Origin of the sequence: Chitinophaga sp. YIM B06452 (genome assembly GCF_039655965.1) — a bacterium.
Taxonomy (GTDB): domain Bacteria; phylum Bacteroidota; class Bacteroidia; order Chitinophagales; family Chitinophagaceae; genus Chitinophaga.
On sequence record NZ_JAWLKY010000001.1, the window covers coordinates 1,384,114 to 1,441,784 of the forward strand.

The 57,671-nt window shown below is 53.5% G+C and carries 48 protein-coding genes (2 of these 48 only partly in view); 13 read left to right on the forward strand and 35 right to left on the reverse strand.

Annotated elements, in window-relative coordinates:
• Together R3I13_RS05305 and hflX are read right to left on the reverse strand one after the other, a co-directional pair.
• Positions 1-296 carry the 5' portion of a Rieske 2Fe-2S domain-containing protein gene (locus R3I13_RS05305; protein WP_346316887.1) on the reverse strand. 49 nt of this gene lie to the left of the window's left edge, so only the first 296 of its 345 coding nucleotides appear in the window; its start codon is at positions 294-296; the stop codon falls past the left edge of the window.
• Positions 296-1,486 carry a GTPase HflX gene (gene hflX, locus R3I13_RS05310; RefSeq protein ID WP_346316888.1) on the reverse strand — a complete coding sequence of 397 codons (1,191 nt, stop codon included), beginning with the start codon at positions 1,484-1,486 and terminating at the stop codon, positions 296-298. The genes R3I13_RS05305 and hflX overlap by 1 nt, the downstream gene beginning before the upstream one ends.
• Before the next feature lie 101 nt (positions 1,487-1,587).
• Here hflX and R3I13_RS05315 point away from each other — a divergent pair, with 101 nt between their 5' ends.
• Both R3I13_RS05315 and R3I13_RS05320 read left to right on the forward strand, forming a co-directional pair.
• A complete protein-coding gene (locus R3I13_RS05315; protein WP_346316889.1) occupies positions 1,588-3,591 on the forward strand; it encodes a S9 family peptidase in 2,004 nt (667 codons plus the stop codon).
• Between the two features lie 51 nt (positions 3,592-3,642).
• A complete protein-coding gene (locus R3I13_RS05320) occupies positions 3,643-4,425 on the forward strand; it encodes an enoyl-CoA hydratase-related protein (RefSeq protein ID WP_346316890.1) in 783 nt (260 codons plus the stop codon).
• Positions 4,426-4,800: 375 nt separating this feature from the next.
• On the opposite strand, the gene R3I13_RS05325 is transcribed toward R3I13_RS05320, so the two are convergent.
• Entirely contained in the window at positions 4,801-5,508 is a 708-nt protein-coding gene (locus tag R3I13_RS05325) for an outer membrane beta-barrel protein (RefSeq protein ID WP_346316891.1), read from the reverse strand.
• Between the two features lie 212 nt (positions 5,509-5,720).
• Between R3I13_RS05325 and R3I13_RS05330 the strand changes: the two genes are divergently transcribed.
• Positions 5,721-8,684 (forward strand): PAS domain S-box protein, encoded by a 2,964-nt coding sequence (locus R3I13_RS05330; protein ID WP_346316892.1) that lies wholly within the window; start codon positions 5,721-5,723, stop codon positions 8,682-8,684.
• On the opposite strand, the gene R3I13_RS05335 is transcribed toward R3I13_RS05330, so the two are convergent.
• The 11 genes from R3I13_RS05335 to R3I13_RS05385 form a co-directional block, all read right to left on the reverse strand.
• Positions 8,685-10,388: an ATP-binding protein gene (locus R3I13_RS05335; RefSeq protein ID WP_346316893.1), complete on the reverse strand. Its 1,704-nt coding sequence runs from the start codon at positions 10,386-10,388 to the stop codon at positions 8,685-8,687.
• Positions 10,385-11,491, reverse strand: a complete 1,107-nt coding sequence (locus R3I13_RS05340; RefSeq protein WP_346316894.1) for a sensor protein KdpD — start codon at positions 11,489-11,491, stop codon at positions 10,385-10,387. Before R3I13_RS05340 ends, R3I13_RS05335 begins: the two co-directional genes overlap by 4 nt.
• 77 nt (positions 11,492-11,568) lie before the next feature.
• Entirely contained in the window at positions 11,569-12,645 is a 1,077-nt protein-coding gene (locus R3I13_RS05345; protein ID WP_346316895.1) for a porin, read from the reverse strand.
• Positions 12,646-12,771: 126 nt separating this feature from the next.
• Positions 12,772-13,335, reverse strand: a complete 564-nt coding sequence (locus R3I13_RS05350) for a K(+)-transporting ATPase subunit C (RefSeq protein ID WP_346316896.1) — start codon at positions 13,333-13,335, stop codon at positions 12,772-12,774.
• Positions 13,336-13,347: 12 nt separating this feature from the next.
• Positions 13,348-15,402, reverse strand: coding sequence for a potassium-transporting ATPase subunit KdpB (kdpB, locus tag R3I13_RS05355; protein ID WP_346316897.1), 2,055 nt, complete (start codon positions 15,400-15,402; stop codon positions 13,348-13,350).
• 13 nt (positions 15,403-15,415) lie between these two features.
• Positions 15,416-17,131, reverse strand: a complete 1,716-nt coding sequence (gene kdpA / locus R3I13_RS05360; protein WP_346316898.1) for a potassium-transporting ATPase subunit KdpA — start codon at positions 17,129-17,131, stop codon at positions 15,416-15,418.
• 191 nt (positions 17,132-17,322) lie between these two features.
• Complete coding sequence (locus R3I13_RS05365; RefSeq protein WP_346316899.1) at positions 17,323-17,655, reverse strand: hypothetical protein; 333 nt, start codon at positions 17,653-17,655, stop codon at positions 17,323-17,325.
• A gap of 152 nt (positions 17,656-17,807) precedes the next feature.
• Positions 17,808-19,142 (reverse strand): sigma-54 dependent transcriptional regulator, encoded by a 1,335-nt coding sequence (locus R3I13_RS05370; protein WP_346316900.1) that lies wholly within the window; start codon positions 19,140-19,142, stop codon positions 17,808-17,810.
• Between the two features lie 96 nt (positions 19,143-19,238).
• Positions 19,239-19,733, reverse strand: coding sequence for a DUF4199 domain-containing protein (locus R3I13_RS05375; RefSeq protein ID WP_346316901.1), 495 nt, complete (start codon positions 19,731-19,733; stop codon positions 19,239-19,241).
• A gap of 74 nt (positions 19,734-19,807) precedes the next feature.
• Positions 19,808-22,456: a DNA ligase D gene (ligD, locus tag R3I13_RS05380; RefSeq protein WP_346316902.1), complete on the reverse strand. Its 2,649-nt coding sequence runs from the start codon at positions 22,454-22,456 to the stop codon at positions 19,808-19,810.
• Complete coding sequence (locus R3I13_RS05385; protein ID WP_346316903.1) at positions 22,453-23,232, reverse strand: Ku protein; 780 nt, start codon at positions 23,230-23,232, stop codon at positions 22,453-22,455. Before R3I13_RS05385 ends, ligD begins: the two co-directional genes overlap by 4 nt.
• A 230-nt stretch (positions 23,233-23,462) precedes the next feature.
• Between R3I13_RS05385 and R3I13_RS05390 the strand changes: the two genes are divergently transcribed.
• On the forward strand, positions 23,463-23,831 hold the full coding sequence (locus R3I13_RS05390; protein ID WP_346316904.1) for a hypothetical protein: 369 nt from the start codon (positions 23,463-23,465) through the stop codon (positions 23,829-23,831).
• Positions 23,832-23,877: 46 nt separating this feature from the next.
• Here R3I13_RS05390 and R3I13_RS05395 read toward each other — a convergent pair whose 3' ends face one another.
• From R3I13_RS05395 to R3I13_RS05410, 4 genes are all read right to left on the reverse strand, one after another.
• Complete coding sequence (locus R3I13_RS05395; protein ID WP_346316905.1) at positions 23,878-24,906, reverse strand: DNA topoisomerase IB; 1,029 nt, start codon at positions 24,904-24,906, stop codon at positions 23,878-23,880.
• A complete protein-coding gene (locus R3I13_RS05400; RefSeq protein WP_346316906.1) occupies positions 24,881-25,750 on the reverse strand; it encodes a glucose 1-dehydrogenase in 870 nt (289 codons plus the stop codon). The genes R3I13_RS05395 and R3I13_RS05400 overlap by 26 nt, the downstream gene beginning before the upstream one ends.
• A gap of 69 nt (positions 25,751-25,819) precedes the next feature.
• A complete protein-coding gene (locus tag R3I13_RS05405) occupies positions 25,820-26,446 on the reverse strand; it encodes a ferritin-like domain-containing protein (RefSeq protein ID WP_346316907.1) in 627 nt (208 codons plus the stop codon).
• Positions 26,447-26,487: 41 nt separating this feature from the next.
• On the reverse strand, positions 26,488-26,940 hold the full coding sequence (locus R3I13_RS05410; RefSeq protein ID WP_346316908.1) for a hypothetical protein: 453 nt from the start codon (positions 26,938-26,940) through the stop codon (positions 26,488-26,490).
• 303 nt (positions 26,941-27,243) lie between these two features.
• Here R3I13_RS05410 and R3I13_RS05415 point away from each other — a divergent pair, with 303 nt between their 5' ends.
• Together R3I13_RS05415 and R3I13_RS05420 are read left to right on the forward strand one after the other, a co-directional pair.
• Positions 27,244-28,656 (forward strand): ATP-binding protein, encoded by a 1,413-nt coding sequence (locus tag R3I13_RS05415; RefSeq protein ID WP_346316909.1) that lies wholly within the window; start codon positions 27,244-27,246, stop codon positions 28,654-28,656.
• A 50-nt stretch (positions 28,657-28,706) separates the two neighbouring features.
• Positions 28,707-30,143 (forward strand): ATP-binding protein, encoded by a 1,437-nt coding sequence (locus R3I13_RS05420; protein ID WP_346316910.1) that lies wholly within the window; start codon positions 28,707-28,709, stop codon positions 30,141-30,143.
• Positions 30,144-30,232: 89 nt separating this feature from the next.
• On the opposite strand, the gene R3I13_RS05425 is transcribed toward R3I13_RS05420, so the two are convergent.
• Positions 30,233-30,385, reverse strand: coding sequence for a lmo0937 family membrane protein (locus R3I13_RS05425; RefSeq protein WP_120519031.1), 153 nt, complete (start codon positions 30,383-30,385; stop codon positions 30,233-30,235).
• A gap of 227 nt (positions 30,386-30,612) precedes the next feature.
• Here R3I13_RS05425 and R3I13_RS05430 point away from each other — a divergent pair, with 227 nt between their 5' ends.
• A complete protein-coding gene (locus R3I13_RS05430) occupies positions 30,613-31,071 on the forward strand; it encodes a PA2169 family four-helix-bundle protein (RefSeq protein WP_346316911.1) in 459 nt (152 codons plus the stop codon).
• A gap of 378 nt (positions 31,072-31,449) precedes the next feature.
• Here the strand turns inward: R3I13_RS05430 and R3I13_RS05435 are convergent, their stop codons facing one another.
• Entirely contained in the window at positions 31,450-31,635 is a 186-nt protein-coding gene (locus R3I13_RS05435) for a CsbD family protein (protein WP_209146004.1), read from the reverse strand.
• A 238-nt stretch (positions 31,636-31,873) separates the two neighbouring features.
• On the opposite strand from R3I13_RS05435, the gene R3I13_RS05440 reads away from it, so the two are divergent.
• Genes R3I13_RS05440 through R3I13_RS05450 form a run of 3 tightly spaced genes read left to right on the forward strand, consistent with a single transcriptional unit; the run spans position 31,874 to position 34,326 of the window.
• Positions 31,874-32,341 (forward strand): response regulator, encoded by a 468-nt coding sequence (locus R3I13_RS05440; RefSeq protein ID WP_346316912.1) that lies wholly within the window; start codon positions 31,874-31,876, stop codon positions 32,339-32,341.
• Positions 32,342-32,388: 47 nt separating this feature from the next.
• On the forward strand, positions 32,389-33,840 hold the full coding sequence (locus tag R3I13_RS05445; RefSeq protein WP_346316913.1) for a sigma-54 dependent transcriptional regulator: 1,452 nt from the start codon (positions 32,389-32,391) through the stop codon (positions 33,838-33,840).
• Between the two features lie 3 nt (positions 33,841-33,843).
• Positions 33,844-34,326, forward strand: a complete 483-nt coding sequence (locus R3I13_RS05450) for a low affinity iron permease family protein (protein ID WP_346316914.1) — start codon at positions 33,844-33,846, stop codon at positions 34,324-34,326.
• Here the strand turns inward: R3I13_RS05450 and R3I13_RS05455 are convergent, their stop codons facing one another.
• The 9 genes from R3I13_RS05455 to R3I13_RS05495 all read right to left on the reverse strand — a co-directional run bounded on the left by R3I13_RS05455 (position 34,327) and on the right by R3I13_RS05495 (position 46,538).
• Positions 34,327-34,815 (reverse strand): VOC family protein, encoded by a 489-nt coding sequence (locus R3I13_RS05455; protein ID WP_346316915.1) that lies wholly within the window; start codon positions 34,813-34,815, stop codon positions 34,327-34,329.
• Between the two features lie 230 nt (positions 34,816-35,045).
• The gene (locus R3I13_RS05460; RefSeq protein ID WP_346316916.1) at positions 35,046-36,386 is read right to left on the reverse strand and encodes an anaerobic C4-dicarboxylate transporter; all 1,341 of its coding nucleotides are present in this window, start codon (positions 36,384-36,386) and stop codon (positions 35,046-35,048) included.
• A 121-nt stretch (positions 36,387-36,507) separates the two neighbouring features.
• On the reverse strand, positions 36,508-37,914 hold the full coding sequence (gene aspA / locus R3I13_RS05465; RefSeq protein ID WP_346316917.1) for an aspartate ammonia-lyase: 1,407 nt from the start codon (positions 37,912-37,914) through the stop codon (positions 36,508-36,510).
• A gap of 89 nt (positions 37,915-38,003) precedes the next feature.
• Entirely contained in the window at positions 38,004-38,441 is a 438-nt protein-coding gene (locus R3I13_RS05470) for a hypothetical protein (RefSeq protein WP_346316918.1), read from the reverse strand.
• Positions 38,442-38,467: 26 nt separating this feature from the next.
• The gene (locus R3I13_RS05475; protein ID WP_346316919.1) at positions 38,468-38,968 is read right to left on the reverse strand and encodes a sigma-70 family RNA polymerase sigma factor; all 501 of its coding nucleotides are present in this window, start codon (positions 38,966-38,968) and stop codon (positions 38,468-38,470) included.
• 89 nt (positions 38,969-39,057) lie between these two features.
• Complete coding sequence (locus tag R3I13_RS05480) at positions 39,058-40,386, reverse strand: glycosyl hydrolase family 18 protein (protein WP_346316920.1); 1,329 nt, start codon at positions 40,384-40,386, stop codon at positions 39,058-39,060.
• 27 nt (positions 40,387-40,413) lie between these two features.
• Positions 40,414-42,009, reverse strand: a complete 1,596-nt coding sequence (locus tag R3I13_RS05485; protein WP_346316921.1) for a SusD/RagB family nutrient-binding outer membrane lipoprotein — start codon at positions 42,007-42,009, stop codon at positions 40,414-40,416.
• 35 nt (positions 42,010-42,044) lie between these two features.
• The gene (locus R3I13_RS05490) at positions 42,045-45,515 is read right to left on the reverse strand and encodes a SusC/RagA family TonB-linked outer membrane protein (RefSeq protein ID WP_346316922.1); all 3,471 of its coding nucleotides are present in this window, start codon (positions 45,513-45,515) and stop codon (positions 42,045-42,047) included.
• 39 nt (positions 45,516-45,554) lie between these two features.
• Entirely contained in the window at positions 45,555-46,538 is a 984-nt protein-coding gene (locus R3I13_RS05495) for a FecR domain-containing protein (RefSeq protein WP_346316923.1), read from the reverse strand.
• 114 nt (positions 46,539-46,652) lie between these two features.
• Between R3I13_RS05495 and R3I13_RS05500 the strand changes: the two genes are divergently transcribed.
• The 3 genes from R3I13_RS05500 to R3I13_RS05510 are packed head-to-tail and all read left to right on the forward strand — an operon-like array spanning position 46,653 to position 48,516.
• Complete coding sequence (locus R3I13_RS05500) at positions 46,653-47,201, forward strand: sigma-70 family RNA polymerase sigma factor (protein WP_346316924.1); 549 nt, start codon at positions 46,653-46,655, stop codon at positions 47,199-47,201.
• A gap of 21 nt (positions 47,202-47,222) precedes the next feature.
• A complete protein-coding gene (locus R3I13_RS05505) occupies positions 47,223-48,119 on the forward strand; it encodes an S-adenosyl-l-methionine hydroxide adenosyltransferase family protein (RefSeq protein ID WP_346316925.1) in 897 nt (298 codons plus the stop codon).
• A gap of 10 nt (positions 48,120-48,129) precedes the next feature.
• Positions 48,130-48,516, forward strand: a complete 387-nt coding sequence (locus tag R3I13_RS05510) for an acyl-CoA thioesterase (protein WP_346316926.1) — start codon at positions 48,130-48,132, stop codon at positions 48,514-48,516.
• Positions 48,517-48,529: 13 nt separating this feature from the next.
• Here the strand turns inward: R3I13_RS05510 and R3I13_RS05515 are convergent, their stop codons facing one another.
• The 6 genes from R3I13_RS05515 to R3I13_RS05540 form a co-directional block, all read right to left on the reverse strand.
• The gene (locus R3I13_RS05515) at positions 48,530-49,033 is read right to left on the reverse strand and encodes a histidine phosphatase family protein (RefSeq protein ID WP_346316927.1); all 504 of its coding nucleotides are present in this window, start codon (positions 49,031-49,033) and stop codon (positions 48,530-48,532) included.
• A gap of 108 nt (positions 49,034-49,141) precedes the next feature.
• The gene (locus R3I13_RS05520; protein WP_346316928.1) at positions 49,142-50,989 is read right to left on the reverse strand and encodes an amidophosphoribosyltransferase; all 1,848 of its coding nucleotides are present in this window, start codon (positions 50,987-50,989) and stop codon (positions 49,142-49,144) included.
• A 162-nt stretch (positions 50,990-51,151) separates the two neighbouring features.
• A complete protein-coding gene (locus tag R3I13_RS05525; protein WP_346316929.1) occupies positions 51,152-52,543 on the reverse strand; it encodes a peptidylprolyl isomerase in 1,392 nt (463 codons plus the stop codon).
• Between the two features lie 118 nt (positions 52,544-52,661).
• Positions 52,662-56,000 carry a translation initiation factor IF-2 gene (gene infB, locus R3I13_RS05530; protein WP_346316930.1) on the reverse strand — a complete coding sequence of 1,113 codons (3,339 nt, stop codon included), beginning with the start codon at positions 55,998-56,000 and terminating at the stop codon, positions 52,662-52,664.
• 126 nt (positions 56,001-56,126) lie between these two features.
• Entirely contained in the window at positions 56,127-57,374 is a 1,248-nt protein-coding gene (gene nusA / locus R3I13_RS05535) for a transcription termination factor NusA (protein ID WP_346316931.1), read from the reverse strand.
• Between the two features lie 15 nt (positions 57,375-57,389).
• On the reverse strand, positions 57,390-57,671 hold the 3' portion of the coding sequence (locus R3I13_RS05540; RefSeq protein ID WP_346316932.1) for a ribosome maturation factor. Its footprint extends 183 nt past the window's final position; the window shows 282 of its 465 coding nt (coding positions 184-465); its start codon lies beyond the right edge, outside the window; it ends in the stop codon at positions 57,390-57,392.

A 57,671-nucleotide genomic window follows, 5' to 3' on the forward strand; every position in this document is an offset into this window, starting at 1 on the left:
CGCTGCTCCAGCGGGTACGTTTTCAGGTAAAAGCCTTCGCCGCTGCTATTGTAGCCGTTGCGGATACTGAATTTATACCGGTGCAGCGGGCATACCACGTTGCCGCGGTCATCAATAAAACCATCCGACATAATGCCGCCGGCATGCGGGCACTTATGCGCAAAGGCGTACAACTCGCCCTGGAAGCGGGTGAAGCAGATCTTTTTGCCGTTCACTTCCTGCACGGTAATAACCGCTTCGCCCGTCACAGGATCGCCTGCATCAGCAAAGCGGTGCCAGTTGTATTGTTTGGCCATTAAAAGAAATATTCGGATTTGTAGGGATAACGCTCCCGGTACATCTGCATTACCTTGTCCAGTATGGTTTTCCGCAGCTCTTCGATGTTCATCCTTTCTGTAGCGGAAATGAACACGCAGTTGCCGTTGGTACGGTGCTGCCAGCTTTCTTTGAGCTGGTTGAGGATATCGGTCTTCACATCCTCGGTCAGCCATTCATCAAAGGTCTGCTTTTCGTACAGGTCCATTTTGTTGAAGATGAGGATGGTGGGCTTGTCGATCGCTTTCAGCTCAGTGAGCGTGCGGTTCACCACTTCGATCTGGTCTTCGTATTTGGGATGGCTGATGTCTACCACATGCATGAGGATGTCGCTCTCCCGCACCTCGTCCAGCGTGGATTTGAAGCTTTCCACCAGGTGGTGGGGCAGCTTGCGGATGAACCCTACCGTATCGCTCAGCAGGAACGGCGTTTGTTCGAACACGACCTTGCGGGTAGTGGTATCCAGCGTGGCGAAGAGCTTGTTCTCGGCGAACACCTCGCTTTTGCTCAGCAGGTTCATGATGGTGCTTTTGCCTACGTTCGTATAACCCACCAGGGCCACGCGGATGTACTCCCCGCGGTCTTTCCGCTGGGTGAGCGACTGTTTGTCTATCTCAGCCAGCCGCTTGCGCAGCAGGGATATCTTGTCTTTCACGATACGGCGGTCCGTTTCAATTTCCGTTTCACCGGGGCCCCTCATGCCGATACCGCCTTTCTGGCGTTCGAGGTGCGTCCACATACCGCGGAGGCGCGGCAGGATGTATTGGTACTGCGCCAGCTCCACCTGCACCTTGGCTTGTGCGGTGCGGGCGCGGCGCGCGAAGATATCGAGGATGAGGTCGCTGCGGTCGATGACCTTTATTTTGAGCTCTTTCTGGATGTTGGAGATCTGGGAGCCGGTCAGCTCGTCGTCGAAAATAACGAGGCTCACGTTTTTCCCCACGACATATTGCCTTACTTCCTCCAGCTTGCCCTTGCCGATGAACGTAGCCCTGTCCGGATGCGGCAGCCGCTGGGTGAAGCGCTTCACCGCCTGCGCGCCCGCTGTTTCCGCCAGAAAGGCCAGCTCATCCAGGTATTCGTTCACCTGGGCTTCTGTTTGTTCTTTATGTATCAGGCCTACCAGAACTGCGCGTTCGTCTTCGGCTACTACCTGGTTTTTTTCTATCAAAGTATATTCAGAATTTTTGCAAAGTTAATGAATTACTGCCGCGTGAGGCATGAGGCTAAATTTTCCTACATTTATGCCTCACCACAACAAAATCTACACCAATGCGTAAAACATTCCTGTTAGCAGGTATTTTATTCATTCAGCAAAGCATGGCACAACAAAAAATGACCCCTGAGCTGCTCTGGCAATTGGGCAGGGTAAGCGGGGAAACAGTGACAGACGACGGAACGGTCATATTCGGCGTTTCCCGCTACAACCTGCAGGAAAACAAAAGCGAGCGCAACCTCTGGGACATCCCGGCCGGCGGCGGCGCTGCAAAACAGCTCACCACCTCGCCCGGCGGGGAATCGGTGGTAAAGCTGCTGCCCAATGGCCGCATTGTTTACAGCTATAAAGGGCAACTGTGGGAAATGGACAAAGACGGTGCAAATGCCGTGCAGCGCACGGAAGTGGAAGGAGGTATGCAGAATGTGCGCATTTCACCGGATGGCGCGCATATCCTTTTCTCCAAAGAAGTGAAGCTCGAAAAGATAAGCGGGACGGACCTCTACCCCGATCTTCCGAAATCGAACGTGCAGGTATACACCAGCCTCAACTACCGCCACTGGGATACCTGGGAAGACGGCAGCTACAACCACGTGTTCTACGCCCCCTGGGACGCAGCCACCGGCAAGGTCGGCACACCGGTAGACATCATGAAAGATGAAAAGTTCGATTGCCCGCAAATGCCCTTCGGCGGCGGGGAAGACTTCATCTGGAGCCCTGACGGCAAGCAGATCATCTACGTCTGCAAAAAGAAACACGGCAGGGAATACGCCATCAGCACCAACACCGACATTTACCGTTACACGCTCGCCAGCGGCCAAATGGAGAATCTTTCCGAAGGCATGATGGGCTACGATGTGGCGCCCGCCTTTAGTGCGGACGGCAAGCGCATGCTCTGGCTCAGTATGGAGCGCGATGGTTTTGAGGCCGATAAGAACGACATCATTGAATACAACCTGGCTACCGGCAAACGCAGCAATCTCACCGCCAAATGGGACGGCACCGTGTCTGCCGCCGTGTTCAGCAAAAACAGCAGCAGCATCTTTTTCCTGGCTGTTACCAAAGGCACCGAGCAATTGTTTGAGGCAGCCGGCGGCAACATCCGCCAGCTTACCAAAGGCCGGCACGACCTGAACGGGTTCGTGGGCCAGCACGGCAACACGATGGTAGTGACCCGTACGGACATGAACCGCGCGGCGGAGCTGTATTCCGTGGACCTGAAAAGCGGCGCTGTGAAGCAGCTTTCAGACGTGAATAATGATATTTACAGCAACCTGCAAAAGAGCAAAGTAGAAGAGCGCTGGATCAAAACCACGGACGGGCAGCAGATGCTGGCCTGGGTGATCTATCCGCCGGACTTCGACGCTTCCAAAAAATATCCCACCCTGCTGTATTGCCAGGGCGGCCCACAATCCGCGCTCAGCCAGTTCTATTCCTACCGCTGGAACTTCCAGCTGATGGCGGCCCAGGGCTACATCGTTGTTGCGCCCAACCGCCGCGGCATGCCCGGCCACGGCGTGAAATGGAATGCGGATATCAGCAAGGACTGGGGCGGCCAGCCCATCCGGGATTACCTCTCCGCCATAGACGACATCAGCAAAGAGCCGTATGTGGACAAAGCCCGCCTCGCCGCTGTGGGCGCGAGCTACGGCGGTTATTCCGTGTTCATGCTGGCGGGCGTGCATGAAAAACGTTTCAAGACCTTCATCGCCCACGACGGCCTGTTTGACCTGCGCAGCTGGTACGGCACCACCGAAGAGCTGTGGTTCGCCAACTGGGACATTGGCGCCTATTTCAACAAGGCCGACGCAAAATCTTACGAACAGTACAATCCCAGCAACTTCGTCAATAACTGGAACGCGCCGATCATGATCGTGCAGGGCGGTATCGACTTCCGCGTGGGCATAGAACAGGGCCTGCAGGCTTACCAGGCCGCGCAGCTGAAAGGGCTGAAGAGCAAGCTGGTGTATTTCCCTGAAGAGAACCACTGGGTGTTGGGCGCGCAGAACGCCATCGCCTGGCAGCGCGAGTTCTTCGGCTGGCTGAAAGAAACTTTATAATCCTTACGGGATGCGGCTTCCCGGCCGCATCCCTTTTTTAAAAACCATACCATGTATTCCACGCTTAACCTCGACATTCAAAATAATATCGCCACCATCACCCTCAACAGGCCCGACGTTTACAATGCCTTCAACGATGCGCTCAGCTACGAACTGCAGGACGCGCTGAAACAAACCGAAAAAGATGCCGCCGTGCGCGCCATCGTGCTCACCGGGGCGGGCAAGGCTTTCAGCAGCGGGCAGGACTTGAAGGCTTCTCTGGAAAGCACCGGCAAAAGGAACCTTGGCGAATCGCTGCACAAAAGGTACAACCCCATCATCAGGGCCATCCGCAATATGCCCAAACCCGTGATCTGCAAACTGAACGGCGTGGCGGCGGGCGCAGGCTGCTCATTGGCCCTGGCCTGCGATGTGATCATCGCATCCGAACAGGCCAGCATGATCGAAATATTCATCAACATTGCGCTGGTGCTCGATTCCGGCTCATCCTACTTCCTGCCGCGCACCGTGGGCTACCACCGTGCCTTCGAGCTGGCCACCAAAGCCACCAAACTCACTGCCGCAGAAGCTTTGCAGATGGGCCTGGTGAATAAGGTGGTGAAACCGGAAGAACTGGATGCCGCCGTGCAGGCAGAAGCGGAATTCTACGCCAACGCCCCTACGAAAGCCATCGCCCTGATGAAAAAAATGCTCACCAAAGGCATGACAGAAGGGCTGGATGCTGTGCTGGATTACGAAGCCTATTGCCAGGAGATCGCTGGAAATACGGAAGATAATGAAGAAGGAGTGAAGGCCTTTTTGGAGAAAAGAAAGCCGGAGTTCAAGGGGAGATGATGCCGTGAAGCTCGCTATTGCGTAAAGAGGCCGTCATTGGGAGCATAAAGCCATGACCGCGATTAGAGGGAGATAAGACCGAAGCAATATGATAGGGTGATGCAATGGAAACTAATGGAATAATACCGGAAATGTGGACATGAGGTGGGGATGACGTGGACTTGATCCGGATAAGAAGTTAGGGATCAATCCGTTGGAAAATTGGCAAAATCAACATTGAAAACGTACATTGAACTGATTGTCAATTAATTGAATAAAATTTATGCGTTTTTTTTCCTGTTAATTTAATATGCGAAATGAAGCCGGCGTAAGTCTGAAATAAAAAAGCCGTCCCGGCTGAGCTGGGACGGCTTTTCCTGTTAAAAACTTCGTGTATTATAAACCGCTAAGGGCGATACCGATGGAATAAGGACGGACGTCCAGGTTCGTGTTGTCCTTGAACAGGGGGTTCAGGTTCACGGTGCCGAACAGGGCAAAGTTTCCGTACCCTACGCGCGCCGTACCGGCAAAACGCCAGGGGTTGAAGAAACGCCTGTTCTGTTCTTTGATGATATTCTTTTCACCACCCAGGGAATTCTTCCCTTTCGTATGTGCGTTTACGAGCATACCCACCTTGGCGCCGATAGAGGCTTTGAAGCCCTTGTTGGCGTTGTCTGAAACAGCACGGAAGCGCAGTTCCAGCGGGATCTCAAGGTAGTTGGTGGCTACTTTATACTTTTTATACTTGTCAGCGGAATTGATGAAACGCACCGCGTTAGACTGGCCGTTGGACATATCGATATACTGATCGTCCAGGAAAATGCTGCTGGAGCTGAAGCCAAGCCCGATGCCCACGCTGAGATGCTCTTTGGTTATGGGCAGGTCGTACATCAGCGCGATGCTGAACCCGCGGCTCAATCCTTTGGTCTTCACACTGTCCGGAGCAGATGCCCAGCCGTCGTAAGAAATGCCGATCACCAGGAAGTCCTTCGAAAAGGACACCTTTTCCCGGGCCTTACCCATGGCCGCGCCAGCCTCTTTATCCTGCGCAAAAACACCTGCGGAAACTGTGATTAATCCCAGTACAAAAAGTAATTTTTTCATAATATGTTTAAATGCTTGGCAAAAAGAATATCAGGCAAATTTAATGGAATGCAAATAAATCAAATGGTTAAAATATTGCAAAAATAATACATGGTAATCAGACTGCGCCCCGGTAAGCAGAATTTAAGTAAATTGTACGACCGAATACGTTCCCAGATTCCCTTAGTTCCGGAGAAAGCCACACGCAGAGATTGGATCCTAATAATTCTATGATGAAAAAGATCAGCAGCCCCGTTATCATTGTTTTTGTTGCTGCCATCGTGTCCGTTGCCTGGTTTGCCTGGAGTGCCTGGTTCTCAGATGCCGATGCCATTAAGAGGAACGAGCGCATTCACCTCACTAACGATAAAATCCGCCTCCTCGAAAAAGTTGCCTATACGGTCAAAAGTATGGAATCTTCCGTGAGAGCGTATGTGATCACGGGAGACAGCGGTTTCCTCACCCGTGAGGACTTCTCCGAGATCCAGCTGCGCACCCCTGTAGAGAACCTGCAATTCCTCGCCTCCGGCGCCCTGGAAAAGCGGCAGATGGATTCCCTGCGGGCAATGGTCTACCAGCGCATCGTCTATTTCAACTACCTCATTACCTCCGCAAAAGAATCGCCGGTGATCGCGGGCGCCATGATCCGCTCCGTACAAACGCCCGTACCGCCGGACCCGCTCACCGTGATGATAGAACGGCTGCTGGACAGTCAATACGATCGCATGGAAGCCCGCCTCAGCAGCGGTATTCCCAACCGCCTCCCGTTCCTGCTCACACTTGCCGCCAGCGCTGTGGCCCTGCTCGTAATATGCTGGGGATTGTACCGGCTGGTGAAAGACATGCGGAAGACACAGGCCCGTGAAACCGCCCTCCGCATCAGCGAAGCCAAATACCGGAGGCTGATAGAAGACGCCGGCGCCACCATGTTCACCACCAACCGCGGCGGCTTTTTCAAATATGTGAACAACAAAGCCCTGGACCTCACCGGCTATACGCCGCAGGAGCTGATAGACAAACAATACACCATGCTCATAGACCCGCCTGAGCAGAAAAGGATACGCGAACATTACGAAAGACAGGCCTTCGAAGGCACCAACGAATCCGCGCTCCGCTTCCCCATCCGCTGCAAGAACGGGGAAATGAAATGGGTGGAACAGCATGTGGTACTGCTGCGGCAGAACGGTATCTTCAGCGGCTACCAGTGCATCGTGAAAGATATTCACGCCAAAAAGATGGCGGATGAGGAGGTTGTGAAAACGAAGAACGAGATGAACACCCTGCACTCGCGGCTACAGTCCATCCTGCTCAACTCCCCGTCCATGATCTTTATCAAGGACCTGAACAGTAAATATGTGCTGATCAATAAACGGTTCGAAGAAGTGTTCGGCATCAACAGCGAGCACATCCTGGGCCGCACCGATAAAGAATTTCCCACCAAGCTCAAACCGGAAAAAAGCATCGAGTCCGACAGGGCGGTGCTGCTGCACGAACGGCCTGTGGAATCGGAAGACAGCATCGAGATCAACGGCAAAACGCATTATTTTTTCATCACCAAATTCCCGCTCCGCGATCATACGCACCGTGTGTACGGCCTTTGCGGCATCGCCACAGACATCACCGAGCGCATCCAGCACGAGCATGCGCTGATAGACGAAAGAAAAAAAGCGATAGACGCCCGCCGCGCGCAGGAATTTTTCATGGCCAATATGAGTCACGAGCTGCGTACGCCGCTGAACGGCATCCTCGGCTTTGCTTACCTGCTGGAGCAAACGCCCACCAACGCTGTGCAGGCCGAATACCTGCGCGAGATACTCGATTCCGCCAACAACCTGCTGCTGCTGGTAAACGACCTGCTGGACTTTTCGCGCATCAAAGCCGGGCGCATGGTGCTGGAACATGCCGCCTTCGATATGCGCAGCCTGCTGTTGCAAAAGATCGAAAAATACCGGCCCCGGGCGGAAGAAAAAGGCCTGCAGCTGCTGTGTACCATCCGGGAAAACATGGAAAGCCGCGTGCTGGGCGACCAGTTGCGGCTGAAACAGATATTGAACAACCTCATAGATAACGCCATTAAATTCACCGAAAGCGGCAGCGTTCATCTTTCCGTGGGCGTGGCGGAAGAAAATGAAAAGCAGGTGAAATATGCGTTTGAGGTGAAAGATACAGGGATCGGCATTCCCGCGCACCTGCATCATGAAATAGGCGAAACCTTTTCGCAGGTGCATGGCGGCAACGACAGGAAACACGGGGGAACCGGGCTGGGTCTTACATTGGTGCGGCAACTGGTAGGCCTTCACCAGGGCAGTATTCAGATCGGCGACAACCCGGAAGGCGGCACCGTTATCCGTTTCACGATACCGTACCTGCGCCAGGCCCAGGAACCTGCAAGCGTACCCGCATCCCGCCGTGAAAGCCTGCTGATACCGCCTTTGCAGGGAAAGAACATCCTGCTGGCGGAAGATAACCTCGTGAACCAGAAACTCGCCATCCGTACGCTGGCCAATGCGGGCGCGGCGGTAGAGCTGGCGGAGAACGGCGTGGAAGCCCTGGAGAAACTGCGCCAGCAGAAGTACGACTGCGTGCTGATGGACATTCAAATGCCGGAAATGGACGGGCTGGAAGCCACCCGCAAGATCAGGGACGGCGGCTCTTCCATTCCTATCATCGCCATGACGGCCTCCGCGCTGAAAGGCGACCGGGAACGCTGCCTGCTGGCCGGTATGAACGATTACATTTCCAAACCTTTCCTGCCCAACGATCTTTTCCAGAAAATACTGGAAGCCCTCGGCGAGCGCGATCCTGTGTTCGCCAAGTTCACCGGCCCCGATTATGAAGAGCAGAAAGTGCCTGCCTTCGTGGACCTGCACTACCTGCGCAGCGTGGTAGACGATAACCCCGAATATCTGTTGGACATCCTGCATACTTTCCTGGAAAGGACCGGCGGCACATTCACGCACCTGGCCAACAGCGCGCAGCTGGAAGAATGGGACGAAACCAGCCAGTACGCCAGCCTCATCCGCAGCAGCCTGATGGTGGTGAGGATCCACCCGCTGTCTGAGATCATACTTGAAATCGAGCAGCAGGCGCGGAACCGGGAGAACCTTCATACGATCGTTCCCAATATCCACCTGGCCATCAAGCTTTACCGCGATGCGCAGAGCGTGTTGCAAAGAGAAGTGGAAAAACTTTCCTGATCAGGCTTTATTCAACGGCAGCGCAAACCAGAAGCGGCTGCCTTTGCCAGGTTCGCTTTCCACGCCAATGGTACCGCCCTGCGCCTCGATGAATTCCTTGGCAATAGCGAGGCCCAGCCCGCTGCCCTTTGCATCGTCTGAGTCCGGCACCTGGAAGAATCTTTCGAATATCTTGTTCCTGAAAGCGGGGTCTATGCCTTTGCCGTGATCGCGCACGCTGAAGTGCAGCGCGCCCGTGCCGGTGGGCAGCACGTCCAGCTCTACGTCGGCCCCGGCGCTGGAGTAGCGGATGGCATTGGTAAGCAGGTTCACCAGCACCCAGGCGCTCTTTTCCGCGTCTGCATTGATCTGCACGGGTTCCGGCGGCAGCGTGGTGCGGATGTTCACCTTCCGGCTTTCGGCTTGTTTGCTCACGGTGTCCAGCGCGTATTGCACGATCTGCTGGGGTTCCACGGGCTGTATCTGCAATTGTATGTTGCCGCTTTCCACTTTAGAAAAATCCAGCAGCTCGCTCACCATGCGGATCATCCGCCGGTTGTCGCTGCGGATGCTGCTGAGCAGCTCTTTCTGTTCGGGGATCAGCGGGCCGGTGCGCTCATCGTCCAGCAGCTGGAGACTGAAGTCTGTAGCGGCCAGCGGGGTTTTCAGCTCGTGGGAGATAGTGGCGATGAAATGCGTTTTTGCAAGGTCCTGTTCTTTGAAGGCGGTGATGTTCTTCAATATGATCACATACCCGATCTTTTCTTTTTCGTGGAAGATGTCTACCGTTTCGCGCATGAAGAAACTTTCCCGGTTGTTCACCACGATCTTGACGGGGCCGCCCTGGCCTTTTTCCAGCAGGAAGCGGAGAAGGTCGTTGCGGCTGGCGGCTTCCGCGGCGGCTTTGCCTACCAGTTCTTTATCGGATACATTCAGGAGCTGCAGGGCCTCGTTGTTGGCAAAGAGAATGGTGTTCTGGTTGTCCAGCCCGATGGTGGCGTCTTTCAGGCTGCTGATCACCGCTTCCGCGCGTTGTTTTTCAAACATGATGCGGGCCAGGTTGCTGTGCTCGTATTCATCCAGCTTTTGCGCCATGGTGTTGAAGGCCGTGGCCAGTTCGCCAAACTCGTCTGCTGACGAAAAATGCAGCCGCTGCTCATATTTCTTCTCCGCAATACCCCTGATGCCTTCCGTAAGCTCACGGATGGGGTCGGCGATGTAACCGGGGAAATTATAGACGAAAGTGACGCCCAGCAAAAAACATACGCCGCTGATAACGGCGATGTACAGCAACGCTTTATCCGCCGTTTCCATGGCCGCTTCATTTTTGTTCACGATCGCCCGCATGTTTATGCCCATGATGGTGTAAAGCTCTGTTCTGATGGCCGCAATCCGGCTGCTGTCGCCCTTCTTCAGCAGTTCATAATATTCCCGGACGGATTGGGTGGGCTTGCCTTCGCCGGGCTCGGTGATGTTCTGTTCCTGTTTTTTGAGGTTGGCTTCAAATTCCTGCTGCGAAGTAAAGGGAGCAAGGCCCCAGGTATCCATCGCCCGCAGCATGTTCCGCGAGTATTCCACGGATTCGTAGTTGTCTTCCAGGATAGCGCGGGAGCCGCGGTTCACCCGGTCGATATAATAATAACCCAGGATGCTGACCAGCAGCAGCATGATGAAGAGGAACAGCACCCCTATCGTGATCTTCGACTTTAGCCTTAACCTTGTCATGATAATATTACGAGGTCGATTTCGTGAGAGGATAACGTTTTTAATAACTGGTTGAACACGTTCGTCCGCAGGATGATCCCGAAAAGGCTGATGTGCGGCTTGCCGATGCAGACGGTGGTGATCTCTTTCTGCCGCGCCGTATCGATGATGGCCTGCGCCACGTTGGCATGCTGCACTCTCAGCACTTCCGCGCCCAGCTCGGTGGCCAGCTTCAGGTTGTTGATCAGGTGCCGCTGGTCAGACAGTTTGATGCGTCCCACGCTTTCACGGGGCGTCTGCACGTACAGCATGTACCATTCGCCATGGTAGTAGGCGGCCAGCCGGGCGGTTTTCCGGATCACCTTCCTGGCGATCTCATCATTGCTGGAGATGCAGGCCAGGAAACGTTCGTGGCGCATCTGCTGGCTCCTCGGTATCTCTATCTCCACTTTGCGTTCCACTTGCGAAGCTACTTCTTTCAGGGCAAGCTCGCGCAGCTGGAGTATCTTATCCGACTGGAAAAAGTTGCGCAGGGCGTTCTCCACCTTGCTCTGGTCGTATATTTTGCCTTCTTTCAGGCGGGTGATCAGCTCGTCTGCCGTCAGGTCTATATTCACCACTTCGTCCGCTATCTGCAGCATGCTGTCTGGCACGCGCTCCTGCACTTCCACGCCGGTGATGGCTTTCACCTGGTGGTTGATGCTTTCCATGTGCTGGATATTAACGGCGGAAATGACGTTGATGCCGGCATTCAGCAGGTCCATCACGTCCTGCCAGCGTTTCTCGTTCTTCGACCCGGGGATGTTGGAATGGGCCAGCTCATCCACGATCACCCATTCCGGCGCCAGCAGCAGGATGGCGTTGAGGTCCATTTCGTCCAGCATTTTGCCTTTGTAGAACACCTGCCTGCGGGGGATCAGCGGAAGCCCTTCCAGCAAGGCTTCCGTTTCTTTCCGGCCATGCGTTTCGATATACCCGATCTGCACGTTCACGCCTTTGCGCAGCATGGCATGCGCTTCCTGGAGCATGCGGAAGCTCTTGCCCACGCCGGCGCTCATGCCGATGTAGATCTTGAATTGCCCGCGGCCGGCCTTATTGGCCAGGTGTAAAAAACGTTGCATCATCTGCAGATCTGTTAAACCACCTCAGCGGAGCGCTTGTAAACAAGGCTCCGCTGCTCAGATGGAATTTTGCTATGGATTTAAAATGAAACTGCCAGTGATGTGGTGACGGCCACATTCGTATTCTTCGGTTCTGCATATTTTGTAAAGATGTCGTCTTTACTGTTATACAATTTTCCTTCCACACGAAACAGCACATTACTTACGGGCGCGATATCCAGGTTCAGGGAATAGCCGCTGGTCTTGAAGCCATTAGGCGTTCCCGTGGCGATGATCACGCCATTTTCATCGTTGTAATACTCGTACCGCGCCGCCATGGCCACTTTCTCAGTGAATGCATAACGCGCAATGGCCATGGGGCTGTACCAGCTGTTCATATCGCTTTCGCCTTTCTGTTTTTGTTCCAGGCCATAGTCGCAACCGGCTATGAGACTGAATTTATCCGTGATATTAAAGATACCGTAAACATCGTTGAAGTAGCGCATCTGGCGCACGGAATCGGGTTTGTCGTTGCCGATGAAGGTGCTCCAGTTAAGCGTTACTTTGCTGCTGGGTTTAAAGGTCAGCTGTGTGCCGAAAGCGGGTGTCTGGTTGGCGTCCGGGCGTTTGATCCTTTGCCAGCCGTTCAGGTACATGGCGGCGATGGTCCATTTTTCATTGGGCGTCCAGGTTACTTTGGCGCCGGCTTCGTAGTATGGCGTGTTTTCCGCCATGATGCTGCGGGTGAGCGTGTAACAATCTTTGGAAATGGCGCTTTCGAACCCGATATGCGAAGGCATGATACCCGCGTCTATCCATACGTTCTTGCCTACACGCACGCCTGCGTTCGCTTCGTACACATATTTCAGCAGTTCCTGTTCCGCGGCCATATTGTACTGCCCGTAGGTGCCCGCCATCAGGGCTACGTTTGCCCTTACGCGGCCGCTGCTGTAATTCGCTTTCAGGAATGCCAGGTTTACGTTCAGCTCGTTGTGGCGGTTATGGTTGTAGAGGAAACCCGGTTTGGTGTGGTTTTCCGGCTCATTGAAATCGAAGGAATAATAAGCTTCCGCGTAACCGGAAAAGGTCAGCTTCGGTTCAGTTTTCTCAGGCTCGCTCTGTGCCATGGCATGCATGCAAAAAACGGAACCCGCTACGATCAAAAGTGTTTTCTTCATTTTTATTGATGGTGTTTATACGTCTTTTTTGTACTGCCCACGCTTCCCGGAGGTCGTGTTCCCCGGGCGAAGCGTGGTATGTACTTTTTCCGGGGCCTTTCATAGGCTCGGGAGAGGATATGTGAACTATTTCAAATTGTCCAGCGCAATATTCAATTGCAGCACATTTACCGTGGAAGGCCCGAACAGGCCCAGCAGCGGGCCTTTCGTGTGCTCTTCCACGAGGCTGATGAGCTTGTTTTCAGGAAGATTGCGGAGTTTGGCGATCCTGGGAACCTGCACCAGGGCGGCTGCCGGAGACAGGTGAGGATCCAGCCCGCTGCCTGATGCTGTTACAAGTTCTGCAGGAATGTTCTCTTTTTTCACCCCGGGATTATGCGCCAGGAAGGTGTCTATCCTTTCCTGCACTACTTTCAAATAATCCTCGTTAGACGGCCCTTTGTTGGAACCGCCGGAGCCGGCGGCGTTATACCCAACGGCGGAAGGACGGCCCTGGAAGTATTTATCGTCGGTAAAATTCTGCCCGATGTTGGCGTAGCCAACCACCCGGCCTTTGTTTTCCACTGTAACGCCGTTCCCTTTACCGGGAGCGAGTTTTGCCGCACCCGCGATCAGCAGGGGATAAATGCCTGCCGTGAGCAATACCAGTACCGCGGTCAGTTTTAATGCGGGAAGAAAATATCTTTTCATGATCAGTTCAGATTAAAAGAATAAAGCAACAACCAGGTCGATGAGTTTGATGCCGATGAAGGGCACGATCACGCCGCCGAGGCCGTAGATAAGCAGGTTGCGGCGCAGCAGCGCGCTGGCGCCTATCGGTTTATACGCAACGCCTCTCAGGGCCAGCGGTATCAGCAGCGGGATGATGATGGCGTTGAAGATCACCGCGCTGAGGATGGCCGTTTCCGGGCTGTGCAGCTTCATGATGTTGATGCCCTGCAACGCCGGGATAGACAGGATGAAGAGCGCCGGCACGATCGCGAAATACTTGGCCACGTCGTTCGCGATGGAAAAAGTGGTGAGCGTGCCGCGCGTCATCAGCAGCTGCTTGCCGATCTCCACGATCTCGATGAGCTTGGTGGGATCATTGTCCAGGTCCACCATGTTGCCGGCCTCTTTGGCGGCTTGTGTGCCGCTGTTCATAGCCACGCCAACGTCTGCCTGTGCAAGTGCGGGCGCGTCGTTGGTACCGTCGCCCATCATGGCTACGAGGCGGCCTTCCTGCTGCTCTTTTTTGATGTAGGTCATTTTATCTTCCGGTTTTGCTTCGGCGATAAAATCGTCCACACCGGCTTTTTCTGCGATGTATTTGGCGGTGAGCGGGTTGTCTCCCGTTACCATCACTGTTTTCACGCCCATTTTGCGGAGGCGTTCAAAACGTTCCTGGATGCCGGGTTTGATGATATCCTGCAGTTCTATCACGCCCATGATCTTGCTGTTCACAGCTACTACCAGCGGGGTGCCGCCGTTGCCGGAGATCTGTTTTACCGTCTGGTGGGTTTCAGCGGGGAAGGGCTGGCCTTCGCGCTGCGCCAGGTCGCGGATGGCGTCGTATGCCCCTTTGCGGATGCGGGTACCGTCTGCCAGGTTGACGCCGCTGCTGCGGGTTTCTGCTGTGAACTTCACCATGGTAGTGCCTTCCAGCGACAGGCGGCTTACTATGTCTTTACCCGCCAGCTCCACGATGGATTTGCCTTCGGGCGTATCATCCGCCAGGGAGCTGAGCGCGCTGAGGCGGATGAACTCTGCTTCGGAGAAACCATTGGCCGGGTAAAAGTGCGTGGCCTTGCGGTTGCCGATGGTGATGGTGCCGGTCTTATCCAGCAGCAGCACATCCAGGTCGCCGGCGGTTTCCACAGCTTTACCGGATTTGGTGATCACATTGGCGCGCAGCGCACGGTCCATGCCCGCGATGCCAATGGCGGACAATAAGCCGCCGATGGTGGTAGGAATAAGACATACGAACAATGAAATGAAAGCGGCGATCGTGATCGGCGTATTTGCATAATCCGCAAACGGTTTCAGCGTAACGCACACGATGATGAACACCAGTGTGAAACTGGCCAGCAGGATGGTGAGCGCTATTTCGTTGGGTGTTTTCTGGCGGGAGGCGCCTTCCACCAATGCGATCATTTTATCGAGGAACGATTCGCCGGCTTCGGTGGTCACTCTCACCACGATGCGGTCACTGAGCACTTTGGTGCCGCCTACCACGCTGCTCTTGTCCCCGCCCGCTTCGCGGATCACGGGGGCGCTTTCGCCGGTGATGGCAGATTCGTCTATGCTGGCAAGACCTTTCACGATCTCGCCGTCCGCCGCAATGATGTCTCCCGGTTCGCATACGAACAGGTCGCCTTTTTTAAGCTGGGAGGAGGATACCACTTTTATCTCGTCGGTGAAGATCTCGCCTACAGCCAGGATCTTTTTGGCAGGAGTTTCTTCTCTTGTTTTACGAAGGCTTTCCGCCTGGGCTTTACCGCGCGCTTCCGCAATGGCTTCGGCGAAGTTGCCGAACAGCACGGTGAGCAGCAGCACGATAAAGATCGTGAGGTTGTAGCCGAAGCTGCCCTGCGAAACGTCGCCGGTAAAGAAGGTGTAGAGTGTAACGATCAGCATCACGATGGTGCCGAGCTCTACGGTGAACATCACCGGGTTCTTGATCAGCAGCCGGGGGTTCAGTTTTATGAAGGATTGTTTCAGGCTTTCCTTTACCAGGTCTGCCGGGAACAGTGTATTATCTTTTGTTCTCATGATCATTCAGCATTTATCATTAATACAGGGAGAAATATTCCGCGATAGGACCGAGGGCCAGTGAGGGGAAGAATGCCAGCGCGGCAATGATCACGATCACGGCAAGGGTCATGATGCCGAAAGTGCCGGTGTCTGTTCTCAGCGTGCCGGCCGATTCGGGCACATATTTCTTCTGCGCCAGCAGGCCTGCAATAGCCACCGGCCCGATGATGGGAAGGTAACGGCTCAGGATCAGCACAAAGCCGGTGGTCACGTTCCAGAAAATGTTGTTGTCTCCCAGGCCTTCAAAGCCGGAGCCATTGTTGGCGGCGGCGGAAGTATACTCATACAGCATCTCCGAGAAGCCGTGATAGCCAGGGTTGTTGAGCCAGTTGCCCGGCTGCACCGCCCAGTTGGCGCCCCAGCCGTGCGCTATCGCAAAAGAGGAGAGCGCTGTACCCGCCAGGATCAGGAAGGGATGCAATAAAGCCACCAGTGCGGCGATCTTTACTTCTCTCGCCTCTACTTTATGGCCCATGAATTCAGGTGTGCGGCCTACCATCAAACCGGAAATGAATACAGCAATGATGATAAAGATGAAGTAGTTGAGAATGCCCACCCCGCAACCGCCGTAGAAGCAGTTGGTCATCATGGCCACCAGTTCCATCATGCCGGTGAGCGGCATGGTGCTGTCGTGGAACCCGTTTACCGAGCCCGTGGAAATAATGGTGGTGATGGTGCTCCAATAAGCGGTGGCCGTAGGCCCGAAGCGTACTTCCTTGCCTTCCATGGCGCCTGTGGCCTGTGTGATGCCCATCTTCTCAATAGCCGGGTTGCCGCCCGTTTCCTGGATGATGGAGGGGATCATCAGGCAAAGCATACCCAACGTCATCACACCGAATATGATGTTGGCGAATTTGCGGCGCCGGATGAATATGCCGAAAGCAAATATCATCGCGATGGGAATGATGACCTGTGAGATCGCTTCGGTCATATTCGTCAGGTAGTTCGGGTTCTCCAGCGGGTGGATGGAGTTGGCGCCGAACCAGCCGCCACCGTTGGTGCCAAGGTGTTTGATGGCGATCATGCCGGCGGCAGGACCGCGGGATACGCCTATGGTATCGCCCTGCATGGTTACCACGGTGTCTTTACCGGCGTAGCTGGCAGGGGTACCGTTGAACGCGAGTATCAGCGCGATCACGACGCATATCGGCAAAAGGATGCGGGTATTGGTCTTCACCAGGTAATCCCAGAAGTTGCCCAATTTGGTAGTGGTCTTATCCCTGAATGCCTTGAACACCACGATCAGTGCCGCAATACCGGTTGCCGCGCTTACGAATTGCAGGAAGGTGATCACGAACAGTTGCGTGAAATAAGTAAGGCCCGATTCGCCGGAGTAGTGCTGCAGGTTACAGTTCACCAGGAAGCTGATAGCTGTGTTAAAGGCCAGGTCCGGTGTTTGGCCTGCGTTGCCGTCCGGGTTGAGGGGAAGTTTATCCTGGAAGATCAGCAGGAAGAAGGCATATACAAACCATAGCATGTTGATGGTAAGCAGTGCCTTGAGGTGCTGTTTCCAATTCATTTCCTCTTTGGGATTGATGCCGCAAATCTTGTAGATCGCCCTTTCCAGCGGCGCGAGGAAGTCCATCCAGGTTTTTTCCCCGGCAAACGTTCTGGCGATGTAACGTCCGAGCGGGATGGCGATGAGCAATGTCAGCGCATAGGTAGCTATGACGCCTAAAAGTTCTGTATTCATTGTTTAAAAAGCAGTTAGGGATTCAGAATTTTTCCGGTTTCAGCAATACATAGATCATGTAGATAAAAACCAGTATCGATAACACGAATAATGCGTTCATCATAGAGGTCCGGTTTAAATGTTTTCGAAATAGTCCACAGATTTAAAGAACAGCCAGAAGAAAACGAGGCCCGCAAGGAGCAGTAGTGCGATTAACATAGTGCGTTATTTAAGATGATTTGATGACGGATCTGTTTCAATGAAACCGGCAGGTACGCTTTCAGCGGCGAGTCCATGAAGGGGGAGATGCTGTACAGGAACACGGATTCAATGGCGTTCTTAAGGCTGTTGCTGCCGTTTTTATATAATACGCCCGCCATGGATAAGCATTTCCTGACCTCCGGCGTATGGCCTTCCCGGATCACTTTGCGGGTATAGGCTGAAAAAACGCCGATGGATTTGGTAAGCACATTGGCCTGGAGGATACCTGCGAGGGCAGGTATCTGGTGAGCGATCAATAACGGTACTTTAGCGTCCGGTAACATGATGATTCAATTTGCACCGGTATTAGCCATTGAAATGCCAGAAGGAAAAAAGAAGGATTAACTTATTGAAAGGCAATATTTTATTTTAACATGCCGCAACATGCCAGTTGTCCGCAACCATGCAGAATCTGAAGGGTGTTTGCAGAAACGGGTTATTGGATATTGTACTCTTTGATTTTGTTGTAAAGGGTGGTAAGGCCGATCTGCATCACTTCCGCGGCTTTGGTCTTGTTGCCTTTTACAAGTTGAAGGATGCGGATGATGTGGCGGCGCTCTGCGTCGGCAAGGGTGAGGGCATCGTCTGTTGGGCCGTTCACGCGGAAGTCCAGCGGGAGGGCTGAAACGTCCAGCTCCGGTGTGTCCGAAAGGATTACGGCTCTTTCGATCACGTTGCGCAGCTCGCGGATATTGCCTTTCCAGCTGTGCTCGCGCAGGGCTTTGCTGAAGGCGGCCGTCATCCCGGAAATTTTGCGGCCGTTCTTCGGCGCCAGTTGTTGTATGAAATATTGGGCAAGAAGGGGAATATCTTTCCTGCGATCATTCAATGAAGGCAATTTTATCTGGAAAGCGGAGAGGCGGTAATACAGGTCGGCCCTGAAGTGCCCTTCCGCGATCTCTTTTTCCAGCTCGCGGTTGGTAGCGGCAATGATGCGGATGTTCACTTTGATGGGTTTGGAATCGCCCACTTTGTAGAACTCACGCGTCTCCAATACGCGCAGCAGCTTGGCTTGCAGCTCTATGGCCATTTCGCCGATCTCGTCCAGGAAGATGGTGCCGTTGTTGGCTTCTTCGAGGAAACCTTTTTTGTCTTTGACAGCGCTGGTGAAAGCGCCGGCTTTGTGGCCAAACAGTTCGCTTTCGAGTATTTCTTTGCCGAAGGCGCTGCAGTTCACGGCCACAAAGGGTTGTGAGCCGCGTTCGCTGGCGCGGTGGATGGCTTGTGCGAATACTTCCTTGCCGGAACCGGTTTCGCCGAGGAGCAGCACGGTCACGTCCGTACCGGCCACCTTCCGCGCAAGGGCAATGGCATCCTTTATTTCGACGGATTCACCGATGATGTTCTCAAAATCATGTTTGCCGCCGATCCTGTCTTCCAGCTCGCGCACGCGGGATTGCAGCCGCGCTTTGTCCATGGCTTTGCTCGCCAGCGGCAGGATGCGGTGATTGTCGTCGCCCTTGGTAATGTAATCAAAAGCGCCGTTCTTGATGGCCTGCACGCCGTCTTCGATGTTCCCGTAAGCGGTGAGCACGACGATCTCCACATCCGGGTATTTCTGTTTGAGGGATTGGGTCAGTTCCACGCCGTTGCCGTCGGGGAGCTTCACGTCGGAAAGGATCACCTGCACTTCTTCCCGCTCCAGCAGCCGCAGTGCGGCCTTTACGCTGCCTGCTTCCAGGATGGTGTATCCTTCCAGCGCCAGCAGCCTGCCGAGCAGTTTGCGGAGCTGTTCTTCATCGTCTATGATCAGTATCGTGCCTTTTGACATGGAAGCAAATGTAAAGCAGAATCCACATTAAACGAAAAAACCGGGGCAGCCATTCGGCTAAACCCCGGTCTGTTCTATGATTGATCCGTTTATCCTTTACCTCGCGTCAGGTGTTTTCTGGTTGCGTTTCACCGTTACCGCGCCGAGCAATGCGCCCAGCCCGCCCAGTACGGCGTTGGTCACGAATACGTTGGTGAGCGTAAATATCCAGTAACCCTGGCGTTTATAGTCGCTGTACTCGCTCATGCGGTTACCTTCGGATGGTATATCGCCCACATGTGAACCCGCGGGCTCGGTAGCCAGCTGGAATAAAATGTTGGCGGTAGACACCATTACGACGGCCACAAAAGCCGCCAGCAGGCCCGAAAGGAAAAGCCTGCCCAGTGAAACCTTGCCGCCGTAGGCTTTGTTGGCATGCATTACAGCCACCATCACCCCGATAAAGATCAGCGTATTCACAAAATATCCTGTCCACAAATCAGACATAAAGTCGGTAATGTAAAAGAACAGGGTGAATAAAATACCGATCAATCCTATCAACACGCCATATATCCACGGCAGTTTTCGCGGCGATTGCATTGCTTGTTGCATATTCTCTGGATTTAGTTAGTAACATTCATTCTTCACACCCTTGTCCAATGTTATAACCAAGCCAAGAAACGTGCCTATTGTTCTACTGTTTTAAGAATTGTCCGGAGGTCGTTCTTTTCCTTCTGGATGCTTTCCCACAGGTCACCGCGCTTTTCCAGGCGTTTGAGCGTGTTGCCGATATGATAGTCTTTTACATTGAGCTTTGCATTCACCTCCTTCCATTCCAGCGGCGTGGCTACGGGCGCCCCGGGCTGCGGCCGGCAGGAATAAGGCGATGCGATCGTTTGACCACGGCTGTTTTGCAGGAAATCGATATACACTTTGTTCTTCCTTTTTGCTTTCGCGCGGATGATGCTCGTGGTTTCCGGAAGCTCTGCGTGGGCTTCCTGCGCAATGTATTCGGCAAACAGGCGGCACGCGTCGTAAGGATATTTCGCGCCGGTGGGTATGTAAATATGCAGGCCTGTAGCACCGGAAGTTTTGCAATAGGAAGCAATGTCGTGCGCCTCCAGTATCTTCCTGATCGTTTGCGCTGTTTCCACCACATGTGTGAACGCGATGTCTTCAGGGTCCAGGTCCAGTATCACGTAATCAGGGTGCTCCGGCTTCCGGATGCGCGACAGCCATGGATTGATCTCGATGCAGCCCAGGTTTACCATGTACGCCAGCGTAGCTTCGTTGTTGCATACGAGGTAGTCGATCATTTTGTTGTTGGATTCGGAATGCACCTGCGTAGTCTGTATCCAGTCCGGCGCCTGCTCCAGGTCAAGGTCTTTCTGGTAGAAGCTTTGGCCGGTAATGCCGTTAGGGAAGCGGTGGAGCGACAGCGCGCGGTCTTTCAGGTGCGGCAATATATAATCCGCTACTGAAAGGTAATAATCGATCAGCTGGCCTTTGGTGATCTTTTCTTTAGGCCAGTAGAATTTCTGTTGATTGGTGAGCTGCACTTCGTGTTTGTTCAGCTTCAATACCCGGTCTTTTGCAACTTCACCGGGTTTCTGCATGTTCGAAACTGGTTTTTCCATGGCGGCTGTTTTAGCGGGAGCGGATTGTACGCCGGTCCCGGTGATATGTTTCGGCACTTCGCGTTTCACGGAAGTTGCCGGTTTGTCTTCTCTCAATGCAACAAAGATGGGCTGCCGCAATATCCCGCCCTGCGTCCATTCGGAGAACTTCACTTCGCATACGAGCACGGGGTCCATCCAGGTAACGGGCATATTTGTTTTTATCTTTTCTTCGAAAGGCGAGGTGTCGCGGCGGTATTCCTGGAATTTGCCGAACAGTTCTTTCAGGTTGGTGTCGTTGAAACCGCCACCGCAGAGGCCGATGTAACGGAGCTTCTTTCCTTCGTACACGCCCAGCAGCAGCGCCCCGATATTCTTGCGGCTGCCGCGGGGCGCAGTGTAGCCGCAGATCACGGCTTCCTGCCTGTTCAGCACTTTTATCTTAAGCCAGTTGAGCGAACGCTGGCCGGAGACGTAATTGCTTTCGCCGTTCTTGGCGATGATGCCTTCCCAGCCGGCCTTCGCCGCTTTTTCGAATAATTGCAACCCTTTCTTTTCCACATGACCTGAATACTGCACTCTTGGATCATCCAGTTGCTGCACGATCTGCTCTAACAGTATTTTCCGCTCCAATAGCGGCAGCTCTTCCAGCTCGTGGCCATCCAGGTGCAACAAATCAAACACCTGGTAAACGAGCTTCCCTTTGCCCGTAGAACGGTAGTTCTGTAAAGCCTGGAAATCCGATCTTTTATTGGTGCCCAGCACAATGATCTCGCCGTCCAGCACTACATTGTGAGGAATATTCTCTACAGCTTCAACAATAGGCGCGTATGATTCGTTGAAAGAGAGTTTGTTACGGGAATAGATCTCTGCCTTCCCGTTCTTCACCGCAGCAATAGCGCGGTAGCCATCCCATTTCGTTTCAAAGATCCAGCCTTCCCGGTCAAAAGGCGCATCCACCAGAGTGGTGAGCATGGGGCTGTAAAAGGCTTTGATGGCCGATTTACGCTCGGTCTCCTTTTTCGCCGGTTTTGTTTTGGCGGCTGAAGCGCTTTTCTTTGCGCGGGGAGCGGCTTTTTTTGCAGTTGTTTTCTTAGCGGCTGCAGCCTTTGCCGGTGGTTTCCTTCCTTTGGTTTCGGCGGCTTTGTTGTTGGAAGGGCCTTTCAGCTTCTCAATGACCCGCTTCGGCGTATGCTCTTCACTATCATAAGGCTCATTCACAGCATAACGGTCCCGGTGTTTGATCATCAGCCAGGCATTCTCTTCACGGCCTTTCATTTTCACCAATGCGAATTCGCCTTTCAGCTTTTTCCCTTTCAGCATCACCTTCAGGTTGCCGGATTTCCACTCTTTCAGCGCTTCCGCGTCAAACGACTTCCCGTTTTGCTCCAGTAATTCGTAAGTGCCTTTGTCCCATACATACACGTAACCCGCGCCGTAGTTCCCCGGCGGGATCTCGCCTTCAAAATCTTTGTAGTCGTACGGATGATCTTCCACTTCCATGGCCAGCCGCTTGTCTTCCGGGTTCAGGCTGGGGCCTTTCGGCACGGCCCAGCTTTTCAGCACGCCGTCCATTTCCAGCCGCACGTCGTAATGCAGGCGCGTGGCGTGATGCCGCTGCACCACGAAAATATGTTCCTTGCCTTTGGCGGCCTTTCCGGATTTCGGTTCCGACGTTTGCCGGAAGTCCCGCTTCTTGTTATATTTTTCGAGGCTCATGATACGCGTTTTTTACTGCCTGTGCCCAGGCTGGCTTTCAGCTGATCAAACAGGTCGGTACTGCGTGTGTGCACCACTTTCATCTTCTTCACCTTGGCACGTTTGCCGCTGGCTTTGGCTTTGATGATGCGCAGCAGTTCCTGGCGGTATTCGTCTTTGTATTGCGCTATGTCGAACGGTTCTGAATACTGCTGCACGAGTTTCACGGCCATATCCAGTTCCCTTTTGGGAATGGTTGTCTTATCGGGAAGGGAAAGATCGTCCGGTTCCCGTACTTCTTCCGCGAAGCGGAGGCGGTGCAGCATCAGGTAATTATCTTTGGCGCGTACAACGGCCAGGTGCTCCTGCGAGCGCAGCACGAAGAGCGCCACGCCTACCTTGCCGGTCTTTTCCAGCGTGGCCCGCAGCAGCTCATAAGCCTTGGCGCCGCTTTTATCGGGCGCAATGAAGTACGGCGATTCAAAATACACAGCATCAATTTCGTTGGTGGCGGTGAAGGTGGTGATCTCTATGACCTTGCTCTTCTTGGGGCTGGCGTCTTCGAAATCGGTATCGTCCAGCACTACGTATTCATCGTTGTAGTTGTAGGCCTTCACGATATTTTCCCAGGCCACTTCCTTGCCGGTCTTTTCATTGACCCGCTGGAAGCGGATGCGGGAATGGTCTTTTTTATCCAGCATATCCAGGTCGAGGCGGCTTTCCTGGACGGCGCTGTACAGCTTCACCGGGATGTTCACCAACCCGAAACCTATGCTGCCTGTCCATATTGATCTCATGGGAGACGGTTTTCCCTTTCTACAACAATGATTATACCACCGGGGGCAAAAGAATAGGCCGCCCCGGGAACGGAACGGCCGTGTTTTCTTTAATATGCATAACTATTGGGGGGAATACATTATTTGAATAAATACGGTGTTAATAATTTCTGAAAATATCCAGCCAACAATCAGGCCAGATTCTGTGGCATAGCTTTTGGCATTTCAACTGTATATCAAACCCGAGAGTTATGGAAACACCCACACCAAACAAACCCGGCGAAATGACGACCCTTTCCCAGATCATGGCAAAGCTCCATTCAAAGGGTTTCGACAACGAATTCAAAGTAAGCGACCACGGCAGAATGCAATCTCCTGACGGAGATCAGATCTATAATCCTGAAGATCTCAAGATCATCAAAACCTACCGTTTCGAAGGAGAATCAGACCCATCGGACAACTCCGTATTGTACCTCCTGGAAGACCAGGAAGGCCATAAAGGCTATGTACTGGATGCTTATGGCATGTATTCCTCGCACGATGAGGCCGGTTTTGATGAATTCCTCAAGAAGATACCTGTTGAAGACAGGGAAGAACAGGTCATCTTCGGGGGACTGTGATGAATGAGGGTATAAAAAGAATAGAGACGCACTTTTCCGGTCGTCTCTATTTTTTTTGCGCATTGTCCTTCAGTATCCGCAACAGTAGCTTTTCGTCCACATCTTTTTGCAGGTATTTCCCCAATTTCTCTTCTTCATAAAGCGTGAGCAGGCAGGGATGAACGTAGTATTTTTTACACACTGCGCGGGTATTCCCCAGTTTTGCCGCCACATGGTCTATCACTTCCACGATCTGCCGCCGGCATGCCGCCTGCGATTCGAAGGGCCCGTAGGCCGCCAGCAGGTGAAGCGCTTCGAGGGTACCGGCCCAGGTGCGCAGGTCTTTACAGGTGAACTCCTCGTTCGTGATATTTTTCAGGTACTCGTTCAGCTCGCCTGAATCGAGGCTTTTCACTTCATCGTTTTCGTAATACTGGAAAAGTTCCTGGCCGGGGATGTCGCGCACTTTTTTGAGCAGCCGCGCCAGGGAAGCATGCCGCAGGGAGATCTTCTGCTCTACGCCTTTTTTGCCTTTGAAGCGGAAGAACGCTTCGTTGCCGTTTATTTTCACATGATGATTGTGCAGGGTGGTAAGGCCGTAGGAGTGATATTTCTTTTCGTACTCGGCGTTGCCTACGCGCATGAGCGTTTCTTCCATGATGCGCAGGGCGATGGCGCACACGCGTTGTTTGTCCAGCTGCTTCCTGCGCAGGTCTTTTTTGATCTGCGCCCGGATGCGCGGCAGCATTTTGCCGAACTGGAGCAGGCGGTTGTATTTAGTCTGGTTGCGCATGGCCGCCCAGCGGTTGTGGTAGCGGTATTGCCGGCGGCCCAGGGCGTCGGTGCCGGTGGCCTGCAGGTGGCCGTTGGCGTAGGGGCATATCCATACGTCTTCCCAGGCGGGCGGCAGCACCAGTTTTTTGATGCGGTCCAGTGTTTCTTCGTCTGTGATCTTTTTGCCGGAAGCGTCCAGGTAATAAAAACTGTCGCCGCCGCGCACGCGGGTATAACCGCGGCTTCCCGGCGAAACGTAGCGCAGGTGGGCGGCCTGGGCCATGGCAGCCGGTTCGTTAGCCGTTAACAATTTCTCCTCCATTGGGATGCAGTATTTGGCCGGTGATGTACGCCGCATCGTCTGACGCCAGGAAAACATAGCTGGTAGCCACTTCCACGGGCTGGCCGGCTCTTTTCAACGGCACGTCGCTGCCAAATTCGGCCACATGCGAAGCGGGAAACGTAGCGGGAATAAGCGGCGTCCAGATGGGGCCGGGCGCAACACCGTTCACCCTGATGCCTTTATCGGCGAGCATGGAGGAAAGGGAACGGGTGAAGGATACGATGGCGCCTTTGGTGGCGGAATAATCCACCAGGTGGCCGCTGCCGCGGTAGGCGGTCACAGAAGTGGTGTTGATGATGCAGCTGCCTTTCCGCATGTGCGGCAGGGCAAAACGGACCATGTAGAAATGCGCGAAGATGTTCACGGAAAATGTGCGGAGCAATTGCTCAGCGGTGATGTCTGTAAACTTTTTCTGCGGGAACTGAACGGCGGCATTGTTCACCAGCACGTCTACCCTGCCGAAGCGGTCCACTGTTTTCCTGATGATCTTTTCGCAGTGTTTCTCCCTGCTCACATCTCCCGCTACCAGCAAGGCTTCCCGCCCCAGGGCGTTCACCCGGGCGGCGGTTTCTTCCGCGTCCTGATCTTCATCGTAATACGCGATCACGACGTGCGCGCCTTCGGCGGCGAAGGCCAGGGCTACGGCGCGGCCAATGCCGCTGTCGCCACCGGTGATCACCGCGATCTTATCCTGTAATTTCCCGCCGGCGGGCCTGGTATCTTTTTCCGCTACCGGCAGCGGCTGCATTTTCGCTTCTATGCCGGGCTGGCGGTTCTGGTGCTGCGGCGGGCGTATGTCTTTTTTCTTGTTCGATTTCTGCATAGTTCCTTTATTGAAATGAAAAGAGGCTGGAACGTGTTACCGTTGTCAGCCTCTTTCCTGCAAGGGCGGCTATTCCGCCATTGCTTCTTCGTTCACGGAAGATTCTGCGATCTGCGTGAGCAAAGCGTCCGTTTCCTTTTCCTCTCCCAGTGTTTGTTCGAGGATGCCGGCGGCCTCGGTATGCCCCATCCTGTTGGCCAGGGTGCGGAGGCTGCCGTATGCGGCTATTTCGTAATGTTCCACTTTTTGCGCGGCAATGATGAGGCCCGCGTCGAGCACGGCTGATTCTTCTTCTTCGCTGATCAGTTCCTGTGCTTCGGCTACGAGGCCTTCCATGGCGTCGCATTTTTTGGCTACGGGCCGCATGCCCATCATTTCAAATATTTCTTCTACCCTGGACACATGTTCTTTCGTTGCGGCCAGGTGATCGGCGAACGCATCCACCAGTTCCATGCTGGTAGCTGCTTTCTGCATTTTAGGCAATGCCTTTACCAGGTGTTTTTCCGCCCAGTAAATGTCTTTCAGCTCGTCCATAAAAAGCTGGTGGAATTTGGAATTGGGCATATCCCCGTTCTTTCCGTTGCTTTTCGTGCTGCTTTTTTGTGTGCTGCCTGTGCTTTTACGGGCGGGGGCTGTGCTGCGCGTTGTTGCGCTTTTCTTTGTTCCGGTGCGGGAACCTGTGGATTTAGTTGCCATAACATTGAGAAGATTATCTGGTGAACAATTGCATGTATTGACTATTTGTTGGGAAAAGGAAAACGGTCGCGGGAATCTACCAGGCTGCTTTCCTCTTTTTTCGCATTCCCTTTCTCGTCTGTCTCTCTCTCTTCGCCTACAATGTCTGGCGACTTCTCTTCCACATCCGTATTTTCTTCGTTTTCGGGAATTTCCTGTTTCGGGCTTTTGTCAGGGCCCTTGTCCGGCATTTCGGGTTTGGGCGCTGTGTCGGGCTCAGACTGCGGGTCGCTGGGCTTGCGTTCTATCTCGCGTTTGGGCACTTCCTGGGGAATATCAGGCTGTTGCTGGTTTTCCCCTTTATCGAGACCCGGCTTAGGCTGTCCGCCTCCCTGGCCATGGCTTCCCTGGTCACGTTCCCGTTCCTGATTCCCTTCCTTACCCGGTGGCTGCTGGCTGTTTTGCCCCACCTGTCCGGGTTTGGCCTGGGTGTCCTGATTGGCTTGGCTCTTCATAACTCACGGTTTTAAGGTGTAAAAAAATCGTTGATTGCAACACAGTGAAAGTCCTCTGTCGTTCTCATTCATATCATCCAAACAGCATTCCAACACCGGGGCATATGTTTTGCGGGTAAAAGGCAACAACTGTATAACCAGCTACCCGGAAACGTTCCACCTGCTGTTATTTCCGCCGTTTGCGCGGCTTTTCGTAAATTCACTGCATTTAATTTCCACGGGGGGAAATTGTTTGTAGAATTAGGTTTTCATTCTGTAGAAAATCGTTCACAGGAATTGAGGGGCTATAAAACATTCGAATCCATGCACATCAGCGTACACAAGAAGATCAGGATCGGTTTTTTTATCGCGTTTACCATCATCGTGATCGCTTCGGTGATCTCCTACCTGATCGCGCGCAACCTGATGCATAATGCGGACCGGCTGAGCCACGCGGTGGAAGTATCCAAGCGCCTGGACGCCATTACCGGGCAGCTGAAAGACGCGGAAGCCGCCATCCGCGGCTACAACCTCACCCGGGAGCCCGCTTTCCTGAACCCCAGCATGGAAGAGCGCAGCGTGAAGATAGAATCTGAATACCGCAAGCTGCGCCGCATTACAGACGACACGCTGCAGCAACGCAACCTCGATACGCTCAAACGTCTGCTGGACGTGAAATACCTCCAGCTTACCGCCGGCCAGCAGAAAAGCGCCAGCAGGACCACCATACAGGAAGCGGAAGTATCCATGGACCTCATCGATAACAAAGTGGAAGAGATGACGCGGATAGAACAGGCGCAGCTGAATGAAAAAACGCGCATGTTCCATTTTTTCTCCGGCCTTTCCATTCCTTTCATATTCATCATTTCCATTATCGCCATTCTCATCGGCGTTTACTCCTACATCATACTCACCCGCGAATTCCGGCTGCAGCTGCACATCGAGCGGCGCATGAAGAACTACCAGCGGGAATTGCAGGAAAATATCACGCTGCTCAATAAAAGCAATAAAGAACTGGAACAGTTTGCCTACGTGGCCTCGCACGACTTGCAGGAGCCGTTGCGCAAGATCTCCACGTTCTCGGACCGGCTGATCATGAAACACCGCGGCGAACTGACGGATGAGGCCGCCCAGCTGATAGACCGGATGGTGGCGGCCGTGGGCCGCATGCGGGTGCTCATCAACGACCTGCTTATCTTTTCCCGCGCCGGCCGCATTACGCCGGAAAGCCAGGTGCCGGTAGACCTCAACGCCATTTTGCAGGACGTAGTGGGCGACCTGGAACCGGCCCTCCAGGAAAAGAACGGCACCGTCCTCTTCGACCAGCTGCCCGTGATAGAAGGCAGCGACACCGGTTTCCACCAGCTGTTCCAGAACCTGCTCTCCAACTCCATCAAGTTCGCCCATCCTGAAAGGGCCCTGGAGATCCGCATCCGGCGGGAACTGCTCACCGGCAAAGAAGCCGGTGTGGCCAGCGAACAGAAATGGGACGACACCTACTGCCGCATATCCATCGAAGACAATGGCATCGGCTTCGACCAGGTGTATGCAGAGCGGATATTCCTCATCTTCCAGCGCCTGCACGGCGTCAGCGAATATAAAGGCACCGGCATCGGGCTGGCCATCTGTAAAAAGATCGTGGATTCCCATAACGGCACTATTACCGCCTTCGGCTCCGCCGGCCAGGGCTCCACCTTCGTGATCGTGCTGCCCGTGAAACAAAGCCGCGAAGAATGAAACACTTTTGCATGTTTATTGTAAGAAAAATCTAACTATTGGGGCAAACCATGAAAGATTCCAGGATACGCATACTGATGATCGACGATGACGAGGATGACTTTTTCCTTGTAAATACCCTGTTGCAAGATGTGAATGGCAACGGATACATCATAGACTGGGCGCCTACCTACGACAGGGCCATCGAGGCCATCGGGCAAAAGGAACATGAGCTTTACCTCGTGGATTACCGCCTGGGGCGCTACACCGGGCTGGACATCCTCCGGCATTTCCAGCAGATAGGCTACGAGGCCCCCGTGATCATGCTCACCGGCAAAGGCGACTATGCCATCGACAATGAAGCGATGATGGCGGGCGCCTCCGACTACCTCGTGAAAGGAGAGATCACTGGTCCGGAATTGGAAAGAGCCATCCGATACGGCATCATGGAGTTCAGGCACCTGCGCACCATCGCGGAAAATGAGCGGAAATATTTCGGCATCTTCGAAAAAAGCCATGACCTGATCGTTCTGGCCGATTGCAATATGAACATCATCGAGGTGAACCCCATTGCCGTCCGGAAAATGAAATACAGCCGCGATGAATTCCTGCAAATGAACCTGAAAGACCTGTTCGTACAGGAAGCGGAAGCCATCCAGTTCGTACAGGACATCTGCGGGGACGATGCAATCGTTCAGAAAGAATTTTCCTTTAAGAATAAAGACGGGCAGAAGCTGGAAGTGCTCGTCAACGCCAATAAACTGGACGAGCAGCTGGGTACCTTCCTTTGCGTGGCGGAAGACATTACCGAGAAAAAAAGGGAGGAACTGGACAAACGGCAGCAGGAAAAATTCGTGATCTCCGGCCGCATCGCCCGCGTGATAGCCCATGAAGTGCGCAACCCGCTCACCAATATCCTGCTGGCGGTGGGGCAGTTCAAGCAGGAAGACGCGGCCGGCAACGACGACCGGCAGCTTTACCTGGACATCATCGAGCGCAACTGTACCCGCATCAACCAGCTGGTGACCGAGCTGCTGCAATCTACCCGCATGATGGAGCTGCACCTCCAGGAATACCATGTGAATACCCTCGTAAAGAATGCGCTGGCGCTGGCGGAAGACCGCATCAGGCTGAACGATATCCGGCTGCATGAATTTTATACCGAAGAAAACACAACAGTGCAGGCCGATGATGAAAAAATGAATATCGCGCTGCTGAATATCCTGATCAACGCCGTAGAAGCCATGAAACCGGGCGAAGGCATGCTTACCGTGACCACCTCCGCCGAAAATGACAAGGCCTGCATCCGCATCCGCGACAATGGCACCGGCATACCTGAGGAAAACAAATCCCGCCTTTTTGACCCTTTCTTTACCTCCAAAACCAAGGGAACCGGCCTTGGGCTTACTTCCACACAGAACATCATTATCAATCACAAAGGCACCATCAACGTAGAAAGCGCTCCCGGTGAAGGAACGCTTTTCACGATCACATTGCCCAGGGCTTAACTGACGACCTACAAACAAAACGGGAAAAAGGATTCCTTGCCGGTTTCCCTTCTCCCGTTCCTATGGATCGAATTTTTACCCTTGGTTAATTATACGGCCCGGCCACGTATGATATTGATCAGCACGGCGATGATCGCCAGTACGAGTAATGCGTGAATGAGCCCGCCTGCGGAGTAAACGAAGAATCCGAGTAACCATCCTATAATGAGGATCACCGCGATCAGATAAAGTAAATTACTCATGGCATATGATGTTTAGTTCATAACAACCAGTAGAAATATTATGCCAATCCCAAAAACCCTGCTTTTAAATGCTGTAGCGGATTTCAGCGGCCCGATCTGTGGAAGCGCTTCCACCATCAGTGGCGTTAATTGGTCATCGGAACCCTCCCAAACCGCCGTATCCGCATGGCTTCTTTTTTGGAGCAGATAGGTATCTACTATTTAGAACACTTAAAAAATTAACCATCATGGAAAATCATCAGAAAATCGCCGCTGTGGTGGAAGACCTGGTTAAGATCAACAATGACCGTATCGAAGGTTACCAGAAAGCTGCGAAACAAACGGACGAAACAGACCTGAAAGAACTTTTTGACACCATGATCGCGGATAGCAAACATTTTACGGCAGAACTGAACAGGTACCTGCGTAATATGGGCGAAGACAGGGAAAGGGATACCACCCTCGCCGGGAAGATCTACCGCACCTGGATGGACGTAAAGGTTTCCTTCGGGGGCGCCGACCGCCACGCCATCCTGGCCTCCTGCGAATACGGGGAAGACGCCGCCCAGAAGTCATACCGCCAGGCCATGGAGCAGAGTTACCTCCCGGAAGACCTGCGGGCCATCATACGCCAGCAGCAAAACAAACTGAAAGCCTCGCACGACAACATCCGCCATATGCGCGATGTGGAAGCAGTGAACAGGTAGAAGCAGTGACGAGGTAAATAAAAAGAGTCCCGGTAAGTTGCCGGGACTCTTTTTTTGAGCAAAAAATCGTTGTTGTTTTCGGGGGGACTCACTTTGCAGTGGTTAAAAAATGGAGGATCAATCTATGACAAGAAGGTTGGGGCTAAATGAACCATGGAGCGTGCCGGTCAACAAAGAAGGGATGTATCTAAAAACTGTCCCGGCCTATGCCGGGACAGTCTGGCAAGCTTTCCGGTTGTAAATATGTTTTTGCTTTTGCATTGAACAGTAGTTATCCTGGTTTTGGATACCTGTTGTAATGCTGCTTAACATTTTATAACCAAATAAAGCAGCCAATAACTAAAACAACAGCTATGATAAAAGTATAACCGAAAACGGTTATAGCTCGTTGATTAGCTTTTCAACTTCTTCTTTGGACTTACCCAGTTTCGTCTGGAGCTTACCATAGAGTTCATCTTCTTTCCCCTCGGTGTAGGTGAGATCATCGTCCGTCAGGTCTGCATACTTCTGTTTCAGCTTCCCTTTGATCTCGTTCCAGGCTCCTTTTAATTGCAGCGAATTCATACGATAGCATTTGCTTTTTAAAGTGCAATTTGCATACCACCGTGCCAGGCGCGCAGTTAACGTGGATTTTGTTTGTATTTTATCGCAAAATGGGGAAACAGCAGGAAGGGGAATTGTGGAAATTCTTCCCCAAAAACTGCTGTTTAAACAGCTAAACCGGCCCGGCAAAATGTTTGCAAGAGTATTTATAACCAAAGTAGTTTCAACAGATTATTTCAAAAAACCGGACAATTGAGTGATGGATCCAGGAAAGAAAATATTTGGTGCCTCCGGCCTAAATTCCCGTGATGTCAGCAACCCCGGAAACCAGCTAAAACCCAACGCCATGGGAAATTTGATATTGATAATCGACGACGAGCCGGACATTTGCCAACTTTTGCAGTTAAGCCTTAGTAAACACGGCTATAAGGTAAAATATGTACACGGCCTGAAGGAAGGCATGCAGTTCCTGTCCAGGCAGCAGCCCGATGTGCTTTTCCTGGACATTCATCTTCCGGATGGGTCTGGCCTGGAAGCTTTGCCCGGCATCAAAACCCAATATCCTAATCTCCCGGTGATCACGATCAGCGCCTATGACAACGGGATGGAGAAGCAGAGGGCCCTAACAGCAGGAGCGGCCCGCTTTTTGCCGAAACCATTTAATGTAGGGGAATTGCAGGAGATACTGCATGAAGTGAAGACAGAGCATCATTACCCAAGTGCATAATTATTAGTAAATTTAGTGTCCGTTAGTATCCGTCCAATATTGATCTTATGAAGAGTATCCTCATTATTGATGATGAAATAAATATTTGTACCCTGCTCAGCAAGTTCCTGAGCAAGCATGGCTTTAAGACAGACAGCACGATGACCGGCGCGCAGGCGCTTAAAATGATCAAAGAGGAAGCGTATGACCTGGTGCTTTGTGATTACCGCCTGAAAGACACCGACGGTTCGCAGCTGCTGAACGATATCAGGGCGCTCCGCCCCCAGACCGTCGTGATCATCATCACCGGTTATTCAGACGTGAGAATAGCGGTGGAAATGGTGAAGAACGGCGCATACGATTATATATCCAAACCTTTATACCCGGACGAAATACTCAGCCTTGTCAATAAAGCGCTTTCCCAGCCTGCGCCTTCCGTGCAGGGAACGCCCGTAGCGGCGCGCGCCTATGAAGAGAGCGCACAGCAGACCACCGAGCCCGGCAAGAACGGCGCCGGCGGAAAGTATGTGTATGGCGAAAGCGAACCTTCCAAAGTACTTTTCCGTGAACTGACGCTGGTAGCGCCTACCGACTACAGCGTGATCCTTTTCGGGGAAACCGGTACCGGTAAAGAATCTGTGGCCCATCTTATCCACGACCACAGCAGCCGCAGCAATCAGCCTTTCATTGCCATAGACTGCGGCAGCCTTTCGAAAGAGCTGGCGGCCAGCGAATTGTTCGGCCACGAAAAAGGCGCTTTCACCGGCGCCATCGGTACCAAAATAGGCGCTTTCGAACAGGCGCATGGCGGCACCATCTTCCTCGACGAAATTGCCAACCTCTCCTACGATATCCAGGTGGCACTGCTGCGCGTGATCCAGGAAAAACAGATCCGCCGCGTGGGCAGCATGAAAGAGATCGCTGTAGACGTCCGCCTGATCGTGGCTTCCAACGAAAACCTGTTTGAAGCCGTGCAGAAAGGCAAGTTCCGCGAAGACCTCTTCCACCGTTTCAATGAATTTACCATTCACATCCCGCCGCTGAGGGTGCGCAACGAAGACCTGCCGCTGTTCGTGGATTCTTTCCTGGGCCAGGTAAGCAAGGAGCTGAATAAACCGGAGCCGGTGATGACGGAGGAAGTGTGGGAATGTTTCCGCCAGTACGACTGGCCGGGCAATATCCGCGAGCTGAAGAACGTGATCCGCCGCGCAAGCCTGCTCACGCCTGCGGGAAAAGAGATCACCATGGCCGCGCTGCCCCTGGAAATGAAAGCCGGCGGTTATTCCCGCCTGGGCGCCGCCGCTCCTGCCGCGGGCGCCGTGGAAGATGCCGAAGCTATGCCCGACCTGCCTATGCTGGATGAGAACGATCTCAAATCCGTTGCGCTCAAAGCGGAATATAATAAGATCATCAACGTGTTGAAAGCGGTAAAATATAATAAGACCAAGGCCGCGCAGCTGCTGAACATAGACAGGAAGACCCTCTATAATAAGTTACGCCTTCTGAACATCAACTACTGATACATGGAAAATCATCCCCCGGTGCCGGCGAATAACAATCATAACAGTAAGCCGCCGGGTTTCGAGCGGTTCTCCATCAAAGTGGTGAACGCTACCGGCAGCCCCTGGGCGTTTATCATCGCCCTGGCAGTGATCGTGGTATGGGCCATCACCGGCCCGCTGTTCGGGTTTTCGGATACCTGGCAACTGGTGATCAATACCGGTACCACCATCGTCACTTTCCTCATGGTGTTCATCATTCAGAAATCGCAGAACAAGGATTCCAAATCCATCCAGCTGAAACTGAACGAGCTGATCGCGGCCACCAAAACCGCCAGCAACCGGTTGATTGATGTGGAATCTTTATCGGAAGAAGAGTTGAACACCCTCCACCAGTTCTATACCAAGCTGGCTTCTGAAATGCAGAAGAACCTGGACCTGAAACGCTCCCATTCCATCGAGGAAGCCATGGAAAATACCGAAGGAAAACTCAGGAGCCGGAAATGATCATTTGCTTAGCTCCTGCAAAAGCCCGGAAAGGTTCAGCCGTTCCGTATACATCGTTAGGTTCCCGTCTTCATCCAGGGGCCATTGCTCTTTTGGCCTGTCCCAGTACAATTCCAGCCCGTTCCCGTCCGGATCGTTGAGGTATAATGCCTCAGACACGCCGTGGTCCGCAAAGCCGGTAAACTGCACGCCGGCTTCCGTCAGCCTCTTGTAAATGGCCGCCAGGTCTTTCCGTTCCGGGTACAATATGGCCACATGGTACAACCCTGCCGCATTCACGGGCGCAGGCGGCATGCCTTTGCTGTGCCAGGTGTTCAGGCCGATGTGATGGTGGTAGCCGCCGGCTGAAATAAAAGCAGCCTGGTCGCCATACTTCGCCATCAATTCAAATCCCAATAGATCACAATAAAAATCCAGCGAGCGCCGGAGGTCGGAAACTTTGAGGTGCACATGCCCGATGCGGGTTTGTGCGGGAACGGTATAGCTCATGAATACAGCTGATTTTTGAGCAAAGATAGGCGGTTCCCTCCTTCAACCGGTAATATGTATTGTCCGCTGAATCCGGCTGCGCTTGAGAACCGCCTTCGTATCAGGGTACCAGCAGGAGACTGGTGATACCAACGGAAATGCGGTAATTTCTTCTTCAGGTGTGACCTGATATATCAACAAAAAAGAAGTTCACTTTGTTGCCGGGAACGATCTGTGTTTTTAACTTATTGCTACCAGAATAAATTGGCAAACAGGAACCCCGCCGCTACAGAAACGCCAACGCCCACAAGCCCGGGTATCATAAAACTGTGGTTCACAAGATATTTCCCAATGTGGGTGCTGCCGGTACGGTCGAAGTTGATGGCGGCCAGCAGGGTGGGATAACCGGGCAGCACAAAATCGCCGTTGGTAGCGGGAAACATGGCTACCAGGTTGTGCGGAGCAATGCCCAGCAACACGCCCAGCGGCATCAGCGCTTTGGTGGTGGCCGCCTGGCTGAACAGCAGCATGCTGAGCACGAACAGCGCGATCGAGAAGGTCCAGGGGGCGGCGGTGACCATATTTCCCAGCGCATGCTCGATGGTGGTTTCATGCGCGGCCATAAAAGTGGCGCTCATCCATACCACGCCGAAAATGGATACCACGGCCTGTGCGCCGGCGGTGAACAGGCTTGCTTTCGCCACTTCAGCGGTGGGCGTCCTGGTGAACAGCAGCATGAGCGCAGCGGCCGCCAGCATGACCAGTTCTATCACCGCGGCCATTTTGATCGTGCCGTTCGCGTTTACGGAAAGATTGGCCACGCCGGGTTCAAACGTAGGCAGCATGCCTTTGAAAGCGCCCGCCAGCACGATCACCAGCACTGCGATGGCAAAAATGATCACGGATGTTTTGGCGCCGGGTTTCAGGGGCTTATCGTTCGTTTTGCGCTCCGCGTCCAGCTCGGCGGCAAACTCGGGGTCTTTCATTTTTTCCAGGAACACGGGATCTTTTTCCAGCTCCTTCCCTTTTTTCCACACCACCGCCACGCCGGCCAGGATGCCTACCAGGCAGGCCGGTATACATACTTTGAGGATATCCATCGGCACCAGCCCGCCGGGCAATATGGTGATCATGGCGGCGGTAGCGGCTGATATCGGGCTGGCAGTGATGCCCAGGTGCGAAGCGATCACGGAAATGCTCAGCGGCCTTTCCGGCCTGATGCGCTTCTTGGTGGCTACTTCGGCAATAACGGGCAGCAGGGAATAAGTGACGTGCGACGTGCCGGCAAATACGGTAAAACAAAAAGTGACCAGCGGGCCCATGAGGGTAACCATGGAGGGTTTGCTGCGGAGAATCTTCTCAGCCATCCGCACCAGGTAGTCCATGCCGCCGGCAGCCTGCATGGTGGCAGCGGTAGATACCACGGCGAGGATGATCAGCATCACGTCTATCGGCGGCTCGGCAGGCCGCATCCGGAACAGGAAAACGTACAGGGCAAGCGCCACCATACCCATTACGCCCAGGCCGATGCCTTTCATACGGGCGCCTATGAGAATGGCTGCTAAAAGAATTGCAAATTGAAGCCAGATCATGTTTCGGTTTATGTTTGATGTGGAATTATACGTCTGCCGGCACCGGTTCATTCATAACCGTACAAGATATCTACTTTTGGCAAAGTATTCACCTGGCTGATATCAAATTCTGTTTCAAATGTTACCTGTTGATGAAGGTGGGCCGGATCATGTTCTCGAACGTGAAGATCTCGTCCCATTTCTCCTGCGTCACCAGCTTTTTTTCTTTCACGGCTATATCATGAACGGATTTGCCCGTCTCCAGGGCCTCCCGCGCGATGGCGGCGGATTTTTCATAACCGATGATCGGGTTCAGCTGGGTGACGATGCCGATGCTCTGCATCACCATCTGCTGCGTATGGTCTGCGTTGGCGGTAATGCCGTCCACACATTTTTCGCGGAGCGCATTGCAGGCATTGGTCATGTAAGTAATGGAAGTGAACAGGGAAAACGAGATCACGGGCTCCATCACGTTCAGCTGCAACTGGCCCGCCTCGGCTGCCATGGTAAGGGTAAGGTCGGCGCCGATAACGTAGAACGCTGTCTGGTTCACTACTTCAGGGATCACAGGGTTCACCTTGCCGGGCATGATGGAAGAGCCGGGTTGCATGGGCGGCAGATTGATTTCGTTTAGCCCGCACCGTGGGCCGGAAGATAACAGGCGGAGGTCGTTGCATATCTTGGAGACCTTTACGGCAGTACGTTTCAGCACGCCGGAGAGCTGCACGTAAGCGCCTGTATCATAGGTGGCTTCAATGAGGTCGGTTGCCAGGCTGAGGTCCAGGCCGGTTACTTCACGGAGGTGTCTGGTCACCAGCTCGGGGTATTCCTTTGGCGCATTCACACCGGTGCCGATAGCGGTAGCGCCCATATTGATCTCGGAGATCAGGCGTTTGCTGTCTTCTATCCGCGACAGCTCTTCGCGCAGGTTGGTGGCGAATGCCCTGAATTCGTCGCCCATGCTCATGGGCACTGCGTCCTGCAATTGGGTACGGCCCATTTTGAGCACCTGTTTGAATTCTTCGCCTTTCTTTTCGAAAGATTCAGCCAGCCTGGTAAGGCTGGTCTTATAATCGTTCAGCTTATTGATCAGCGCAATGCGGAAAGCGGTGGGGTAGGCATCGTTGGTGGACTGCGAGCAGTTCACATGATTGTTCGGGTGGCAGAATTCATAATCGCCTTTTTCTTTTCCCATCATTTCCAACGCCACATTGGCGATCACTTCATTGGCGTTCATATTCACGGAAGTGCCTGCGCCACCCTGTATGAGGTCTGTAATGAACTGGTCGTTGAATTCCCCGCCGATCACGCGGTCGCTGGCTTTTACAATGTACTGCGCGATATCCTTGTCAAACACGCCCAACTCGGAATTAGCCAGGGCAGCGGCTTTCTTTACATACCCCAGCGCCTGCACGAACAATGGCTCTACTTTCAGCGGGATGCCGGTGATATGAAAATTCTCGATTGCGCGGAGCGTTTGAATACCATAATAAACATCTTTCGGGATCTCACGTTCCCCCAGGAAGTCGTGTTCGCGACGTTGTGCCATTAAACTGAATTTTGAAATGGTTTATGGATACATTCAATACAACAGGAAAAAACGGGTATTTGTTTTGGGGGCGGGGCGCGGGCAAAAATTTACCGCGGAACCTGCTGTTGCAGCTCCTGCCGGTACTTTTCGCGTTCGATCCGGCGGTCTTCCACCTGGCGGTATTTGAAGTAGAAGTAAATAGCAAGGAAGAGGCAGAACTTAAACAGGAGGAACGCCGCGAAGAATATCCACTTCCAGACCTTATGCACGGTAATAAAGTCCGACTGGTTGGGCGCTATGTTGATGAAGGTATAGTTCGGTTTCTTTTCTTCCCGGCCGGCGCTGGTATCGGCCCAATCGTAGGGCTGAAGGGTGCGCTGGCGCAGTTCCATGGGCGGGGGATAGGCGTCTTCGAGCCAGAGCTTGTGAAAGGTACTTTCCACGATCCGCAATTCGGTCTGCAGTTCGGGATATTGCGGCAACAGGCGTTCCAACTCCTCCTTTTCTTCAGGAGTAGAGAGGCCGAGCACGTAGCTTTCGACCATTCCACTTTCTATGTATTCCTCAACGTTCAAATGTTCCTGGAAAACTTTCTGAGTTCAATTAATGCTTCTTTCAGGCAGCTAAGTACCTGTTCTTCCTTCATGTCTAATTTCTTCGCCGCTTCGCTTCGGGAGAGACCTTTGCAATAACATAAAACAAACACCCTTCTGCATTGTTCGCTGAGGGCATCCGTAAATTGCAGCATTCCACTTATGCTGTGAGTAAAATCATTACCAGTTAATCTTTCTTCCGGGAGCAACCTGATTGCTGTTTCCCGTGACATTTTTATTAACCACGAAAATAAGGATAATCCCTGGCTTTGGTCATATCTATGAATATTTTTAAAAATTTGTTTGAAGGATGCCACAAGTAATTCATCCGCAACGGATCTTCCGGGCGCCAGTTCCCGCAGGAGGCCGTATAACGGGGCCGCGTAGCGGTCGTACAGCCATTGCCTGGCCATCGGGTTGCCGGCGCGCAGCTGCGCCAGCAGTATTTCTTCGGTAGGGAAAACCGGCTCTGGTTGCAATGGCGATTGCTTTGGTGTATTTAAAGTTAATCAAAAAAACAAAAGGCCAGCCTCGCAGCCGACCCCTTGCTCAATTAACCAAAAATGTACTATTTCAATGCGTTATGCAATTCTTTCAGCAATGCGTTATCGTCTCCGCTGTCGTAATCCGCTGCCCAGAGGTAAGCGCCTTTGTATGCGGATGTCTTAATGAAACCGCCTTTCTGTTTCACGAGCGGTTTACCGTTGTAATACACGCCAAACGCATGGTTCACCTGTTCTTTGGTAGCCGCCTGCGGGTCGTAACCTAAAATGGTCTTGTAGGCAACGTAATCGTATGAGCCCCAGTCGAGGTTATTCCCGCTGCCGTCTATCGCGTTGTAACGCAGGCCGAATGCGGGAACGCCGATCACGAGCTTGTCCGCGGGCAGATGAAAGTCAGCCCAGATCTTGGCCGCAGCCAGCATGTAATCGTAAGAGGACGCCTGGCCGCGGGGAGCGCCGGGACCCACGTGCAGCCCGTCTTCAAACGCGCGTACATTCACCCAGGTGGCCGCTGCCAGGCTGGGATAATCCCAGTGCTGCCATCCCGCGCCTACCGTTACGGTGATGATGGAACCCGCCGGGAGCGCGGCTTTCAGTTCGGCAATAAACGGCGCAATGGCCGCCACGTTCTGCGCGTAGGCGCCGGAGTTGATGTCGCTCATCATCACATCCACGCCATCCAGCTTACGGGCGGTTACGTAACTGGCCACGGTTGCCACCAGTGCTGCGCGCGATGCCGGCGTGCGGATCGCTTCCCCGAAATCGTTCGCTTCATACAACGCCCATCCATCTACGGGCGAAAGTCGGCCCGCCAGGCCCAGCAGCACGGCCCTCCCGGCAATGTGGCCGCGGGCTACCAGCTCGTCCATGCGTTGATTGGTTTCACCGGCGGAAAGATCCACCGTTCCGTCAGATGCTACCCTGCCTGCAAGGAAGGTCACATGCGTGGCCTGCTCCCAGTTCACGTTCAGCGCAGTGCCCGCCGCTGTGAGGTATGCCATGATCACTTTGGTATAGGGCTTCGGGGTGTAGGTGGCCGGTTTTACCAACACTTTGGAGGAACGCTGGCTTTTCAGGCCGTTCAGCTCTACTTCCAGCGAGATAGTGTACTCACCGCCGGCGGGAGGGGTAAAGGAAAAAACGGTGTCTTTGGATTTTTCTTCCCCGTTCACCTTCCAGGAAATATTCACTTTGCCGCCGGGGGAATATACCAGCCCTTTGTAATCCGCCGTCTGCCCCTGTTCCAGGATGCGCACCGGCGACATGAATGCATTTTGTATGTCGAAGATGCGCGGGTAATCGCCGGGACCGAACTCCGGGTCCTTGATGCGGTCTTTCCCGCAGGCCGCCAGTGCGAAAATGCTAACCAGGAGTATATATAGTTTCTTGTGCATGATCATGTTTGTTAATGAGAAAAATGCTTATTCCTTATCCCACCATACGCGGCCGGTCCAGTCATCTTTTTTCGCATCCATGTTCTGCACGGCCTTGTTATAGTTTTCTGCATTCTGTTCTTTTTCTGAAAGCGGGTATTCGAACCTGCGGGGGATCGTGTTCACGCTGGAATAACCGGGCTTATAACCGGGCGTGAGCTGCGGGTAGTCGCTGCGGCGCCAGTTGGCATACGCTTCGGGCCCGTTCATGAACAGTGCCACCCACAGCTGGTGGTTGATCATTTCCAGCTCTTTGCCGGGCGCCACCACGTTGTCCGTTTTATATTTCGTGATGGCCGCATCGGGTATCTGCGGGCCGCCGGGGTAAAGGCTCAGCTGCTTCATGGCGGCTTCTATGCCGCGGTTGTAATGTGCCATGTAATCGCCGTTGAGGTTCAGGCCCCAGCGGAAACACGCTTCCGCCAGCAGCAATTCGGTTTCGGCATAGGTAAGGTGAAGGAAGGGCGCGTTGTTGGCAACGAGGAAATTGGCCAGCTGCATCTTCTGCGTGTTGTTGCCCACGTCATAAGCACCGATGCCCGGCACCTGGATGGTGAAAGTATTCTTCCAGTCGTCCCACACAAAATCGCCGTTCTTGCAGCCGGTAATACCCACTACGGCTTTCACCTGCGGCGTAATGTCCGTCCGCTCCATGAAGGCATACGGTTTATCGATGTAATATTTGCCGATATGATCCAGCCGCGGATCGTTGGTGTTGCGCAGCGCGTCCAGGAACACCTGGTTGAAGCGGTAAGGCACCAGCTCGCCTTGTGTGATGGAAGCGGAAAGGCCGTTGCCGCGTATGTCCTGGTAGTTGTTGAGAATGTCCGCATGGGTCATTTTGCAGATGTCTTCGTTGCTTTGGAACACACCGCGGTTGAAGGCTTTTTCTGCTTCGGCGCGCGCCAGCGCGGGGTCTCTTTTCACGAGGCGCATGGCCAGGCGGAGATGCAGGCTGTTGGCGAATTTTTTCCATTTGGCCACTTCGCCTTTGTAGAACTGGTCATTGCTAACATTGTCGCGAGAAGCGTCCAGCGCGGTAGAGGCTTCGGTCAGTTCTTTGAAGAAGTCTTTGTAAATATCGGCCTGCCTGTCGTATTTCGGGCGTACAATTTTTTGAGTATACCCTGAAGACGCCTCGCTGTAGGGAATATCGCCGTACAGGTCGGTGAGGCGCGCGAAGAGGTACACCTTCATAATCCGGAGGATGTTGTAAAGGTTAGGGCGCTTGGCATCGTCCTTTGCGCGGTTCACTGCATCCACGAGGTTCAGGATGTCGTTGGTGTAGTTCAGCTCCCAGAGGATGCTCATGTATTGCTGCTGCTTCACGTAAAAGCCGCCGTACTGGCAGGCCCAGGCGCCGCCCAGCTGCTGCACCATGGGCATGCACAAAAAGGTGCTCACCCTTTCATTGGATTCGAGGTCGCCGGAGAAGCGCGCCTGCACCTGCACCAGTTGCAGGGCAGGGTCCATCGTGGTGCTTTGCGTGGGATTGGTATTCATGTCCCCGAAATCATCGCAGCCCGTGAACCCCGCCACCATCAGCAGGCATAGGCATACCAGGGAATTATAATAACGTTTCATGCGGATTCTTTTTTGGTTGTTCATTCGGCATCATTTTAAAGGCGCACGTTAAGGTTCAGGCCCCAGCTCCTGCGTGAAGGCAGGGAGCCGTATTCCAGGCCCTGACCATTGCCGTTGTTGTAATTGGAATCGGGGTCCACGTTCGGTACTTTCTTATGCAGGATGAAAGGGTTGCGGCTCACGACAGACACGGTTACTGCGCCGATCCCCGCTTTCCTGAGCATGGCCTGCGGCAGGCTGTACGTCAGCGAAAGCTCCCGCAGTTTGATGTACGACGCATCATACAGGAACGGCGTGGTGATGCCCTTGGCGTCCGCGTAAAACAGCGACCAGTATTGCCCCGGATCCATCGCCTGCGTGTTCCTCACATACACGGGTTTGCCGGTATTGTCCACCCCGTTGCGCACAACGCCCTGCGGCACATAGCCTCTCACATTGCCGGATTCTTTCCACTCAACGGGTGTTTTGTTGGCGGCCATTCTTTCTTCTTCGGAACGGATCCATTCCTGGCGGCCTTCGAGCGTAATTTCATGGCTGCCCCTCAGCACGGCGAAAAGGTTCGTCATGGAAAAAAGATCGGCACCCTGTTTCATGTCCAGGATGGCGTTGAACGTGAAGTTTTTGTAAGACAATGTGGTGGTTAAACCGCCCGTCCAGTCCCAGGTTCCTTTGCCCATCACCTTGCGTTCGTCTGTGGGCATAGGCGTGAGCGTGATGGAATCGAGGATGATGTTGCCGGCCGGGTCTTTCTGGTAGTCGTAACCGAGGATGGCGCCGTATGGCGCGTTCGGCTGCGCGACTACTGAAACACCCAGCCAGCGTGCATCTGATAGGGTCAGGAAAGGAATGCCTTCAGCGAGACTCTTCACGGTGTTCTTATTGCGGGCGGCGTTCACGCTGATGTCCCACCGGAAATTTTCGGTGCGCACGGGCGTGGCGGAGAGTGCGATCTCAATGCCTTTATTTTGGATCACACCCGCATTCACCAGCCGCGTGCGAAAGCCCGAGGAAGTTGGAATGGGAACGTAATTGATCTGGTCGCGGGAATCCTGCGTGTAGGCCGTTACGTCCAGCCCGATGTTGTTGTTTAGGAACTTCAGTTCGGTACCCACTTCGTAAGACCTTGTACGCGTGGGCTTCAGCGAATCAGGCGGCAGCACCAGTGTGCTGATGCCTCCCGCGGCCTCTCCGTTCACTTTCTGCTGCAGCAGCGCGTAATTCAGGTTCAGCATATGCGGGTCGGTATCGCTGCCTACTTCTGCAATGGAAGCCCGCAGCTTACCATAGCTCAGCACTTTGTTCTTTATCTTGAACGCATCGGTGAAAATGAAGCTGCCGGAAAAGGAAGAATATAAATAGGTATTGTTCGTTGTAGGCAGGGTCGAAGAGGCGTCCCTTCGCAAGGTCACATCCAGGTAAGCCCAGTTTTTATACGCGCCGCTGAAAAGGCCGTAGAAAGAATTGATCCTTTTGCGGGATTCGATTTCCGTTGCCACGCGGTCGTTGAAACTGTTGATGGAAATTTCCTCCAGCTCCATATCAGTGCCCGTCAGGTTGGTGCCCGGGCGGGAATATTGTGAAAGGCTGCTGCCGAGGCGTGCCGCGCCGTACCAGTTGGGGGTGAATTGTTTCTGCAAGGTGACCAGCACATCCGCCTCGGTGGTATGGAACTTCTGGTCTATGCCTTCATAACGGCCGGTGATGGAGCCGGGGGTGCTGGGCGGACTGTATTTCCGGTATTTGAAATAAGTGATGTCTGTTGAAAAACGGCCCTGCAGGCCGATCCAGTCGGCGAATTGATAGTTGGCCACAATGTTGCCCATGATCCTGTCCTTCTTCGTCTTATTGCTCATTTCGTTGATCACCCAGTACGGGTTCAGGCGGTATTCGCCGCCGCCCCAGTCTACATAATCGCCGTTGTCGTTCTTATAACCGGTGGAAAAAACATTCTGGTCAACATTATTCGCCAGCCCTACGAACGCATTGCCGATATTGCCGGCATCGTCTGCCAGCGCGGGGCGGTTGTTCACCTCTTCGCGCATGTACATCACTTTCGCGTCAAGGCTCAGGCGTTTACCGAATTTTGAGTTGCTGGAAAAGTTCGCGGTGTTGCGGCGCATGTCGCTGGTGGGCACAATGTCGTTGTTCTTCAGGTCAGACAGGGAAAGGCGGAAAGCCGTGTTGTCTGTGGCACTGGTGAATGAAATGGTATTGGTGAAAGTGGAACCGGTGCGGAAGAAGTTTTCGATGTTGTTGCGCACGAGGCCGTAGGGACGCTGTTTGCCGTCGAAGCCGGTTACCGTCAGCGTGGGGTCCAGTCTTGCTCCGAAGTTGCTGAACAGCGTGGTGCGCGCCTGGTCGCGATCCCGCGGGATGGTGCCGCCGGTGCCCTGCCCGTATTCGTATTGATAATCATCAAAGCGGGTGAGCTGCCTTTCCATCGTGGCGGTGCTGTTAAATTCTATGCCGAGCGCTTTTTTCAGCGAACCTTTTTTGGTAGTGATGAGGATCACGCCATGGCCCGCGCGGCTGCCGTATAATGCGGAAGCAGAGGGACCTTTCAGCACGCTGATCGTTTCAATATCGTCGGGGTTGATGGCGGAAATGGCGTCGCCGAAATCGAAGCCGGAAGAATATTTGTCGCCGCTCACCTGGCCGTAGTTGGAGTTGTCTATGGGTATGCCGTCTACCACGTACAGCGGCTGGTTGTTGCCGGAGATCTGCGTGTTGCCGCGGATGATCACGCGGCTGGAGCCCGCAGGGCCGCCTGCCGTGCTGTTGATGATGAGGCCGGGCACTTTACCGGCGAGGGAATTGATCACGTTGGTTTCGCGGGCGCGTTTCATATCATCCCCATTCACTTCTGCGTGCGCATAACCCAGCGCGCGGGCTTCGCGGCGGATGCCGAGGGCCGTTACCACTACGGTGCCCAGGTCCGTCACTTTTTCTTTCATGGTGATATTCAGCAGCGATCCTTCAGCGCCGGCCTGCCGCAGCTGCCGTTCAAACCCGATCATGGTGAACTCGATGGGGTCTCCTGGTGCGGCGTCTATGCTGTAAACACCGTCCGGCGCGGTATGCACGGCTTTCTTCAGGCGCTGGTTGTGCACCGTAACACCCGGCAGCGGCTCGTTCTTTTCATTCACCACTTTGCCGTGCAGCCGGTAATCCGCCGCAGTGGCTGCTTCGCCGGAGGGACGCAACATTACGATATTGTCCGTGATGCGGTAATTGGAATTGATGGCCTGGCAAAGCCGCGCCACCACTGCGTCAAGCCGCTGACTGTCTATCTTAAGCCTGATGGGCATATCTTCTTTGATGCCCGATGGGTTGTAGGAAAACCGGACATTGGCAGCCTGCTCTATCTGCCTGAAAACGCTGGAGAGGGCGGTGTTTTCCCAGTTGAACGAATAAACTTTCTGTTGCGCTTTGGTTGCTGTACTGATGGTGAGGCATAGCCATAGCAATGCCGGCATCATACATGAACGTGGTATAGTTCTCTTCATGTATAAAGGATTTAGGATCTCAAAAATTGCGTCTCCTGTCTAAAAGCGGATCACCACCTCATTATGTTCCAGGCGGTAGGTAAAGTTGTTGGTAAAGCTGATGGCGTCGAGCACTACATTCAGTTGCTGGTCATGAAATATGCCGGTAAACATCACCTTGCCGGCGGGGCGTTTTTCTATCCTCACGTTTACACCATAATATTCCTTGAGTATGGCGGTGATCTGGTTCATATCTGCATTGGCGAATTCCACTTTGCGGCTGATCCACCGCTGCATATCCTCCTGCCGGAAAGCGAGCTTCTTCAGCGGCGCGCCATTGTCTGCCACAGCTTCTTCTCCGGGCTGCAGCTCTATTGTGGCGGCGTCTGCTTCTACGCGCACTTTGCCGGAGGCCAGCATTACCTGCGCGTCTTCACCATAGCAGCGCACTTTAAAAGCTGTGCCCAGCACGGTGGTGGAAGCTTTGCGGGTCACTACGGTGAAAGGCAGGTTGGTATTGGATTTCACGGTAAAAAAAGCTTCTCCTTCAAGGTATACGTTACGGTCGCTTTTCCCGAAAGCATCGCTGAGCTGGAGGGCGCTGGCGGTGCTGAGCAGCACTTCGGAACCGTCGGGCAGGGTGAGGGTCTTGCGGTCCTGCATACCGGTTTTGGCCAGGGTATTGTAGTGTGTGATGTGCTTTTCGGGTTGCTGCATGAGCAGGTAAGCGGAAGCGGCAATGAGGGCAACGCCCGCTGCGGCTATCCAGCGGTACGGCAGCCTGCGTACGGGGGTATGGTTTTCTTCCCGGGCGTCAAGACTTTCTTTCAAACGCTCCAGGGCAGCGGCTTTTAATGAAACGGGCGGGTATCCTTGCATAACATGGAATAATTCGCGGGCACGGTCTGCTTCCGGCCGCTGGGCCGGGTTGTTGCGCAGCAATTCTTCCCAATACTGTACATCAGCCGCAGGCGCGCCTTTGCAATAATGAATAAATGATCCGGTAAGCAGCAGTTCTTCTGCGGTCTGATGCGTAGGTTGCATGTGCTATCTGGTTGATACTATACAAGTGCGGGAAAGCATCCGTTTTTACCAACGAAATCCAAAAAATAATTTATTTTACCTGGGATCAACCACAGAAACCGTTTTCATCGCCTGATGAACCCGCATCACCATGAAAAAATAGAAAAGAACTGGCAATTGCTTGCCGGGGGAGACCGCCAGGGCCTGTATGAATGCTTTGACCTTTTTTATGACGATCTCTTCCGCCTGGGCGTTTCCCTCTACCGCGATGTAGACCTCGTACAGGGCTGCATCAACGAGCTGTTCCTTGAACTCTGGAAGATCCGCGAAAAACTTTCCGGGGTGCGGAACATCCAGCAATATGTGCTCACCATTTTCAAACGCATTTTGTATAAATCCTCCAATGGCAGGAAGGACCTGCCTTTCGACGAATCTGCGCACATCGGGCTTACGCAGTCGTCTTATGAAGAGATATTGATAGAGATGCAGACGGACGAAGGCATGAAGGCCCGCCTCCAGCTTGCATTGAAGCAGCTTTCCGGCCGCCAGCTGCAGCTGGTGCAGCTTCGCTATTTCGAGGGAAGAGGCTTTAAGGAAATTGCCGAAGCAACAGGACTCACGGAACGCACCGTTTATAATACCTTACATAATGCCCTGCAGGTTCTGCGCAAGGAAATGAATTGACTTTTCGTTAATTTCATCCGCATGAAACCGTTTAACCTCCTCCTGGTCCTCTTCATGCTTATCAGAGGGACTGCTTTTCCCCAATCGCATGCGCTGGTGATACAAACAGATTTCGGCTTAAAGGATGGCGCCGTGAGCGCTATGAAGGGCGTGGCTTTCGGCGTATCGCCGGAGCTGAAGATCTTCGACCTCACGCATGAAATACCTGCATATAATATCTGGGAAGCCGCTTACCGCCTGCAGCAAACAGCCGCCTACTGGCCCAAAGGGACTGTTTTCGTATCCGTGGTGGACCCGGGCGTGGGCTCGGAACGGAAGTCTGTAGTGTTAAAAACAAAAAGCGGGCATTATTTCGTAAGTCCTGACAATGGCACGCTCACGCTTATCGCGGAAAGCCTGGGCATTGAAGCCCTCCGTGAAATAGATGAAAAACGAAACCGCCTTCCCGGCTCTTCTGCTTCCTACACATTCCACGGCCGCGATGTGTACGTGTACACCGGCGCCAGGCTGGCCGCCGGCGTGATCCCTTTCGATTCCGTAGGCAAGGAGCTGCCGGCAGATGTTGTGCGCATTCCTTACCAGCAGGCCATTTCAAAGAACGGCACCGTTTACGGCAATATCCCCATCCTGGACGTGCAGTACGGCAACGCCTGGACCAACATAGATGAAAAAACGCTGGAGGCGCTACAATTGAAATTCGGCGATAAGCTGCGCGTGAAGATATTGAAGGACAAAAAAGTGGTCTTCAACAGTGTGCTGCCTTTCGTGGCCACCTTTGCCTCCGTGCCCCAGGGCTCGCCGCTGGCTTACCAGAACAGTCTCATGAACCTTTCGTTCGCTATCAACTACGGCAATTTTGCGGAACAGCACAAAGTGGCCAGCGGCCCGGAATGGACCGTGGAAGTGACGAAAGAATAAACAACACACGATGGACAAGGAATTAAGAATACAACAGTCGGAAACACGCATTTTCAAGGCCGTGTTTCCCAACACTACCAATCATTACGACACCCTTTTCGGCGGCACCGCCATGCAATTGATGGACGAGGTAGCTTTTATCGCCGCCACGCGCTACGCCCGCAAACGGATGGTCACCGTGTCGTCTGACAAGATCGATTTTAATAAGGCGATCCCGGCGGGTACGATCGTAGAGCTGATCGGCCGGGTAGTGAATACCGGGAATACGAGTTTAAAGGTGCTGGTAGAAATTTTCGTGGAGGAAATGTATTCCACCGAACGCTACAAGGCGATCAGCGGTACCTTCACGTTTGTGGCCATCGACGAATATAAACGGCCGGTGCCTTTGGAGGCATAGTGCAAGACACGGGCTAAACGAGGCCTTCGCTTTTGGGATAATCGAAGAAAAGGAAGCGTTTTTTGGCCCGGTCGAACTCTTCCCAGTGTTCCGTATCCGCCTCAATACCAAAAATGCCCGTAGTGGGCACATTATCGATTCTAATCTCTTCGGTCAGGTAATTGGCAAAGTCGGTTATGCCGGGGTTGTGGGCAAAAATGGCCACGGCGTTGAAGTCGTCGTCTATTTTGGTGATCACTTTCAGGAAAGTGGAGGCATAGCAGAGGTACAGCTCTTCTTCCAGCAAAATGGCCTCTTTGGGATACTTCCATTCTTTGGCCATGATGCGGGCGGTAGAGCGCGCTCTTTTCGCGGGACTGGAAATGATCAGTTCGGGCACGACACCCCGGGAGAGTAGCCTGGTGGCCATTTCCGGGGCATTTAACTTCCCACGCTTGTTAAGCGGGCGGTCAAAATCATCCATCTCCGGATCGTTCCAGCTGGATTTCGCATGACGGATTAATAACAATGTTTTCATACACATTGGTAAACAATTGAGTACAAACACTATCCGAAAATACGTCTTTTTCCCGGGAGGTGAAAGAATGACCCCGAATTAAAAGAAAATTAACAATGATTGCGAGGATCAGTACCCCCGTTCGTTCTTGCCTTCCATGTAGTTCATGAACGCCTTGTTTACCACGCGGTTACCGCCCGGTGTGGGGTAGTTGCCGGTGAAATACCAGTCGCCGAGGTTGTTCGGGCAGCTGGCGTGCAGGCTTTCTATGTTCTGGTAGATCACTTCCACCTTGGCGTTGATGCCCGCGGGAGTGATGATCTCGGCAATTTTCGCGGAGATCTCTTCAGGAGTGAAGGGTTTGTAGATGTTCTTCACCACGTTCTGGGCGTTGAGGGTATTGGTTCTTTCGAGTTCCTTGCACAGGCCGTAAGCTTCCTGGAGGATGTATTCCTTGCCCTGCTCGCGCAGCAGCGCGATGGCGGCCTGGAAGGCGACGAACTCGCCCATCTTGCTCATGTCTATCCCGTAACAGTCCGGGTAGCGGATCTGCGGGGCGGAGCTCATAACGATGATCCGTTTGGGGCCCAGGCGGTCCAGCATTTTGATAATGCTTTCCCGAAGGGTGGTACCGCGAACGATGGAGTCGTCTATCACCACCAACGTGTCTGTGCCGGGTTTCACGGTACCGTAGGTGATGTCATACACGTGCTGCACCATCTCGTTGCGGCTGGAATCTTCGGTGATAAAGGTGCGCATCTTCACGTCCTTGATCGCGATCTTGTCTATGCGCACACGGCGGTTCACCATTTCGTTGAGCTTCTCTTCATCGAAATCCTTACCCCAACTCATGATCCTTTCCACCTTGATGCGGTTCAGGTAGTCTTCCAGCCCTTTGATGAGGCCGTAGAACGCCACTTCGGCGGTGTTGGGGATAAAGGAGAAAATGGTGTTGCGGAGGTCGTTGTCGATCGCTTTGAGCACGGTTTCGGAGAGGTGGTAACCGAGCGCTGAGCGTTCTTTGTATATCTTTTCGTCGTTCCCGCGGGAGAAATAAATGCGTTCAAAGCTGCACGCACGGCGCTCTTTGGCAGGAATGATCTGTTCAATGCTGTATTCGCCGTTCTCTTTCACGATCAGCGCGGTGCCGGGCATCAGCTCCATCACCTCGTTCTCGCCCACGTTGAAAGTGGTGCGGATGGCGGCCCTTTCGGATGCGGCCACGATCACGTCGTCGTTGATGTAATAATAGGAAGGACGGATGCCGTGCGGGTCGCGGATCACGAAGGAATCGCCGGAGCCGATGAGGCCGCAAACGTGATAGCCGCCGTCGAACATGCTGAAAGCCTGTTGCAGGATAGCTTTTACGTCCAGGCCGTTCTGGCGCACTTCATCTTCTTTGTTCAGGAAGTGGGCCACTACTTCGAGCATGGCCGCCAGGTCGCTGTTCTTATGGGTTTCGCCGGGCGATACTTTTACGAAGTTGAACAGCTCGTCCACGTTCACCAGGTTGAAGTTCCCCGCCATGGTGAGGTTGCGGGCGGGAATGGTATTGTAGCGCACAAAAGGATGGCAGAGCTCCACGTTGTTCTTGCCCTGTGTGGCATAGCGGAGGTGACCCATGAGCAATTCGCCGAGGAAGCGCAGATGACCTTTCATGAGGCCGGGGTACTTGGTGATCTCCGGCTGGTATTTTTCTATTTCTGCAATTTCGTCCCTGATCTTACCGAACACATCGCCGATGGGTTGGGGCTGGCTGCTGCGGATGCGGTGCATGAAGGGAACGCCCGGTTCGGTATGCAATTTTACTGTGGCAACTCCCGCACCGTCCTGGCCGCGGTTGTGCTGCTTTTCCATGAGCAGGTAGAGCTTGTTGAGGCCGTAGAAAACCGTTCCGTATTGCTGTTGATAATAAGAGAATGGTTTTCTTAATCTTATGAATGCTAAACCGCATTCATGCTTTATCGCGTCACTCATGCTGTAAAATTGAAGTCGCAAAGTTACGCTTAAATTATCAAACTACCTCCGCCTTTAGCATTCCGCTAACACTGGTAGGATTTAGGCAGGAACTGGTGGAAAACAGGCATCCCGGGCCTGCCGGACCCGGGATGCAATATCTTTGTTTGAAACAGATCTCCGTCACTTACTGGCCACCGTATTCGCGGCGGTCCACTTCGAAATATTCTCACATTGCCTGTACTCCGGCTCTACGTGCACGTAGAAGGTCGGGATCTTGTCCTGCAGCCATTTGTTCAGCGCGGTCACCTGTTTTTCCTGCAGGGTCCTTTGCTGGATGCGGGAATAGTCGTCTCTCAGGTTCTCGCGGTGAGGCTCGGTGCGGGTCTTCAGGTATACGAGGCGCACCGCCTTGCGGCCCTGCTCGTCTTCGAAGATCAGCGGTTTGGTTACGCCGCCCGGCTTCAGGCTGTCCAGCAGCATCACGATGTCTTTGGTGGAGGGATCGTTCAGCTGGTCAATGGTGATATAGGTGCTGCCCGTGTTCGGGTTTTGCAGCATACCGCCGTTGAATTTGGCCATCGGCTCGTCGCTGTATTTGGTAACGGCTTCGCCGAAGTTCATTTTACCGGAAATGATATTGGCGCGGATGGTGTCCAGCTTGTTGATGGCATTGCTGATGTCCGCGGTCAGTACGTTCGGTTTGATGAGGATGTGCTGTACGGTCACGTTGTCGCCCGCCCTTTTGATCATTTTGATCAGGTGGTAGCCGAACTGTGACTTAACAGGGCTGGAGATATCGCCTTCTTTCAGGCGGAAGGAGGCCTGCATGAAAGCGGGGTCCCAGGTCTTGTCGTTACGGTTGAGCACATAGGTGCCGCCATTCTCCTTCACAGCGGGGTCTTCGGAATAAAGGCTGGCGTAGGTGGAAAACTCGCCTTCTTTTTTCTCTACCCTGCTTTTGAATTCATTCAGCCTGTCGATGGCGTATTTATCCATTTCGTAGCTGGCTTTGGGCAGCACTACCAGCTGGCCGATCTCCAGTTCTGATTCGTAGAAGGGCAGGCTGTCTTTGGGCACTTTTTCGAAATGGTTCTTTACTTCTGTGGGTGTTACTTTCACGGAGTTCACGATCTTGTCGCGCATGGCTTTCGCCAGCATGCTTTCCCGGATCGCGTCGCGGAAGCGTTCGCGGAGCTGGTAGATGGTGTAACCGGTCACCTCGGTCATTTTCTCGCGGCTGCCGTAGCGCTGCTCCGCCCAGCGGATCTGGCTTTCGATACGGCCGTCCACATCGGCTTCGCTGATGGGCAAGCTGTCGCGCTCTGCCTGGAGCACCAGTATCTTTTGCGCGATGATCTGCTCTATGGCCTGGCAGGTGGCGTTGGCCGGCAGAGGCTGGCCTTCGAGGGCCTGCTGCTGCATGTCTACCAATGCTGATTCAATATCCGATCTCAGGATAATCTTTTCTCCCACTTTGGCAACGATCTTGTCTGCCACCATTTTCTGCTGTTGGGCGAATGCGCCTTGTAAAAGGAGCATGGCGCTGAAGGAGGATATTAAAAATTTTTTCATGGTAACGTTACTGTAATCTCAAAGTAACCAATAAAAAATTAGCCGCACAAAGACGGCTAATCTATTTAACAAAAATTTCGGAATTGCGGAGGGCGGTAAAACCCGCCGCAAACCGCTGTTAGAGCGTTCTTTTTACTTCCACTTCTTCGAAACCTTCCACGATGTCTCCCACCTTCAGGTCGCTGTAGTTCTTGATGGAAAGGCCGCATTCCATGCCGGACACGACTTCTTTCACGTCATCTTTATAGCGTTTCAGGCTCTGGAGCTCGCCGGTGTATACCACGATACCGTCGCGAACGAGGTTGATGCGGGAGTTGCGGAAGAGTTTTCCATCCAGCACATAACAACCTGCAACGGTAACCTTGTCGAACTTGTAGGTTTCGCGGATCTCCACATTGGCGGTGACCTTTTTCTCGATCTTGGGTTCCAGCATCCCTTCCATCGCGCTTTTCAGCTCGTCGATGGCGTCGTAGATGATGGAGTAGGTCCTGATCTCGATATTTTCCTTCTCGGCCAGGCGTGCAGCGTTCATAGACGGGCGTACCTGGAAACCAATGATGAGTGCGTCTGAAGCGGTGGCGAGCAGTACGTCCGATTCGGTGATCTGGCCTACGCCTTTCAGCACCACGCTCACTACGATCTCTTCTGTGGAGAGCTTCTGCAGTGAGTCGCTCAATGCTTCCACGGAACCGTCCACGTCGCCCTTGATGATCAGGTTCAGCTGCTTGAAGTTGCCGAGTGCAAGACGGCGGCCGATCTCATCCAGCGTGATGTGTTTCTTGGTGCGGATACCCTGTTCGCGGACGATCTGGGCCCTGCGGTTGGCGATGTCTTTGGCTTCGGATTCATCTTCATACATCCTGAACTTCTCACCTGCCTGCGGGGCGCCGTTGAGGCCCAAAAGCTGTACAGGCGCGGAAGGACCGGCTTTTTCGACTCTCTGGCCGCGTTCGTTGAACATGGCTTTGATCTTACCGAAGTGCGCGCCTGATACGATGGTGTCGCCCTGTTCGAGCGTACCGTTCTGTACCAGTACGGTGGTAACGTAGCCGCGGCCTTTATCCAGCGTAGCTTCAATTACGGTACCGGTGGCTTCCCTGTTCGGGTTGGCTTTCAGTTCCAGTAATTCTGCTTCCAGCAGGATCTTTTCGAGGAGCACGTCTATATTCAGGCCGCTTTTCGCTGAGATCTCCTGGCTCTGGTATTTGCCGCCCCAGTCTTCCACCAGGAGGTTCATACCGGCCAGCTGTTCTTTGATCTTCTCAGGATTGGCGCCGTCTTTATCGATCTTGTTGATGGCAAATACCATCGGGAGGCCTGCTGCCTGTGAGTGGCTGATGGCCTCACGCGTCTGGGGCATGATAGCATCGTCCGCAGCCACCACGATCACAGCAATATCCGCCACCTTGGCGCCACGGGCACGCATCGCGGTAAACGCTTCGTGGCCGGGGGTATCGAGGAAGGTCAGTTTTTTGCCGCTGGCAGTGGTTACCTGGTAAGCACCGATGTGCTGGGTGATACCACCCGCCTCACCGGCTACTACGTTGGCGCTGCGGATATAGTCGAGCAGGGAGGTCTTACCGTGGTCTACGTGACCCATGATGGTAACGATGGGCGCGCGGGGTTCCAGGTCTTCCGGATCGTCTACAATTTCTTCCTCATCATCCTCCGTTGCATCGTCGATACCGATGAATTCCACTTCGTATCCGAACTCGCCGGCTACCAGTTCTATCACTTCAGCGTCAAGCCGCTGGTTGATGGATACCATGATGCCGAGGCCCATACATTTCGAGATCACTTCGGCGAAGCTAACGTCCATCAGGTTGGCCAGCTCGCTCACGGAAACGAATTCCGTTACCTGGAGCTTGTTACCATCTGCGCCGCTCTGTGCTTCGCGCTCAGCCATTTCGTGCCGTTTGTCGCGGCGGCGGCTGGCTTTGGTGCTCTTGCCTCCGCGGGAGTTGCCTCCCAGTTTGGCCATGGTTTCTTTGATCTTATTCTGGATCTCGTTCTTATCGATTTCCTTGTCGTCAGTTCTGCGGGGTGCACCCTGACCGTATCCGCCCTGGCCGGGACGTTGGTCCCTGCGCTGATGCGGACGGCTCGGACCGCCCGGGGCTCCGCCTGGCCTGTTGCCCTGGTGACCGCCGCCGGGGCCGCGGTTACCGCCCTGGTGCCCACCACCGGGACCACGGTTGCCGCCCTGGTGCTGTCCGCCGCCGGGGCCGCGGTTTCCACCCTGGTGACCACCACCCGGGCCGCGATTGCCGCCCTGGTGCTGCCCGCCGCCGGGGCCGCGGTTGTCCCTGTTGGCAGGGCCGCCCTGGCCGCCTTCTTTGGCGAACTCGCCCGGTTTAATGGGCTCGGGTTTCTTTTCTATAACGATGCGCTTGCGCTTACGTTTTTCGTCTTTGTTGAAATTCTTGTTGTCCCTGCGTTCCTGTGAAACAGGCAGGTCGATCTTACCGATCACTTTAGGACCGGTGAGCCTGGTGGCCTGTATGTTCTCTACCACGGCCTCGTCGCTTTCAGGAGCTTCCGGCGCAGCCTGGGGAGCAGGAGCGGGAACTTCCGCTTTAGCAGCCGGCTTTTCAGCTTCGGGCGCTTTGGTTTCTTTAGCCGCAGGGGGAGGCGTAACCTCGGCGGGTTTTTCTTCCGCTTTGGGGGCCGGTTTTTCGGCTTTCACCTCTTCTTTGGGTTCTTCTTTTTTAGGCGCTTCTTTTACTTCGGCAACCGGGGCGGCGGGAGCAGCGGGAGCTGTAGGTTCCGGGGCTGTTTCCTGCGGGGCAGGGGCGGCCTTTTCTTCCGGCTCTTTTTTAGCTGCGGGCTTTTTGCCGCGGTTGGCGGAATTGAGCGCATCCAGGTCGATGGTACCCATGATCCTGGGGCCGGCAACGCGGGGAGATTCGGCTTTAGGCGCTTCTTCCTGCGGGGCAGGGGCGGGCGCTTCCGGGGCTTTGGCCTGAGGCTCAGGGGCGGGTTCCGCCTTGGGCTCGGGTTTCGGCTCGGGCTTCACTTCTGCTGCCGGTTTGATTTCCGGCTGAGGTTCCGGTTTTTCCGCGTTTACTTCGGGCTTGGGAGCAGGTTTGGGCGCTTCCGGTTCAGGCTGAGGCTCGGGTTTGGCCGGGGCCTCTTCTTTCTTTTTGGTTGCAGCTTCCGCTTCTTCCTTTTTCTTTGCCGCCAGTTCCGCTTCTTCCTTCTCCTTCTTCTTTGCTGCGTCTAACACCGTTCCTTTGGGCAGGGCGATCTGGTCGCTTTTGCGCTTGTTCGCCTTGTCCTGTTGGAACTCCTGCTGCAAGGAATTGTACATCTGGGCTGTGAGTTTGGCGTTGGGAGACCCGAAACCGTCCATATCGAAGCCCTTATTGGCCAGGAATTCGACGAGCGTATCCTTTCCAATATTGAATTCCTTGGCCGCAGCCAGCAATCGCGGTGTGTTGTTTGTTACTTCAGGCATATCGTATTCTCGTCCTTCCCGTTTAATCCCCACCAACCGGCGGAGTAATTCTTTTAACATTTAACAATAACTCAAATATCTCTGCAATCAAAAAAGCCTACCCCATGGGAAGGTGTAGCGGCCGGCTTATTCTTTTTCAAATTCTTCCTGCAAGATCCTTCTCACCTCATGTACGGTTTCCTCTTCGAGGTCTGAACGGCGTACAAGTTCTTCCGGAGTCAGGTCAAGCACACTGCGGGCGGTATCGCAACCGATTCTTTTCAGTTCGTCTATCACCCACGGTTCGATCTCGTCTGCAAATTCTTCCAGGTCGATATCGAACTCTGTCTGTTCCTGCTCTTCATCGCGGAATACATCAATTTCCATTCCGGTGAGTTCGCAGGCCAGTTTAATATTTACGCCTTTTTTACCGATGGCCAGTGATACCTGGTCAGGTTTCAGGTAAACGGAAGCGTATTTATTCTCGTTGTCCACGTCCATCCGGCTGATCCTTGCGGGCGTGAGCGCGCGCTGGATAAGCAGCTGGATGTTGGCGGTATAGTTGATAATGTCGATGTTTTCGTTCCGGAGCTCGCGAACGATACCGTGGATACGGCTACCTTTCATACCCACGCAGGCGCCCACGGGGTCTATCCGGTCGTCATAGGATTCCACGGCTACTTTGGCTCTTTCGCCCGGCTCACGCACGATCTTTTTGATCACGATCAGCCCGTCGAAGATCTCCGGCACCTCTATTTCGAGGAGTTTGGCCAGGAAGGAGGGATGTGTTCTGGAAAGGATGATCAGCGGGGAGTTGTTCTTCAGTTCCACTTTTTTCACCACGGCCCGTACGTTTTCACCCTTTTTGAAGTAATCTGTCGGTATTTGTTCTGATTTAGGCAATATTAACTCATTCCCTTCATCATCCAATAATAAAACTTCCTTTTTCCACACCTGGTATACCTCGCCGGTTACGATCTCGCCTACACGGTCCGCATACTTTTTCACCAGGATGTTCTTCTTGAGGTCCCCGATGCGGGCGGTGAGCGTCTGTTTGGCTGCGAGAATGGCGCGACGGCCGAAGTCCATGATCTCCACTTCTTCGTAGAGGTCTTCACCCACCTGGTAGTCAGGCTCCACCAATATAGCTTCAGAATAGGCGATCTGGGCGTTATCGTCTTCCACGGTGCCGTCTTCCACGATGGTACGGCGGCGGAGGATCTCCAGGTCACCTTTCTCGGTATTTACAATCACGTCAAAGTTCTCATCTGAGCCATATTTCTTACGCAGCAGGGTCTTGAACACATCTTCCAACACCTTCATCAGCGTGGGGCGGTCAATGTTTTCCGCCTCCTTAAATTCGGTGAATGACTCAATCAGGTTAATACTAGCCATGTTCTGTTATAGTTTTTAAAACACGATACACACCTTTGTGTGCTTTATTTCGGATAAATTGATGTTTGTTATGATGATCTCTTTTTTCTTGCCAATGGTTTCTTCCAGCGTCAGTTCCGTACCGGTGGCGCCAAGAAGCTTTCCTTCTTTTACGGTTCCGTCCAGCAGGGTCACTTCTACCTTGCGGCCGGTGTTCTTCACGAATTGCCGGGGATTTTTCAGCGGTTCATCCAGCCCGGGGGAGGATACTTCCAGGGAAAAGTCATTGTCCGGAAATAACCCCGCGGCTTCCAGCTG

Excerpts from the sequence above, each read along its gene's own strand:
- R3I13_RS05315 (WP_346316889.1), top strand. The coding sequence starts at position 1,588 with ATGCGTAAAACATTCCTGTTAGCAGGTATTTTATTCATTCAGCAAAGC.
- R3I13_RS05320 (WP_346316890.1), top strand. The coding sequence starts at position 3,643 with ATGTATTCCACGCTTAACCTCGACATTCAAAATAATATCGCCACCATC.
- R3I13_RS05325 (WP_346316891.1), bottom strand. The coding sequence starts at position 5,508 with ATGAAAAAATTACTTTTTGTACTGGGATTAATCACAGTTTCCGCAGGT.
- R3I13_RS05330 (WP_346316892.1), top strand. The coding sequence starts at position 5,721 with ATGAAAAAGATCAGCAGCCCCGTTATCATTGTTTTTGTTGCTGCCATC.
- R3I13_RS05335 (WP_346316893.1), bottom strand. The coding sequence starts at position 10,388 with ATGACAAGGTTAAGGCTAAAGTCGAAGATCACGATAGGGGTGCTGTTC.
- R3I13_RS05340 (WP_346316894.1), bottom strand. The coding sequence starts at position 11,491 with ATGATGCAACGTTTTTTACACCTGGCCAATAAGGCCGGCCGCGGGCAA.
- R3I13_RS05345 (WP_346316895.1), bottom strand. The coding sequence starts at position 12,645 with ATGAAGAAAACACTTTTGATCGTAGCGGGTTCCGTTTTTTGCATGCAT.
- R3I13_RS05350 (WP_346316896.1), bottom strand. The coding sequence starts at position 13,335 with ATGAAAAGATATTTTCTTCCCGCATTAAAACTGACCGCGGTACTGGTA.
- kdpB (WP_346316897.1), bottom strand. The coding sequence starts at position 15,402 with ATGATCATGAGAACAAAAGATAATACACTGTTCCCGGCAGACCTGGTA.
- kdpA (WP_346316898.1), bottom strand. The coding sequence starts at position 17,131 with ATGAATACAGAACTTTTAGGCGTCATAGCTACCTATGCGCTGACATTG.
- R3I13_RS05365 (WP_346316899.1), bottom strand. The coding sequence starts at position 17,655 with ATGTTACCGGACGCTAAAGTACCGTTATTGATCGCTCACCAGATACCT.
- R3I13_RS05370 (WP_346316900.1), bottom strand. The coding sequence starts at position 19,142 with ATGTCAAAAGGCACGATACTGATCATAGACGATGAAGAACAGCTCCGC.
- R3I13_RS05375 (WP_346316901.1), bottom strand. The coding sequence starts at position 19,733 with ATGCAACAAGCAATGCAATCGCCGCGAAAACTGCCGTGGATATATGGC.
- ligD (WP_346316902.1), bottom strand. The coding sequence starts at position 22,456 with ATGAGCCTCGAAAAATATAACAAGAAGCGGGACTTCCGGCAAACGTCG.
- R3I13_RS05385 (WP_346316903.1), bottom strand. The coding sequence starts at position 23,232 with ATGAGATCAATATGGACAGGCAGCATAGGTTTCGGGTTGGTGAACATC.
- R3I13_RS05390 (WP_346316904.1), top strand. The coding sequence starts at position 23,463 with ATGGAAACACCCACACCAAACAAACCCGGCGAAATGACGACCCTTTCC.
- R3I13_RS05395 (WP_346316905.1), bottom strand. The coding sequence starts at position 24,906 with ATGGAGGAGAAATTGTTAACGGCTAACGAACCGGCTGCCATGGCCCAG.
- R3I13_RS05400 (WP_346316906.1), bottom strand. The coding sequence starts at position 25,750 with ATGCAGAAATCGAACAAGAAAAAAGACATACGCCCGCCGCAGCACCAG.
- R3I13_RS05405 (WP_346316907.1), bottom strand. The coding sequence starts at position 26,446 with ATGGCAACTAAATCCACAGGTTCCCGCACCGGAACAAAGAAAAGCGCA.
- R3I13_RS05410 (WP_346316908.1), bottom strand. The coding sequence starts at position 26,940 with ATGAAGAGCCAAGCCAATCAGGACACCCAGGCCAAACCCGGACAGGTG.
- R3I13_RS05415 (WP_346316909.1), top strand. The coding sequence starts at position 27,244 with ATGCACATCAGCGTACACAAGAAGATCAGGATCGGTTTTTTTATCGCG.
- R3I13_RS05420 (WP_346316910.1), top strand. The coding sequence starts at position 28,707 with ATGAAAGATTCCAGGATACGCATACTGATGATCGACGATGACGAGGAT.
- R3I13_RS05425 (WP_120519031.1), bottom strand. The coding sequence starts at position 30,385 with ATGAGTAATTTACTTTATCTGATCGCGGTGATCCTCATTATAGGATGG.
- R3I13_RS05430 (WP_346316911.1), top strand. The coding sequence starts at position 30,613 with ATGGAAAATCATCAGAAAATCGCCGCTGTGGTGGAAGACCTGGTTAAG.
- R3I13_RS05435 (WP_209146004.1), bottom strand. The coding sequence starts at position 31,635 with ATGAATTCGCTGCAATTAAAAGGAGCCTGGAACGAGATCAAAGGGAAG.
- R3I13_RS05440 (WP_346316912.1), top strand. The coding sequence starts at position 31,874 with ATGGATCCAGGAAAGAAAATATTTGGTGCCTCCGGCCTAAATTCCCGT.
- R3I13_RS05445 (WP_346316913.1), top strand. The coding sequence starts at position 32,389 with ATGAAGAGTATCCTCATTATTGATGATGAAATAAATATTTGTACCCTG.
- R3I13_RS05450 (WP_346316914.1), top strand. The coding sequence starts at position 33,844 with ATGGAAAATCATCCCCCGGTGCCGGCGAATAACAATCATAACAGTAAG.
- R3I13_RS05455 (WP_346316915.1), bottom strand. The coding sequence starts at position 34,815 with ATGAGCTATACCGTTCCCGCACAAACCCGCATCGGGCATGTGCACCTC.
- R3I13_RS05460 (WP_346316916.1), bottom strand. The coding sequence starts at position 36,386 with ATGATCTGGCTTCAATTTGCAATTCTTTTAGCAGCCATTCTCATAGGC.
- aspA (WP_346316917.1), bottom strand. The coding sequence starts at position 37,914 with ATGGCACAACGTCGCGAACACGACTTCCTGGGGGAACGTGAGATCCCG.
- R3I13_RS05470 (WP_346316918.1), bottom strand. The coding sequence starts at position 38,441 with ATGGTCGAAAGCTACGTGCTCGGCCTCTCTACTCCTGAAGAAAAGGAG.
- R3I13_RS05480 (WP_346316920.1), bottom strand. The coding sequence starts at position 40,386 with ATGCACAAGAAACTATATATACTCCTGGTTAGCATTTTCGCACTGGCG.
- R3I13_RS05485 (WP_346316921.1), bottom strand. The coding sequence starts at position 42,009 with ATGAAACGTTATTATAATTCCCTGGTATGCCTATGCCTGCTGATGGTG.
- R3I13_RS05490 (WP_346316922.1), bottom strand. The coding sequence starts at position 45,515 with ATGAAGAGAACTATACCACGTTCATGTATGATGCCGGCATTGCTATGG.
- R3I13_RS05495 (WP_346316923.1), bottom strand. The coding sequence starts at position 46,538 with ATGCAACCTACGCATCAGACCGCAGAAGAACTGCTGCTTACCGGATCA.
- R3I13_RS05500 (WP_346316924.1), top strand. The coding sequence starts at position 46,653 with ATGAACCCGCATCACCATGAAAAAATAGAAAAGAACTGGCAATTGCTT.
- R3I13_RS05505 (WP_346316925.1), top strand. The coding sequence starts at position 47,223 with ATGAAACCGTTTAACCTCCTCCTGGTCCTCTTCATGCTTATCAGAGGG.
- R3I13_RS05510 (WP_346316926.1), top strand. The coding sequence starts at position 48,130 with ATGGACAAGGAATTAAGAATACAACAGTCGGAAACACGCATTTTCAAG.
- R3I13_RS05515 (WP_346316927.1), bottom strand. The coding sequence starts at position 49,033 with ATGAAAACATTGTTATTAATCCGTCATGCGAAATCCAGCTGGAACGAT.
- R3I13_RS05520 (WP_346316928.1), bottom strand. The coding sequence starts at position 50,989 with ATGAGTGACGCGATAAAGCATGAATGCGGTTTAGCATTCATAAGATTA.
- R3I13_RS05525 (WP_346316929.1), bottom strand. The coding sequence starts at position 52,543 with ATGAAAAAATTTTTAATATCCTCCTTCAGCGCCATGCTCCTTTTACAA.
- infB (WP_346316930.1), bottom strand. The coding sequence starts at position 56,000 with ATGCCTGAAGTAACAAACAACACACCGCGATTGCTGGCTGCGGCCAAG.
- nusA (WP_346316931.1), bottom strand. The coding sequence starts at position 57,374 with ATGGCTAGTATTAACCTGATTGAGTCATTCACCGAATTTAAGGAGGCG.